Origin of the sequence: Salipiger sp. (assembly GCF_048261495.1) — a bacterium.
In the GTDB taxonomy this organism is placed as follows: Bacteria; Pseudomonadota; Alphaproteobacteria; order Rhodobacterales; family Rhodobacteraceae; genus Salipiger.
Genome location: NZ_JBLXFX010000002.1, coordinates 217,088 through 270,957 on the forward strand (window position 1 = coordinate 217,088; position 53,870 = coordinate 270,957).

Here is a 53,870-nt window from a genome sequence, read left to right on the forward strand (position 1 = left end):
ACCGTTTCCGTCTGCCCTGTCTCGTCCATTCCTGCCCGATCCTGTCCGCGTTCAGATTAACCGATTCTTAAGGGGTGGCTGCAATGCTCTTCGGGCTGAATCAACATGGATTCAATCCACGGTTTCTGTGGATAAACTTGAGGGCAGAATATCAGGGTCGCGAAATTCTCGTTGATTTCGGCTGACTTCGCTGATTTGCCCAAAAAATATGCTATAAAATAAGTCATTGATAAATAACGATATAATTTCGTTATGCCTGCAAACCATTGGAACTCAAACGAATTTTGTAACGGGTTCGTAACGGTCCCGTGACCGGTGCACAACTTGCCGCTGCGTCAGGTCACTCGGGCCCACGCACGTCGGGTGTATCCCATGCCAGATGCTGTCCGCCGTCGATGCACAGCAATTGCCCGGTGACCGCCGGGGCGGCGATGAAATAGCCCAGCGCGCCGGTGATGTCCGCCACGTCGGCGCCGCGCTGCAGGATCGTCGCGGCGCGCTGCGCGGCGAAATCCGCCTCGTCCTGACGCGCGCCCCGCAGCGTCGGCCCCGGCCCGATCGCATTCACCCGCACCTTCGGCGCCAGCGCCATGGCCGAGGTCCGGGTAAAGGTCCAGAGCGCGGATTTCGCCAGCGTGTAGGTCATGAATTGCGGCGTCAGCTTGCGCACCCGCTGGTCGATCATGTTGACCACCAGCCCCTGCGCCAGCGGTTCGCCCCGCGCGTCGGGCAGCGGCTCGGGGACCTGCGCGGCAAACTCCTGCGTCAGCACGAAGGGCGCACGCAGGTTCGACCCCATGTGCGCCTCCCACGTCGCCTGCGTGGCGTCGTCCAGACTGTCGTTCTCGAAGATCGAGGCGTTGTTGACCAGCAGCGTCAGCGGCCCGCCCAGCGCCGCCGCGGCCCGTGCCACCAGCCCGCCGGTCCCGCCCTCGTCGAGCAGGTCGGCCTGCACCGGCGCGGCGCGGCGCCCCATGGCGCGGATGCGCGCGGCGACCTCCTCGGCGGCCTCGCGCGATCCCGCGTAATGCACCGCCACGTCAAAGCCGTTGCGCCCGAGATGGAGCGCCATCTCGCGGCCCAGCCGCCTGCCCGCTCCGGTCACCAGTGCCCTGCCCGCCCCCGCCATGGCTCAGACCAGCACGACGACGATGTAGGTGACATAGAGCGCCGACAGGATCGCGCCCCAGACCCGCCCGAGATCCTGCTTGAGGAAGACGAACGGCACCAGCAGCAGCGACGCCCCCAGCATCACCCAGAGATCGAACCGCAGGAACTGCGGGTCCACCGGCATCGGCTTGATCAGCGCGGCAATGCCGATGATCGCCAGCAGGTTGAAGAAGTTGGACCCGATGACATTGCCCAGCGCCACGTCGGCCTGACGGCGCAGCGCCGCCATCACCGTCGTCGCCAGCTCGGGCAGCGAGGTGCCCAGCGCGACCAGCGTCAGGCCGATCACCGTGTCGGGCACGCCGAACATGGTGGCGATCTCGGTCGCGCTGTCGACCAGCAGGTCGGCGCCCAGCGGCAGGCCGACGAGGCCCAGCACCAGGAACAGCGCGATCTTCCACCACGGCATGTCGGGATCGGCGCCTTCGGGTGCGTCCTCCTCCGGCGCCGCCTTGCCCTGGCGGCGGTGGCGCAGCGCGTCGCGGGTCGAATCCCACAGGATCAGCGCCAGCGCCCCCAGCAGGATCGCCGCGCTCAGCGCATCGAAGACCCCGCGCATGGCGAGCCCGATGAACAGCACCGTGGCGGCCAGCATGATGACATAGCTCTTGCGGGTGTCATGGGTGCTCGTGTGCATCACGGTGATCAGCGCGGGCACCCCGAGCACCGCCAGCACGTTGGCGGTGTTCGAGCCGACCACGTTGCCCAGCGCGATGCCCGGCACCCCCGCCAGCGCCGCCTGGATCGAGATCAGCAGCTCCGGCGCCGAGGTGCCGAAGGCGACGATGGTCAGGCTCACGATCAGCGCCGGAATGCCCATGCGCAGCGACAGGTTCACCGCGCCCTTGACCAGCGCGTCCCCCGCCAGCAGCAGGATGACCAGACCCAGCGCGGCATAGGCGAAAACCATTCAGCTCTTTCCCTGTCCGCAGGGGCACGGGCCCTTGCCGATGCGATAACGTCCGCAGGACTTGCACTTGGCCGCGGCCAGCCGCTCCTGCCCCGGAACCCGCAGCTTTCCGAAGATCCCGAGCACGGCGATCACGACCAGGAAGAGGGCGACGATCTTGGCCAGCACGTCAGAGCCCGAACCGCGCGTAGGCCGCGCGTTCCTCGATCGTGGACAGGGCGTCTTCGGCCAGCGCGAGGCCCAGGCGCGGCAGCAGGCGGCGGCGCGCCTCGTAACGGCGGAACTTCACCTTGTCGCCGAAGCGCTCCTTCATCACCGGCACCAGATGGCCGATGCCGTCTGCCAGCCCGACATGCTGCGCGGCCTCGCCCACCCAGATCTCGCCGGTGAACAGGTCGGGGTCCTGCTTCAGCTTGTCCCCGCGCCGCACCCGCACCTGGGTGATGAAGGTCTCGTGCAACTGCCCGAGCAGGCGGTTCAGCCGCGCGACATCCTCTTCCTTCTCGGGGCGGAACGGGTCCAGCATCGACTTGGAATTGCCCGCCGTGTGCACCCGACGCTCGATCCCCTGCCTTTGCAGGAACACATGCGCCCCGAAGCCCGAGGAAATCACCCCGATCGAACCGAGGATCGAACTCCGGTCGGCCCAGATCTCGTCCGCTGCCGAGGCGATCCAGTACCCGCCCGAGGCCGCGACATCCTCGACGAAGGCAAAGACCGGCACCTCGTTCTCTTCCGACAGCCGCCGGATGCGGGCACCGATGAGCGAGCTCTGCACCGGCGAGCCGCCGGGCGAATTGATCTCGAGCGCCACGGCATCGGGCTTGCCGCGGGTAAAGGCGCGCTCCAGCAGCGACCGGAGCGAGGTATCCGACAGGCTCGACCGCCCGCCCATGCCGATGGCGCCCTGCAGCCGCACGACCGAGACCACGGGCCCGGATTTCATGAAGGGGATCCAGCGTTTCATGCGCGTTGATGTAGACGCGCCCCCGGAGACAAACAAGGCACCGGACCAAAGAACGCGCCCGGACCCCGCCGCGACAGCGGAACGCCCCGGCCCGCCCGCCGCCGCCGCCCGGCGCGCGTTAACCATTCCCTAACCATGATCGCGCCACCCTGCACCGGGCGGGAAACGACGGGGGGCGGCATGGTCGCGCTATCCTACACGGTCGCCTTCGAGGGCGTCGAGGCGCGCGAGGTCGAGGTGCAATGCGCCCTGACTCCCGGCGTGCCCGGCTTTGCCATCGTCGGCCTGCCGGACAAGGCGGTCTCGGAGGCCCGCGAACGGGTGCGCGCGGCGCTGACCGGCATGGCCATCGCGCTGCCCTCGCAGCGCATCACCGTCAACCTCTCGCCCGCCGACCTGCCCAAGGAGGGCTCGCATTTCGACCTGCCCATCGCGCTCGCCCTGCTCGCCGCGCTCGAGATCCTGCCGCGGGACGAGGTCGCCCGCACCACCTCGCTCGGGGAACTGTCGCTCGACGGCGGGTTGGTGGCGGTGGCCGGTGCGCTGCCCGCGGCCCTCGCCGCCGCCGAAGCCGCGCGCACCCTGATCTGTCCGCGCGCCTCCGGGCCCGAAGCGGCCTGGGTCGGGGACGCCTGCGTGCTCGCCCCGGCGTCGCTCGGCGAGGTGGTGCGGCATTTCACCGGCGCCGCCCCCCTGCCCGCCTGCGAACCCGGCGAGGTCGTCGCCCCGCCCGCCGCCCGCGACCTGCGCGACGTGAAGGGCCAGGAAAGGGCCAAGCGCGCGCTCGAAATCGCGGCGGCCGGGCGCCACCACCTGATGCTGGTCGGCACGCCGGGCTCGGGGAAATCCATGCTCGCCGCGCGCCTGCCCGGCCTTCTGCCGCCGCTTTCCGCCACCGAGGCGCTGGAAACCTCGATGATCCACTCCCTCGCCGGGCTGCTGGACCAGGGCGGCATCTCGCGCGCGCGGCCCTTCCGCGACCCGCATCACACCGCCTCCATGCCCGCCATCGTCGGCGGCGGTCGGGGGGCCAAACCCGGCGAGATCAGCCTCGCCCACAACGGCGTGCTGTTCATGGACGAATTCCCCGAATTCCCCCGCCAGGTGCTGGAAACCCTGCGCCAGCCCGTCGAGACCGGAGAGGTGATGGTCGCCCGCGCCAATGCCCATGTCACCTACCCCTGCCGGTTCATGCTGATCGCGGCGGCGAACCCCTGCAGATGCGGCTACCTTTCGGACCCCGCGCGCGCCTGTTCCCGTGCCCCGGCCTGCGGCGAGGACTACCTGTCGCGCATCTCCGGCCCGCTGATGGACCGCTTCGATCTGCGCGTCGAGGTGCCCCCCGTCGCCTTCACCGATCTCGACCTGCCCGCGACGGGCGAAGACTCGGCCACCGTCGCCGCCCGTGTCGCCGCCGCGCGCGCGCTGCAGGCCCGGCGCTACGCCGACCACCCGAACGCGCGCACCAATGCCGATGCCGAGGGCCCGGTGCTCGACCGGATCGCGGCGCTCGATCCGGACTCGCGCGACCTGCTGTCCCGTGCCGCCGACCGCTTCGGCCTGTCCGCGCGGGGCTACCACCGGGTGCTGCGCGTCGCGCGCACCATTGCCGACCTCGCCGGGTCCGACCGGGTGCTGCGCCCCCACCTGGCCGAGGCGCTGAGCTACCGGCTGGTGAGCGCGAAGGATTCCTGAAGGAACGCCGCCGCCCGCCGCAGGGTGGCCCGCGCCTCCGGGATCCAGCCGTCGAACAGCGGCCAGGCATGGGGGGCGGCGGGGTCGGTCTGCTCCGTCACCGCGCCGCCGAAGCTGCGCAGGCGCGCCGCCATGCGGCGGGCGTCATCGGCCAGGATCTCGGTCAGGGCATAGGTGAGCAGCACCGGCGGACAGCCAGGAAACGCGCCGTAGAGCGGCGAAATCCCGGGGTCGCGCGGATCGCGCCCGCCGCAGACGATCCGGGCGAGGTCGGCAAAGCGCTCCACCGGCAGAAACGGATCGGCCGCGGCGTTGGAGGCAAGGCTCCCCCCCGTGCCGGCAAGGTCGGTCCAGGGCGAAAAGGCGACCAGCGCGGCCGGCGGCCTGCCCGCCCCGCAGAGCGCCGAAAGCAGGCAGAGCGCCAGCCCGCCCCCGGCGGAATCCCCCGCCAGCGCGATCTGCTCCGGCGCATAGCCGAGGTCGAGCAGCCGCCCGTGGGCCGCCAGCGCCGCGCCGAGACGCGCCGGCGCCGGGGCACGCTGGGCCAGCGGATAGTCCGGCGCGCAGACCTCGACCCCCGAGAGCAGCGACAGCCGCGCCATCACCCCCTGGTGCGAGGCCGGGCTGCCCGTGACATAGCCGCCACCGTGGAAGTAGAGGATGACCCGGCGCGGCGCGCAGGGCCCGGCGCTGATCCAGTGCAGCCCGCCGGGGCGCACCAGATGGCGCAGGTTGGCGGGGCGACGCAGCACGAAGGGGGCGCAGCGGGCGAAATCCCGCTCCGCCGCCTCGGGGGTCATCGTGCGCCGCAGCCGGGGCTTGGCGCCGAGGCGCAGGATCAGGTTGAGCGTGGCAAGCTGCCAGCTCACGCGGTCATGCGCGTCGGGCCTCGATCGCGTCCCAGATCATGCCCGCCACGTTGATGCCGTCGAACCGCTCCAGTTCCTGGATGCCGGTGGGCGAGGTCACGTTGATCTCGGTCAGCCAGTCGCCGATGACGTCGATGCCCACAAAGACCTGACCCTTTTCCTTGAGTACCGGGCCGATCACGGCGCAGATCTCGCGATCGCGCTCGGTCAGCTCGACCTTCTCCGGGCGGCCGCCCACATGCATGTTGGACCGCACCTCGCCCGCGGCGGGAACCCGGTTGATCGCGCCGACCGGCTCGCCGTCGACCAGGATCACCCGCTTGTCGCCCTTGGTGACGGCGGGCAGGTATTTCTGGACGATCAGCGGCTCCCGGCTGAACCCGGTGAACAGCTCGTAGAGCGAGGACAGGTTGCGGTCGGTCTCGTCCAGCCGGAACACGCCCGCCCCGCCGTTGCCGTAGAGCGGCTTGAGGATGATGTCGCCGTGGCGCGCCTTGAAAGCCCGGATCGTCGCGAGATCCCGCGCGATGGTGGTGGGCGGGGTGAGCTCGGGAAAGTTGAGCACCAGCAGCTTTTCGGGAGAGTTGCGCACCCAGAACGGATCGTTGACCACCAGCGTGCCGGGCGCCAGACGCTCCAGCAGGTGGGTGGTGGTGATGTAATGCATGTCGAACGGCGGATCCTGCCGCAGCCAGACGACATCGACATCCGCCAGGTCGATCGTCTGCGCGGGCCCGAGGATCGCATGGTTGCCCGGCACGCGCTGCACCTTCAGCTCGTGCCCCCGCGCGGTGATCCGACCCTCTTCGAAGGCGAGATGGTCGGGAAGATAGTAGAACAGTTCGTGCCCGCGCGCCTGCGCCTCTTCGGCGAGGCGGAAGGTGCTGTCGGCGTCGATGTTGATCGGACCGATCGGGTCCATCTGGAAGGCGATCTTCATGGGGTCCCCACGCAGCGGCTTTTCGCATACATGGCGCAGGAGCCCGCGACGTGCAATGGCCCGTCAGGCGAAGGCATTTTCCATGACGCGGAAGATGCCGTGCGAATCGACCAGCGCAACATCGAACCGCACTTCGGTCAGCAGCCCTTTCGGCTGGGTCCCGGCGTATTCCTCCGCGGCCCGCATCAGCCGGTGGATCTGCCGCCGGGTCAGGTGCTGCAAGGCCCGGTCGTGGCTGCGGCTCTTCTTGACCTCGACAAAGACCAGCCCGTCGCCGTCGCGGAACACCAGGTCGATTTCCCCGGACTTTCCCCGCCACCGGGCGCGCGCCAGCGGATAGCCGCGGCGTTCGTAATCCTGAGCGATGCGCGCTTCGGCGGCCAGGCCGGCCTGGTGGGCCATGGCCCCGCGCATCGACCGCTCCCGACGCCCCGCCCCGTGCGGGAGGCGGACCGGCGCGACCGGCGCCGCGGTGAAATCGAATGCAAGTTGCGCCGTCATGGTTTCAACCCCTGTTCATCCCTGCCCGACCCTGTCCGGTCAGTCGCGATCCGCCGCCAGGCGCATCGCCTCCTGGTAGACCGGGCGGCGTTTCAGCCCGTGCATGCGGGCCACGAAATCCGCCGCGTCGCGCACCGACATCGTCGTCAGCGCATCACGCAGGGCAGAGGTTACGTCCGATTCGCTAATTTTCTCCGAATCCCCCTTGCCCACCAGCACCACGACCTCTCCCCTGGCCTGCACCTCGGCGTAACGGGCCGCGAGGGCGGAAAGCGGTTCGCGGCGGCATTCCTCGAATTTCTTGGTCAGTTCCCGGCAGACGGCGGCGGGGCGGTCGCCGAGCACCTCGGCGGCATCGGCGAGCATCGCGCCCAGCCGCTTGGGCGATTCGTAGAACACCAGCGTCGCGGGCACGTCCGAGACCTCGGCCAGCGCCTTGCGCCGGGCGGTCGCGGCATTGGGCAGGAAGCCCGCGAACAGGAAGCGGTCCGTCGGCAGGCCGGCCAGGGTCAGCGCCGTCACCACCGCGCTCGCCCCCGGTGCGGCGGTCACCGGATACCCCGCCTCCTGCGCCGCGCGGGCCAGGTCGAAACCGGGGTCCGAGATCATCGGCGTCCCCGCCTCCGAGGCATAGGCCACCGATTTCCCCGCCTCCAGCGCCGCCAGCAGGCGCGGGCGGATGCGGTCGCCGTTGTGGTCGTGGTAGGACAGGCAGGGCCGGTCGCCGAGCGGCACGCCGTGGATCTCCAGCAGCCGTTTGAGGCTCCGGGTGTCCTCCGCGGCCAGCACCTCCGCGTCGCGGAAGATGTCCAGCGCCCGCAGCGTGATGTCGCGCGCATTGCCGATCGGCGTCGACACCAGGAAAAGACCCGGCGTCAATCCGCCCCGTTCGGGATTCATCACTGGACCCGCCTCCGTGCTCGTTTATGATCCCCCCAAAGCCGCCCGATACATCCCGGGGTCAACCCCGGATGTGACCGAGGGCCCGCCAATCGAGGGAGATCTCCGTTCATGTTTGCCGTTCTGACCCGCGCCCGCAAGGCACTCCGCACCGCCGTCCTGATCGGCGCCGCCGGGCTGCTTGCCGCCTGTGATGCCTCGATGATCGGCGGCATGGCCTCGGGCGGCAATGCCAGCCGAGGCGGTCCCACCATCGACCCGACCCAGCCGGTGCGCGTCGCCCTTCTGCTGCCCTATTCCGATTCGTCCGCCGGCCCGATCGCCCGCGATCTCGAGAATGCCGCGCGGCTGGCGATCTCCGAACTCGGCGCGACCCGGATCGACCTGCGCATCTACGACACCGCCGGCTCTCCGGCGCAGGCCGCCCAGCAGGCCCAGCTCGCCGTCGACGAGGGCGCCAAGATCATCCTCGGCCCGCTGCGCGGCGAAACCGCGGTCGAGGCCTCCAAGGTGGTCGCGGACGAGGGCATCAACGTGATGTCCTTCTCCAACAACACCTCGCTGGCCGGCGGCAACCTCTTCATCCTCGGGCCGACCTTCCTCAACACCGCCGACCGCCTGATGTCCTACGGCAAGCGCAACGGCATCGACAGCGTCGCCATCCTGCACTCCCAGGACGTGCCGGGCGAATTCGGCAAATCCGCGATCCAGCTCGCCGCCTCGAAGAACGGCGTCCGCGTCGCCGCCGTGCAGGGCTACCCGCTCAGCATCGACGGCGTCTCCGGCGTCGCCCGCAACATGAGCCAGGTGGTCAACGGCTCCGGTGCCAAGTCGGTGTTCATCACCTCCGACGCCACCAATGCCGCCATGCCGCTCATCCTCCAGCTCATGCCCGAAGGCGGCGTCTCGCCCGCCAGCACCCAGTACATCGGCCTGACGCGCTGGGACGTGGCACCGCAGCTCTTCTCCTACCCCGGGGCGGACGGCGCCTGGTTCACCATGCCCAACCAGTCGATGCAGCAGGCCTTCGCCTCGCGCTACCGTGCCGCCTACGGTGCCGAACCGCACCCCCTCGCCGGCCTCGCCTTCGACGGCATCGCCGCCATCGGCGCGCTGGTCAAGCAGGGTCGCCGCGATGCGCTGACCGGCGGCGCGCTGACCCAGGGATCTGGTTTCCAGGGCACGGGTGGTGTATTCCGCCTGAAATCCGATGGCACCAACGAACGCGGTCTGGCCATCGCGACGGTGCGCAACAACCAGGTGGTGATCCTTGACCCAGCTCCCTCCAGCTTCTCCGGCGCTGGCTTCTGACGACGCGACGCGGGATGCCGATCCCGGCGACCTGATCCTCCCCGCCGAGAGGATCCTCGACATCCCGGCCCTGCGGACGTCGCTCTTCGAAGCGGCGTCCGAAGCCTCGAACGAGGGCGGCGTGCGCGCCGCCGCCGTCCGGCTCATCGGCGCCGCCCAGGCCGAGGCCCGCGAACGCATCGCCGCCGCCATCGCCGAGCGCCCGCGCGAGGCCTTCGCCGCCACCCGCTCCTATGCCTGGGTCACCGATGTCGTGGTCCGGCTGGTGCACGAACTGGCCACCCGCCGCCTGCACCCCCTGCCCAACCCGACCACCAGCGAACGCCTGACCGTCATGGCCGTCGGCGGCTACGGCCGGGGCGAAATGGCGCCCTTCTCCGATGTCGACCTGCTGTTCCTCACGCCCTACAAGATCACCCCCTGGGCCGAGAGCACGATCGAATCCATGCTCTACATCTTCTGGGACCTGAAGCTGAAGGTCGGCCATGCCTCGCGGACGGTGAAGGACTGCCTCCGCCTCGGGGCGCAGGATTTCACCATCCGCACCGCGATGCTGGAAAACCGCTACATCACCGGCGACCGCGCGCTCGGGACCAACCTCGACCGCCGCCTGTGGTCCGACCTGTTCAAGGGCACCGAACGCGCCTTCGTCGCCGCCAAGCTCGACGAACGCGGCGCCCGCCACCGCAAGCAGGGCCTGCGCTACGTGGTCGAACCCAACGTGAAGGAGGGCAAGGGCGGCCTGCGCGACCTGCAATCGCTCTACTGGATCACCAAGTACATCTACCACACCGACGACGCCGAGGACCTGGTCAAGCTCGGGGTCTTCCGGGCCGAGGAATACCGCACCTTCGAAAAGGCCGAGAACTACCTCTGGGCGGTGCGCTGCCACCTGCACCTCGCCGCCGGGCGCGCGGTGGAACAGCTCACCTTCGACATGCAGGTCGAGGTCGCGGACCGCATGGGCTATGCCGACAAGGGCGGGCGCCGCGCCGTGGAATGGTTCATGCAGGACTACTTCCGCCACGCCACCGCCGTCGGCGACCTCACCCGCATCTTCCTCACCTCGCTCGAGGCCGAGCAGCAGAAGGACGCGCCGCTCCTGATGCGGATGTTCAAGCGCGGCCCGCAGGTCAAGGGCGGCTACGAGATCGTCCACAACCGACTCGCCATCGAGGACGACAAGGCCTTCCTGTCGGACAAGATGAACCTGCTGCGGATCTTCGAGGAGGCGCTGCGCACCGGCCTGCTGATCCACCCCGACGCGATGCGGCTGGTCAAGGCGAACCTGTCCCTGATCGACGACGACATGCGCAACGAAAAGGAAGCGCGGCGCATCTTCCTCGACCTGCTGCTCAAGCACGGCAACCCGGAACGCGCCCTGCGCCGGATGAACGAGCTCGGCATGCTCGCCGCCTTCATCCCGGAATTCGAACCCATCGTCGCGATGATGCAGTTCAACATGTACCACCACTACACGGTGGACGAACACACCATCCAGTGCATCAAGCACCTCTCCGAGATCGAGCACGGCAACCTGATCGAGGAACTGCCCGTCGCCTCGACCATCCTCAAGGAGGGCGTGAACCGCAAGGTGCTCTACGTCGCGCTGCTGCTGCACGACATCGGCAAGGGCCGCGAAGAGGACCACGCCGCGCTCGGCGCCCGCATGGCGCGCAAGATCGCGCCCCGCCTCGGTCTCACCAAGGCCGAAAGCGCCACCGTGGAATGGCTGGTGCGCTACCATCTCGTGATGTCGGACATGGCGCAGAAACGCGACATCGCCGACCCCCGCACCGTGCGCGACTTCGCCAAGGCGGTGCAGACCCGCGAACGGCTCGACCTGCTGACCGTGCTCACCGTCTGCGACATCCGCGGCGTCGGCCCCGGCACCTGGAACAACTGGAAGGCCACGCTGCTGCGCGCCCTCTACCGCCAGACCCGCCGCGCCCTCGAGGGCGGGATGGAGGCGCTCAACCGCGAGAACCGCGGCGCCGAGGCCAAGAAGGCCCTGCGCGAGGCGCTCTCGGACTGGGAAACCAAGGACCTGCGCATCGAGACCGGCCGCCACTACGACCCCTACTGGCAGGGCATGCACGTCACCGCCCACAAGGTCTTTGCCGAGCTGCTGCGCGGCATCAAGGCCGACGAGATCAAGCTCGACATCCACCCCGACGACGACCGCGACGCCACCCGCGTCTGCTTTGCCCTCGACGACCACCCCGGGATCTTCTCGCGGCTCGCCGGGGCGCTGGCGCTGGTCGGGGCCAACGTGGTCGACGCGCGCACCTTCACCTCCAAGGACGGCTACGCCACCGCCGCCTTCTGGATCCAGGACGCCGACGGCTCCCCCTACGAGGACGTGCGCATCCCCCGCCTGCGCGAGATGATCCGCAAGACCCTCATGGGCGAGGTCAAGCCGCGCGAGATGATCCGCACCCGCGACAAGCTCAAGAAGCGCGAACGCGCCTTCAACGTGCCGACCTCGATCACCTTCGACAACGAAGGCTCCGAGATCTACACCATCATCGAAGTCGACACCCGCGACCGCCCCGGCCTGCTCTACGACCTCACCCGCACCCTGTCCGAAAGCAACGTCTACATCGCCTCCGCCGTCATCGCGACCTACGGAGAGCAGGTGGTCGACACCTTCTACGTCAAGGACATGTTCGGCCTGAAGTTCTTCACCCCCTCCAAGCAGCGCACGCTGGAGCGTCGGTTGCGGGACGCGATTGCGGCAGGCAAGGAGAGGGCGGATGGGTGAGGGTGCTAAGAGCACGTATTTTGCGGCAAATCGTCAATAGTGCATTCGAAATTGTCTCTCCTCGCATACCTTCGAAAGACTGCCCGCAAGATGCGCCTGTTCTTTATCAGTCGCCACATTAGAGTCTTGAAAATTTTTGCGGAAGGCATCATTTCTAGTTAGTCAATGCTGGTTCGGAGCAGTAGGTTGATCGCATTCTCGCTAAATACGTTCGTCAAGATTTGCCTTCTAGATACCGGTGGGCGAATTTCCGAACTTCAAAAGAGACTGACCAGTGCAGGCGGTTACGACTTCTACAAGCCCTTGCACAAAGCAATTAGGACATATTGCCCAGGGGAACCACAAAAAGTCACTCAGATTCTCGATGCTCCCGTGAAGGATATAGAGAGAAAATATAACGCGGACGCCTTCAAGTATTTTGCTTCGAAATTCGGCACCAGTAAAGGCCTTGAGGCGATCACTAGCCCGAAGACAATAAATTTTCAAAGCGCCGGAATCTCCATTCGTATCGACCCAGTCTTTGAACTTTCTCACTCTGGCTCAAGGCAGATATACTGTATCTGGCCGACACATAAACCGCAACTATCTCAAAGATACGGCGCATTAGCTTGCCACCTGATGAGACGCGCTTACTCTAACACCTCACTTGGGAACGGTTCATTTTTCTTTTCCGACTTCGTGACGGGGAAGACTTACTCCGAAAAGCAAATCACTAATAATACCAATCTCATTTTAATGGCCGACGTTACGAGCATTGGCACTCTAATTAAAGAGCTTTAACGCCGATCAATCTTGACAACCCAAGGACTGCGAAATGGAATTCTTGGCCCAACACAAACTCCGGGTGAGTTACAGAGGCGGATTGGCTGATGAAAACAGTCTTCCAGGTTACGATGGCGCTACTTCGATCGACGGTATCACTCGTGCCATTCTCATAGCGACACACGCCTACATGACCGGCGAAGTAGTTTCTCGCGCCACGGCCCTGAAAGGGGCTTCTGTGCTGCTAAAGCCCGCGAGACAAGGTAGTTTTATCTTTGACCTGCTGGTCATGATGGAAATGCATCCGGCCACTACTGGTTTGGCTGCGGCGCTGACTGCAGCCCCCTTTTACGATTTCATAAAAACAGCTTTCAAACGAGCAACCGGAGTTCTTAACGCAGAGCCCGAGACCAAGCACCTTCAACGGATTTATTCTAGAAAACAACCTCCGCCACTCAAACGATCTCCTGCGGATCTTGATGTATTAGCGGAAACTTTGGAAGGAAGCCTGCAAGCCGCACACCGCCCAATTGGTATCGAGGGAACTATTGATACCATTACAATTAGCGCCAGAAAAACGAAACTCGTTCAATTTGATGAGGAAACCAAGGGGTGGGTAAACACCCGCGACGAAACACCTGGGCTGGAGAGATTCAGGGGTAACGTGACAAGATACAATTCAATCTCTAGGAATGGACGTGCCTTTATCGATAAGCTTGAAAAAGTCGTGCCAATACGTCCCGACGGGGACTTCCCTACAGGCGACTTGGCGCACCTTACATGGTCATTGCACGGAAGTAACGTGGGCGCACACAGCAAGATTGACATGCACGCAAGAAGAGTGATTTCCGCAAGTGGAAAGGTGAAACGGCTGCTTCTTGCAGATTGTGCAAGGGCCCCCCAAAAATAGGCTGCCCTCCGTTGCACCCGGCCCCTTGCCAGCCCCCCCGCACCGCCGTAAGCGCCGCAGAACCCCAACCCCGGCGCCGCCATGTCCCTCTCTCCCTACGACCGCCCGCGTTTCTACGACGACGCCCTCGCCCGGGGCCGGCACCGCGACATCGTGGGCGGGCGGTGGGACGAGACGGGGCGGGCGCAGATGGCGCTGCTGCTCGACGCGGGCCTCAAGCCGCATCACCACCTGCTCGACATCGGGGCGGGGTCGCTGCGGCTGGGGTGCAAGGCGGTGCCCTATCTCGACCCCGGGCATTACTGGGCGACCGATGCCTCGCGGGCGCTGATGCTGGCGGGGCACCGGCACGAGCTCTCCGATCCGGCGCGGCTCGATCCCGCGCATCTGGTCGAGGACCGGGACTTTGCCTATCCCGGCGTGCCCGACGACATCACCCATGCCATCGCCTTCGGGGTGTTTCCGCATCTGCCCGGCCCGGCCCTGGCCTCGGCCATCGCGGGGCTGGGGCGGTTTGCGCGGCTGGAGGCGGTGTTCTTCACCCTGTTCCTCGCCCCGGAGGGCGCCGCGAGCCACCGCCAGAAGGACGGCGTGGTGACCCATGCCGGGCGCGCGCCCCGTCACGTGAGCGCCGGGCACGCCCGCGCCGCCGCCCCCGGCTGGAGCCTGTCGCGCGACGACCGGATGCTGCCGCGCGGGCAGGTGCTGTTCATCGCTCGTCCGCCCGGTCGCGCTGCGCCAGGATCGCATCCCTGAGCGCGCGCTGCCGGTCGAGCTTCTCGCGCATCCTGAGTTCCAGAAAGTGCATCGACTGGGTGTCCACCTCCCAGAGGGCGCGGGCCTCGTGGATCGGCACCAGCCCGGCCACCGCCCGGCCGCGCCGGACGATGCAGAAGCGGGCCTCGCGCATCTGCACCTTGTCGAGGTAGTGGCGCAGGTTGGACCGGAGCTTCTCCGAGGTGACGTTGTCGAGGAACGAGAGGTTCATGTCGTAGTGCATCGCGGTCTCCGGGTCCGATCGCCGAAAGCCTGCGCGCCGGCGCTTGCGGTTTCGCTAACGCACCGTGCGCAGGGCCCGCTCCCGGGGGGGCCCGTCGGGCGCACCGGGGCGGACCGTACGGCCGCGACGTACGTTTCGGACGGCGGCGCTCGGGGCGGCGGAAAATCCCCTGTCAGGGGCGGGTCCCGCACGCCTCACATGTCCGTGTCGTACGGGTCGCGCGTACGGACGCCCTTTCCGGGCGGGCCGAAACCCCGTACTCGGGGGCGGACATCACAGGGGGCTCCATGAAACCCATCCGCCTGATAACCGGCATCATGACCGTCGGATTCTGGACACTCGCGAGCCGGGTGCTCGGGGTCGTCCGCGAGATCTTCATCCTCGCCTACATCGGCCCCGGTCCCGTACTGGACGCCTTCGTCGCGGCCTTCCGCCTGCCGAACATGTTCCGCCGGTTTTTCGCCGAGGGGGCCTTCAACGCGGCCTTCGTGCCGATCTTCTCGAAGAAGTACGAAGGCGAGGAAGACCCGCTGATCTTTGCCCGAAACGCGATGAACGGACTGGCCTTCGTGCTGCTGATCCTGACCGCGCTCGCGATGATCCTGATGCCGGCGCTGGTCTGGGCCACGGCCTCGGGTTTTGCCGGGGACGCGCGGTTCGACATGACCACCGGCTTCGGGCGGATCATCTTTCCCTACATCCTGTTCATCTCGCTGGCGGCCCTGTTCTCGGGCGCGCTGAATGCCACCGGCCATTTCGCGGCGGCGGCGGCGGCACCGGTGCTGCTCAACATCTTCGTCATCGTGGCGATGGTCCTCGCGGCCTGGCTGGGAGAGGAGATCATCCTCTGGCTGGTCTGGACGATCCCGCTTGCAGGGGTGGCGCAGCTCGCGCTGGTCTGGGTCGCGGCGGACCGCGCCGGGATCCGACTGAGGCCGGCCCGGCCGGTCTGGAACAGCGACATGAAGCGCCTCCTGCGGGTGGCCGTTCCGGCGGCGCTGGCAGGCGGCGTCATGCAGGTCAACCTGCTGGTGGGACAGCAGGTGGCGTCCCAGTTCGACAAGGCCGTGGGCTGGCTCTATGCCGCCGACCGCCTGTATCAACTGCCGCTGGGCGTGGTCGGAATCGCGGTGGGCATCGTGCTGCTCCCCGACCTGTCGCGGCGGCTCAAGGCGCAGGACGACCACGGCGCGCGGCATGCCTTTTCGCGCGCGGGAGAGCTGTCGCTCGCGCTGACCGTTCCGGCGGCGGCGGCGCTGGTGCTGGTGCCCCTGCCCATCGTCTCGGTGCTGTTCCAGCGCGGTGCGACCGGGCCCGGGGACAGCGCCGCCATCGCGCTGGCGGTGGCAATCTACGGGCTCGGCCTGCCGGCCTTCGTGCTCCAGAAGGTGCTGCAACCGCTGTTCTTCGCCCGCGAGGACACCCGGACCCCGTTCCGCTATGCGGTCTGGTCCATGGCGATCAACGCGCTGCTGGCCATCGGGCTGGCGCCGGTCCTGGGCTGGATCGCCCCGGCGATCGCCACCACCGCGGCGGGGTGGATCATGGTCGTGATGCTGGCCGTCGGCGGGCGCCGCTTCGGAGAGGTCGCGCGCTTCGACAACCGCTTCCGCAAGCGGCTTTGGCGCATCCTCATCGCCACCGTCATCATGGGCGTGGTTCTTTCGGGAACCGCGATGCTGCTTCGTCCGTTTCTGGTCATGAGCCTCTGGCGCTACCTTGCCCTCGTGGTGCTGATCCTCATCGGCATCGCGGCCTACGGTATCGCGGGGCACCTCACGGGCGCATTCCGCCTTTCCGAATTCCGCACGGCGTTCCGCCGGAAAAGGTCCGACACAGAATGACACTGACGCCCCTCATCACCGCGGCCGAAGGATTTCCCGCGCTGGAGAAGCTTGTCGCATCCGCCGACACGGAACTGCTGATGTCGTTCCGCATTCTCGACCCGCAGACCCGCCTGCGGTCGGACGAGCTGACCTCGGAGGGGCTGGAAACCTGGGGCGACCTGCTCGCCCACGTCGCGCGCAAGGGGGTCAGGCTGCGGATGGTACTGGCGGATTTCGACCCGGTCTTCACCTCGACCCTGCACCGCCTCGCCTGGGCCTCGGCCAGCCGCTTTGCCGAGAAGGCCAGCGGCGATGTCGGCATCATCTGCGCCCCGCACGGGCAGGAGGCCGGCTGGTTCTGGCGCCTCGCCATGCGCGGCCAGATCGGCAGTCGTCTGGCCGAGCTGCGCGACGAGGACCCCGCCGACCTCACCCCGCTCCAGCGCGCCGCGCTCGAAGGTGCGGTGCGGCTGCGGCCCGTCACCATCCACCAGAAATTCGCCGTCGCCGACGGGGCGCGCTGCGTGATCGGCGGCCTCGACATCAACGAGCGCCGCTTCGACACCCCGGAGCACGACCGCCCCGCCGAGGAAACCTGGCAGGACGTGAGCATGCAGGTGGAGGATGCCGATTTCTCCGCCGCGCTCCGGCTGCATTTCGCCGAGACATGGAATGCCGCGCTCGATTGCGGGGCGCCCTGCCTGACCGGCACGGCAGAGCGTCTTGCCACCGACACCCGCCCCCAGACGGCCGCCGACCTCAAGCTGGTGCGGACCTTTTCCGCGCCCTGCCCCGGCGCCGTACGGCTGGGACCGCGCAGCGTCGCCATCGACCACGAAAAGGCCACCCTCTCGATGATCGGAGAGGCCGAGCGGCACATCTACGTGGAAACCCAGTTCCTGCGTCACAAGCCCATCGCCGACGCGCTGGTCCGCGCCGCCGACCGGCATCCCGACCTGCAACTGGTGATGATCCTGCCACCGGCCGCCGACCGGGTCCTGTTCGACGGCGACGACGGCTGGGACGCCCGCCACGCGCATTCGCTTCAGTGGCAGGCGCTCGAACGGCTGAGAAAGGCCTTCGACGACCGGCTCGCGCTGATCTCCCCGGCACGCAAGTCCTCCTCGCAGGACGAGGTCGCGACGCTGCACGGCGCGCAACCGATCTACGTGCATTCCAAGGTGATGCTGGTCGACGACCGCGTCGGCATGGTGGGCTCGGCCAATCTCAACGGCCGCTCGATGCGCTGGGACACCGAAGCCTCGGTCATGTTCCGTCGGCCCGACGATGTGGAAAACCTGCGCATCCGACTGGCAAGGGCATGGCTCGGGCCGCAGGCCGAGGGCAAGGACTGCACCCTTGCCAAGGTCTGGCGGCAGGCCGCGCTGACCAATGCCGCCCGCGCCCCGGAACAGCGCGAGAGCTTCGTGCTTCCCTACCCGCTGGCCACGGCGCGGAAATTCTCGCGCCGGTTCCCGCTGCTTCCCGACGAGATGTTCTGAACGCTCAGTCCCGGCGCAGCCGCGACCGCAGGCGGGCCCAGCCACCGGGAATCAGCAGCGTCGCCACCGCGAAGCCCGCGACGAACCCGGCAAGGTCGGCGATCCAGTCCGGCCCGCCGCCGAACAGCAGCCCGAAGACCAGTTGCAGACCGAGCAGGAACCCGATCAGCGAAAACGCCCGGATCTGCTGCGCCCCGAGCTCTCCCAGCTTCAGCCAGAGCAGGTAGGTGAAGGCCCCGATCAGCCCGTAGACCGGGGGAAAGGCGCCGAACAGCGGCTGCGAGGTATCGACCAGCGCCCCGTAGGCCAGCCCTCCGGCGACCGACGCGGCCACGAAGACCACCAGCACCGCGAGATTGCCCAGCGTCTCGCCCACCATCTTGCCCAGCGCCAGCAGCATGACGCCGGCGAACAGGGCATGGGTGAAGGACCCGTGCACGAAGGGATAGCTGAGAAAGCGGATCACGTGCTCGATCGGCCATTGGCCGGTGTCCAGCATCCAGCGGAAGACCTGCGACGAGAAGGCGAAGCGCTCCAGCGCGTCGAGCCGCCAGCCCACCGCGCCCGGCCCGCCGACAAGCCCCCGCGCCCCGAGCGACAGGACGACCTCCGTGCCGACGATGACGATGAACAGCGCGGCAACCACCGGCGGCAGCGGGTTCACGGGGCGTTCGTTGAACGGATGGACCATTGCGGGCTCTTTCTTGACGACCTGTCGGGGCATGGGTAAGCCAGCGCAACGCAAATATCCAGACGGAGTAAGCCCATGTCCGAGGCGGATCAGCCCACCACCGCCTTCACCCCGCGCGTCTTTTCCGGCATCCAGCCGTCCGGAGGCCTGACGCTCGGCAATTATCTGGGTGCCATGAAGCGCTTCGTGGACTGGCAGGCGCGCGATATCGAGACGATCTACTGCATGGTCGACATGCACGCGATCACCGTCTGGCAGGACCCGGCGGCGCTGACCCGCCAGACCCGCGAACTGGCCGCCGGCTACCTGGCCTCGGGTCTCGATCCGGCGCGCTCGATCCTGTTCAACCAGAGCCAGGTGCCCGAGCACGCGCAGCTCGCGTGGGTCTTCAACTGCGTCGCCCGGATGGGCTGGATGCAGCGCATGACCCAGTGGAAGGACAAGGCGGGCAAGAACCAGCAGAACGCCTCTCTCGGGCTCTTTGCCTATCCGTCGCTGATGGCCGCCGACATCCTCGTCTATCACGCGACCCACGTGCCGGTGGGCGAGGACCAGAAGCAGCATATCGAGCTGACGCGCGACATCGCGATCAAGTTCAACCACGATTACGGCGTCGACTTCTTCCCGGTGACCGAGCCGGTGATCGAAGGCGCCGCGACCCGCGTCATGTCGCTGCGCGACGGCTCGAAGAAGATGTCGAAATCCGATCCCTCGGACGCCTCGCGCATCAACCTCACCGACGATGCCGATACCATCGCGCAAAAGATCCGCAAGGCGAAGACCGACCCGGAACCCCTGCCCTCCGAGGCCGCGGGTCTCGCGGAGCGGCCCGAGGCGCGCAACCTCGTCAACATCTTCGCCGCGCTCTCCGAGCAGGGCGTGGAGCAGGTTCTGGCCGAGGTCGGCGGCAAGCCGTTTTCCGAGTTCAAGCCGATGCTGGCGGATCTCGCGGTGGCCAAACTGTCGCCGATCTCGTCGGAAATGGCGCGCTACATGCAGGACCCTGCGCAGATCGACGCGATCCTTCGGGACGGCGCAGAGCGCGCCCGCGCCATCGCCGAACCGATCCTGCACAGGACCTATGAAATCGTGGGCATGGTCGGCGCCCGCGTCTGACCCCTCGACCGGCCGGGGCAGCGCCTCAGCCGGTCACCCCCACCCGCGCGGCAAGCCGCAGCGCGTGGCTCGGATCCTGCGCCATGGCGGGCATCAGCCGGTCGTAGGCGGCCCGGATCACCGCGCCGATATCCGGTCGCAGCACCACCCGGCCATCCTCCAGCGCCCCCAGCGGAGAGCGCTCGGCAAAGGCGGTTTCCGACCATACCAGCATGAGTTGCGCCACCTGGGCGAGCGCCAGATCCTCGGCCGGGATCGCCGACAGCCGCGCATCCATCCGCAGGAAGAGAAAGGCCGCCTTGATCGCCCCGGTCTCGTCGAACCGGAACACCCGGTACTGGTTGGCCTGAGCCGCGTCGAGGCGGGCCACCAGAGGGTCGAGCCCGTCGATCAGCCGGCCCAGGTCGGGCACCGACAGCAATTCGGACCAGTCGCGCAAGAAGAAGACCATCACGTTGGCGCCGAGTTCCGGGTCGGTTTCCGCCATGTGGTGCCCGGCGAGCGCGCAGAGCGCCTCGAACGCGCCCTTGACCACCGAAAGCGTCCGGTCTTCCACCCCGAAAACGATGGGCGACAATGGCCGCCCCCAGCGCGCGCAGAAATACGACCCGTCGGGCCGCGTGAACAGCGCCGCGATATCCTGATGCGTGAGCGTTGCCATGGCTCCCCTGCTTCTTCTTGTTCAAAATACGCAAATCCGGCCCCGCGGCCGGTGCCTCCGCCTGCCATGCCGGGCGCGGGGCCGCAACCTCAGTCGAACAGACTCGACTGGCCGGGCGGCCGGGGCGCCGCCATGCCCAGGTGATCCCAGGCCTTCTGCGCCAGCATCCGCCCGCGCGGCGTGCGCTGGATCAGCCCCTGCTGGAGGAGGAAGGGTTCGATGACCTCTTCGATGGCATCGCGGCTCTCCGACAACGCGGCGGAGAGGGTCTCGATCCCCACCGGCCCGCCCGCGTAATTCTCGGCGATCAGGCGCAGGTAGCGGCGGTCCGCGCCGTCAAGGCCCAGCTTGTCGACCCCCAGCCGCGTCAGCGCGCTGTCCGCCAACCCGCGCGAGACCACGCCGCCGGCCTCGACGACCGCGAAATCGACCACGCGGCGCAGCAGGCGCCCGGCGATGCGCGGCGTGCCCCGGGCGCGCTTCGCGATCTCGAGCGCGCCGTCGGCATCGGCCCGCACGCCCAGCTTGACGGCATTGCGCGACACGATCTCGTGCAACTCGTCCACGGTGTAGAACTGCAGCCGCGTCGGAATGCCGAAGCGGTCCCGCAGCGGCGTCGTCAGCAGCCCCAGCCGCGTCGTCGCCCCGACCAGGGTGAACGGCTGCAACTCGATCCGGACGGTGCGCGCGGCGGGGCCCTCACCGATCACGAGGTCGAGCTCGAAATCCTCCAGCGCCGGATAGAGCACCTCCTCCACCACCGGGTTGAGCCGGTGGATCTCGTCGATGAACAGCACGTCGCGGGCTTCGAGATTGGTCAGGATCGCCGCCAGATCGCCGGCCCGCGCCAGCACCGGCCCCGAGGTCATGCGGAAGCCGACCCCCAGTTCCCGCGCCATGATCTGCGCCAGTGTCGTCTTGCCCAGCCCCGGCGGGCCGTGAAACAGCGTGTGATCCATCGCTTCGCCGCGCTGCCGGGCCGCCTGGACAAAGACCCTGAGATTGGCGCGCGCTTCGGCCTGCCCGATGAAATCGTCGAGCATCTGCGGCCGCAGCGCGCGGCCTTCGTCCTCGGGCAGCGGATCCGGGCGCAGCGTGGGGTCGGGTCCGGTCATCGCTTATCCCTTGGGTGCCAGCAGCTTCAGCGCCGCGCGGATCAGGGCCGAGGTCTCGGCCTCGGGGGCCTCGCCCGCCGCCTCTGCGACGGCACTCGCAGCCTCCGACGGCCCGTAGCCGAGATTGCCGAGCGCGGACAGCGCCTCGGACTGGGCGGAGGCGTTGGTCGGCGCGGCGGGGGCGGCAGGGCGCGGCGCGGGGGCGACCGGGTCTTCCAGCACGTCGTCGCCCGCGGCGGTCGCGGTGCCCGCGCCCATCGCCATGACCATCGGCGCCTTGTCCTTCAATTCGATCACCACCCTCTGCGCGGTCTTGGGGCCGATGCCCTTTGCCGCCTTGATGGCGTTGATGTCGCCGAGCGCGATCGCCCGGCTCACCCCGTCCGGCCCGAGCGCCCCGAGGATCGCCAGCGAGGCCTTGGCCCCGATCCCCTGCACCGACATCAGCAGCCGGTGCCATTCCTTTTCGACCAGGGTCGGAAAGCCGAAGAGCTGCAACAGGTCCTCGCGCACGAGCAGGTCGGTGTAGAGCGCCGCCGCCTCGCCTGGTCGCGGCAGCGAGGCCAGCACCCGGTCCGAGCAGTAGATGACATAGCCGACACCGCGCACGTCGATCAGGACGTGATCCTCGCCCTTGTATTCCACCCGGCCCGCGATACGCCCGATCATGCCAGCATCCTCAGATCCCGCCCGCCGACATGGCGCGCATGGCAGATCGCGATGGCCAGCGCATCCGCCGCATCCGGCCCGGCGATCTTCACGCCGGGAAGCTGCATCTTCACCATGTGATCCACCTGCCGCTTGTCCGCATGCCCCACGCCCACGACCGTCTTCTTGACGGTATTGGGCGCATATTCCCCGACGTCCAGCCCGAACTGCGCCGGGACCAGCATCGCGATCCCCCGCGCCTGGCCGAGCTTCAGCGTACCGGCCGCGTCCTTGTTGACGAAGGTCTGTTCGACCGCCGCCAACTCGGGCTGCCAGGTCCGGAAGATCCCGGAGAGCTGCACGTGAAGCGACAGGAGCCGCGCCGCCAGCGTTCCCTGCCCCGATTCGCAGATTCCGTTGGCAACATGCCGCAAACGACTGCCATCCACGTCGATCACGCCCCATCCGAGGAAGCGCAACCCCGGATCTATCCCGAGTACCCTCATGCCTGCCCTGCCCTTGTTGCTTTTGAGACACGGGTAGCACGAAACGCGAACATGGGCAAAGCGCAAAGAAACATGCCCGAAACCGTCACGGCTGGTCCATGCGCGACAGCCACAGCCGGAAAGCGACACCCGCGGCACCGGAAGCGACGCCGGAACGTTCATATTTTAGTCACAGTTTCAGACATTTGCCCATTAAGGGAGCCATATGAAAAGTGCAACAGTGCTATGCGTTTCCATCGCTTGTCGTTTTCGGGCAGCAGGGCTATCTGCCGCGTACAAATTAGGCACTCAGAAAACTTCGAGACAAGGACCCTGACCCATGTCCACCTACGACACGAACCGTACGATGACCGGCGCCGCCGGCGTCGCAGGCCGCATCGGTGACGTTTTCGTCGCCGGCTTCGGCGCGAAATCCACCTCCATCGACGCACCGGCCGCCGCCCTGGCAGGCCGCATCGGCGCCTTTGTCGCCGCCGTGTTCAACGGCGTGAACGACTGGCACGAAGCCCGCATGACCCGCAAGACGCTCGACGCGCTCTCGGACCGCGAACTGGACGATATCGGCCTCTGCCGCGGGGACATCGACTCCGTCGCACGCCGCTACTGATCCGGACATTCCGGGTCAGGCCAGCTGTATCCAGCGAAAAGCCGCGTCTCCCCGGAGACGCGGCTTTTTTCGTGGCACGGAGTGGTCGACGCACCGGGACGGCGCGGAGCACCGGTCCGACCGGTCGAGGGTCGGATCGTCAGCTCAGAACGGGCTGGAGATATTGCACGAGGAAGGCCGTCGCGGGATCGAGCCCCATCATCCAGGCGCCGACCTTTTCGGCGATGGTGCCGTTTGCAAGGTGGCTGATGCGGACGGCATACTCTTCGGGTCCGAGATTCGCCAAAACGATCGCCTTGAAGACGACGAAGCCCACAAGGGTCAACAGAAGCCCGCGCGGCGTGAGGAACGGAATGCGCCGGATCGGCGTGTGCTCGAGCGTCCCGTTCCGGTTCATCCTGGTGGTGTAGCCCTGGGCGAGCTTGCGATGTTTCGCCTTCAACGCGCGCTGACGCTTGTCAAAATTCCGGATCGCACTGTCCATAGCGGCCTCTGGTTACCGGCCCCCACCGGATAATCAGAGACCTAGGCGCGAAATCAGGCAAAATTGCGGCAATTACGCTGAATCTTCCTTAGTTAAGGCGCGCATCAAGCAAGTTTACGAAGTGTTAACGTCACCCAGTCGCCAATCACCTCCTTATGGACAAGATTGATGCCGTTTCGTGCATAAGCGTCCAGAACCTCGTCCGCCTGACGCGTCAGCAGACCGGAGAGGATCGCGGTGCCGTCCGGCTGGAGATTCGCGGCCATGGCGGGGGCGAGGTCGATCAGCGGCTGCTTGAGGATGTTGGCAAAGACCAGATCGAAGGGCGCGCGGGCCGCGATCTCCGGGTGATCGAAACCGGTCGCCTCGACGCAGGCCACCCGGCCCTCGAGCGCGTTGGCGCGGACGTTCACCTCGGCCACCTCGACCGCGACCTCGTCGATGTCCGAGGCGATGACCGGATCGGGCCAGATCCGCGCCGCCGCCATCGCCAGAACGGCGGTGCCGCAGCCGATATCCGCGACGCGGCGCCCCACCATGCCGCCGGTGGCCAGCCGGTCGAGCGCGCGCAGGCAGCCGAGCGTGGTGCCGTGGTGGCCCGTACCGAAGGCCATGGCGGCCTCGATCAGCAACGGCTCGGCGCCTTCGGGAACCTTGTCCGCATCATGGCTGCCGTAGACGAAGAAGCGCCCGGCCTCGACCGGGGTCAGTTCCCGGCGCACCTTGTCGACCCAGTCGGTATCGGGCACCTCGGAGACCACGAAGGGCACCGCCCCGTAGGCCGCGGCCAGAAGCGCCAGTTCGACCTCGTTCGGGGCTTCGGTGAAATAGCCGCCGACCTCCCAGAGACCGGAGTCGTCCTCGAATTCGAAGACGCCGATGCCGGAGGGGGCCGGTTCGAGATCCTCCATGGCCTCGCCCAATGCCTCGGCCGGGTCCTTGGCGGTCAGTTTGGTGAAGGCGGTCCAGGTCTTGGGCATCGGGTCAACTCCGTTGAAGATGCGGCGGGATACCCTGTTTGCCGCGCAGGGGAAAGCCACCCGCCGCGTCGATCACTCGGCCGGGGCGGGCAGCATCCGGGCAAAGACCGTTTCGTTCCCCGGTGCCGGGTGGCGCGGGATCATCAGTGCCAGCGAGAAGGAGGTGATCGCCATCGCTGCCGCCAGTCCGAACACCGCACCGGGCGAATTCAGCCAGAGGTAGCCGAGCAGGAACGGCAGGAACACCGCCGCGATGTGGTTGATGGTGAAGGCGACCGCAGCCGTGGGGGCAATGTCGCCCGGATCGGCGATCTTCTGGAAGTAGGTCTTGAGCGCCAGCGCCAGGGCAAAGAACATGTGGTCCAGCACGTAGAGCACCGAGGCCAGCAACACGCCCCAGCCGAACCAGTAGAGCCCGCCGTAGCAGAGGAAGATCAGCGTGAGGCCGGCATATTCGAACAGCAGCGCGCGCCGCTCTCCGAAGCGGTGCACCACCTTGCCGAGCAACGGCGCGACGGCCATGTTCGCGACGAGATTGATGAGGTAGAGCCCCGTCACCTCGTGCACTTCGAAGCCGAAGCGTTCGACCATCATGAAGCCCGCGAAGACCACGAAGATCTGCCGGCGGGCGCCGGACATGAACTGCAGCGCGTAATAGAGCCAGTAGCGGCGCCGCAGGATGAAGGACTTGATCTGCGGATGCGGGCTTTCGAACTGCGGAAAGGCAAAGGCGCACCACGCGACGATGGCCAGCGTCAGCCCGCCCGAGACCAGGTAGACGAAATTGTAGGACAGATCGAAGGCCTTCCAGGTCAGCACGATCGCCACATAGGCCACCAGCGTGGCACCGGAGGCCGCGGCGAGCAGCCAGCCCAGCATCTGCGGCGCGCGGTCCTTGCGCAGCCACTGGAGTTGCAGGGACTGGTTCACCGTCTCGTAGTAGTGGAAGCCGATGGAACTGAGCAGCGTGATCGTCAGCAGCCCGCCCATGCTGGGGAACCAGGCCGTCACCGCCGTCGCCACACCCAGCAGGGACAGTGCGACGAGCGCCAGCACCTGTTCGCGCAGGAACAGCAGGAGGTAGATCACCAGAATGGCGAGAAAGCCGGGGATCTCGCGGACCGTGTGCAGCCAGCCGATGTCCGAGCCGTCGAACTGCGCCGCCTCGATGACGAAATTGTTCAGCAGCGCCGACCAGGTCGCAAAGCTGAGGGGCATGGCGATGGCCATGAGGAACAACAGCGTCACGGGTCTGCGCCAGAACGGCAGATCTCGCGCCGCTCCGATGGGGACGATGCGTGTCATGATTCGGCTTTACGCCGATTCATCCGCGGTGGCGAGCGCTCGATATCTGCGCGGATGCACAGGGATCACGCACCGGAAAACCGATAGTGCACATCCGAAAACCGGTCCTGCGGAAAGACATAGAGAAAGCGCAGCCCTTCCGGCCCCGCGACGGTGCCGTGTTCGGCATCGGCAGGAATGAAGATCGCGACATTCGGTGCGATCTCGTGCGCGATGCCGTCGATGGTGGTTGTCCCGCTGCCCGACAGCCCGAAGTAGATCTCCGCCGGGCCGTGGCGATGCGGCAGGAGGGTGCCTTCGGGTCCGAATTCGGCGATCCCCATGACCATGCCCGAGGTCGCGGTGCGGTCCGCGCAGAACAGGGTCTTCCAGCGGACCGAGCCGAAGGCGGGATCTTCGCCGCCTTCGAGCGGCGCGCAATCGGCATTCGCCACCACCGCCATCGGCAGCAGGGCCGCCATCGGAAAGGAGTCGGGAAAGGTGCTTTCGGACAGGGACATGGGCGCAGGCTCCGCAGGACGTCGGCGCCACCTTGCGCTGCCCCGCTGACGCCGTCGCGCCGGATGGCGACGCGGGCGGGTCGCGGACGGGGCGCCGGATTGCGACATCTCCGTCGCATTCCGGCCCTTGCCCGGCCGTTCGTCCGCCCGTCGGCCCGCGATCAGGAGCGGATGCGCCAGCCCGTGCGGAAGATCCACCAGATCACCCCGAGGCACAGCAGGGTGAAGGCGGCGATGGCCAGCAGGCTCCAGCCGATCGGCACGTCCGCCATGCCGAAGAATGCCCAGCGGAAGCCCGAGATCAGGTAGACCACCGGGTTGAACAGCGTGATCGTCTGCCAGACCGGCGGCAGCATCGAGATCGAATAGAACGACCCGCCGAGGAAGATCAGCGGCGTGACGATCAGCATCGGCACCAGTTGCAGCTGTTCGAAGTTCTTGGCCCAGATGCCCAGGATGAACCCCAGCAGCGAGAAGCTGACGCAGGTCAGCACGAGGAAGACCACCATCGCGACCGGGTGCGCGATGGAAATGTCCACGAAGAGCGCCGAGGTGGCGAGGATCACGACCCCGATGAACAGCGCCTTGGTCGCCGCCGCCCCGACATAGCCGATGACGATCTCGAGAAAATTCACCGGCGCCGAGAGCAGTTCGAAGATGGTGCCGATGAATTTCGGGAAATAGATCCCGAAAGAGGCGTTGGAAATGGCCTGCATGATGACCGACAGCATCACCAGCCCCGGCACGATGAAGGCGCCGTAGCTCACGCCCTCGACCTCCTGGATGCGGGAGCCGATGGCGGCACCGAAGACGACGAAATAGAGCGAGGTCGAAATCACCGGAGAGATGAAGCTCTGCATCAGCGTGCGGAAGAAGCGCGCCATTTCGTAGCGGTAGATCGACCAAATTCCGATCAGGTTCATGCCGTGCCCTCCTGTTCGTGCACGAGGTCCACGAAGATGTCCTCGAGCGAGCTCTTGCTGGTCTCGACGTCGCGCACGATGAGACCAGCGGTCGCCACGTCGCGCATCAGATGGGCGATGCCGCTGCGCTCGGCCTTGGTGTCGTATTCGTGGACCAGCACGCGCCCGTCCTCCTCGATCCGCAGGCCGCGCCCCTTGAGCGTGTCCGGCAGATCGACGATCGGGGCGTCGAGTTCGACGCGAAGTTCCTTGCGGCCCATGCGGGTCATCAGGCTCTTCTTGTCCTCGACCAGCAGGATGCGGCCCCGGTTGATGACGCCCACACGGTCGGCTATCTCTTCCGCCTCCTCGATGTAGTGGGTGGTCAGGATGATGGTCGTGCCCCGCGCCTTGAGATCGGCGACGATGTCCCACATGTCGCGGCGCAGCTCCACGTCGACCCCGGCCGTCGGTTCGTCGAGGAACAGAACCTTGGGATCGTGGCTCAGTGCCTTGGCGATGAGGACGCGGCGCTTCATCCCGCCGGAAAGCGCGCGCACCGGCTCGTTCCGCTTGTCCCAGAGCGACAGGCGCCTCAGCAGGTCCTCCATCGCGGCGTCGTCGCGCCGCTTTCCGAACAGCCCGCGCGAGAAGCGCACGGTGTTCATGACCTTTTCGAAGGGCTCCAGCGCGACCTCCTGCGGGACCAGCCCGATGAGCGACCGCGCCTGGCGGAAATCCGTCTCCACGTCGTGCCCGCCGACCCGGATCTTGCCGCTGCTGGGCGTGACCAGGCCGCAGATCGTCGAGATCAGAGTGGTCTTGCCCGCCCCGTTCGGACCGAGCAGGGCGAGGATCTCGCCCTCTTCGATCCGCAGATCGACGCCGCGCAGGGCCTGGAACCCGCCGTCATAGACCTTGTGGACGCCGTCCACGTCAACCATCGCTGTCATCCGGCCCTCCTGAGTGCAGTCTTGCGGGGGTATCTAGACGGATCGGTTCAAAACGCAATGTGCAGGGGCGCAGGTTCCGCTGTGCGGGATGCTTTGGGGATGGCGCGGATGGCCGGGCGCGGCTAGGGCGGAGGGATGATCGCATCCCATGACCGGCCCGGGCTGGGCATTCTGTTCATCTGCATCGGTGTCACCGCCATCTCGGTCAACGACATGGCGATCAAGCTGCTGTCCGGAGGTTATCCGCTGCACCAGATCGTCGCCTCGCGGTCGGTCATCGGGCTGGTGTTCACGCTGAGCCTCGTCCGGTTCGAGGGCGGCTGGCCCGCCTTGCGCACCCGCACGCCGGGCCTGCACCTTCTGCGCGGGTTGCTCGTGGTGCTGGCCAACATGACCTTCTACGCCGCCGTGGCGATGATGCCCCTTGCCCAGGCGACGGCGCTGTTCTTCGTCGCGCCGCTGTTCATCACGCTGCTGTCGATCCCGCTGCTCGGCGAGAGGGTCGGCGCGATGCGCCTCGGGGCGGTCTGCGTCGGGTTTCTCGGGGTGGTGGTCATGCAGCAGCCGTGGAACGGCGATCTCGCGATCTCGCGCGGGGTGCTGCTGCTGCCGGTCTTTGCCGCGCTGATGTACGCGCTGATGCAGGTGATGACCCGGAAGCTGGGGCTGAGCACGCCGGCCTCGGTGCTTGCGGTCTACCTTCAGGCGGTGTTCCTGCTGGTGTCCTTCGGGTTCTGGCTGGTGGCCGGTGACGGGCGCTTTGCCGAACGGTTCGACAACGAGGCGATGCAGTTCCTGCTGCGCCCGTGGATATGGCCCGCGTCCCGAGACCTGGGGGTCTTCCTTCTGCTGGGCGTCATGTCGGGGATGGTGGGATACGCGCTGAGCGCGGCCTACCGGCTTGCCGCGGCGGCGACCATCGCGCCCTTCGAATACATCGGTCTGCCGCTGGCGATCTTCTGGGGCTGGTTGATCTTCGACGAATGGCCGGGGGCCAGCGTCTGGGCCGGGTGCGCGCTGATCGTCGGGGCCGGGATCTTCGTCTTCCTGCGGGAACGGCGCAAGGAGCGACCGCAACCGGGGCGCCGCCTGCGGTGGGGACGCCGCTGATCGTCACCCGGCGGACCGGGCGACAGTGCCCCGGCGATGGCACACCCGCCGCCGGGAGCTGTCTTTCACGCCGGCCTCAGGCCGCGCGCAGGCCCAGCATCTCGCGCGCCTGCTGCGCGGTGGCGACGGGGCGCTCGTACTTTTCGCACAGGGCAACCGCCCGCGCGACAAGCGCCGCGTTGGACGGGGCCAGGGTGTCGCGGTCGATGCGGATGTTGTCCTCGAGCCCGGTGCGGGTGTGGCCGCCCGCCGCGATGCACCATTCGTTCACCTCGATCTGGTGACGCCCGATCCCCGCCGCGCACCATTCCGCATCCGGCGCCAGCCGCTCCACGGTCTTGATGTAGTAGTCGAAGACCTCCTTGTCGCAGGGCATCGCATTCTTCACGCCCATCACGAACTGAACGTAGAGCTTGCCGGGAATGCGCCCGTCCCTGTTCATCTCGGCGGCCTTGAAGATGTGGCTGAGGTCGAAGGCCTCGATCTCGGGCTTCACCTCGTAGGTGCGCATTTCGGAGGCCAGCCACTCCACCAGGTCCGGCGGGTTCTCGTAGACTCGGGTGGGGAAGTTGTTCGAGCCGACGGAGAGCGAGGCCATGTCGGGCCGCAGCGGCAGCATCCCGCCGCGCGCCTGCCCGGCCCCGGACCGGCCGCCGGTGGAAAGCTGGATGATCATGCCGGGGCAATGTTTCTTGATGCCCTCGACGAGCCGCGCGAATTTCTCCGGGTCCGAGCTTGTCGTCTCGTCGGCATTGCGCACGTGGGCGTGCATGATGGTCGCCCCGGCTTCGAAGGCTTCCTGGGTGCTTTCGATCTGTTCCTCGATCGAAATCGGAACCCCGGGGTTGTCGGCCTTCTTGGGAAGGGAGCCGGTGATCGCCACGCAGATGATGCAGGGTTTGGTCATTTTTGTCCCCTCAGATGTCGAAGAACACGGTTTCGCCATCGCCCTGAAGGCGGATGTCGAAGCGGTAGACCGCGCCGTCGGCGGTCTGGTCCCGCTGCGCGATCAGCGTGGCGCGGCGGTTTTCCCACTCGATCCCGGACAGGACCGGATCGGCGGCGTTGGCCTCGGCCTCGTCCGAGAAATACATGCGCGTGTTCAGCCCGATATTGATCCCGCGCGCCACCAGCCAGAGGTTGATGTGCGGCGCGTTCACCTTCCCGCCCGAGGCCACGGCCCCCGGTTTCACGGTCTCGAAGGTCCATTCGCCGGTTTCGAAATCGGTGATGATCCGGCCCCAGCCGCGAAAGCCTTCCTCGACCTCGCCGGGATGTTCGGGATGGGCGTAGATGCCCGCCGAATTGGCCTGCCAGGCTTCCAGCAGCACGTCCTTGACCGGCGCGCCCATGCCGTCGATCACCCGTCCGATGACGCGGATGCGCTCTCCGGCGGCATTCGGACCGGCGATGTCCCAGCCGAGCTCGCGTTCGTAGATGTCGAACCCGGCCGCGCCGGGGGCAAGGCCGATGTGCACGTAGGGTCCCGCCGTCTGCGAGGCGGTTTCCTTCAGATATGTCACGGGTTGTACCATGATGCCCTCCTCCCTCAATTGCCTTCCAGGCGGTTCTCGAACAGGGTCGAGCGGCGTCCGCGCAGGATGATGTCGAATTTCCACGCCATCGTGTCCATCGGAATGGTCGCGTTCAGATCCATTGCGGCGACGAGACCGTCGATGGCCTCCCGGTCGGGGATCGTCTTCACGATGGGGCAGATGTCGATCAGGGGATCGCCCTCGAAGTACATCTGGGTGATGAGACGCTGCGAGAAGCTGTGCCCGAAGACCGAGACGTGGATATGCGCAGGGCGCCAGGAATTGACGTAGTTGCGCCAGGGATAGGCGCCCGGCTTGATCGTCCGGAAGAAGTAATAGCCGTTCTCGTCCGTGATCGTCCGCCCGCATCCGCCGAAGTTCGGGTCGATCGGGGCGAGGTAGGTGTCCTTCTTGTGACGATAGCGCCCTCCGGCATTGGCCTGCCAGATCTCGACCAGCGTGTTGGGCACCGGGCGGGCATTCTCGTCCAGCACCCGGCCATGCACGATGATGCGCGGACCGATGGGCAGTTCCCCGGACTTGGCATAGTTGGTGATCAGATCGTTGTCGCCGGCCTGGATGTCGTTGTGGCCGAAGGTCGGTCCGGTGATTTCGCCCGGCCCCTGGTCCAGCGAGATCATCGAGCAGCGCGGGCTGCGCATGACCGAGGTCTTGTAGATCGGCGTGTTGGCCGCCGGATGGCGGTCACGGTCGCGCTGGAAATACTCCGCGGGTTTCAGTTCGGTCATTTCTCCCCTCCCTCCTTGTCGAGTTCCGCCCAGACCTGCTTGGCCAGTTTGAGCGCATGGTTGGCCTTGGGCACCCCGGCGTAGATCGCCACGTGCTGAAAGGCTTCCGCGATGTCGCGGCGGCTGGCGCCGGTACGGGTCGCGGCACGGACGTGCATCGGAATTTCCTCGAAATTCCCGGTTGCGGCAAGCAGCGCGAGCGTCAGCATCGACCTTTCGCGCCGCGGAATGGCATCCGAGGCCCAGACCGTGCCCCAGGCGCTCTCGGTGATGAGCTCCTGAAACGGCAGATCTGCGTCGGTCTTGGCCGCTTCGGCGCGATCCACATGCGCATCGCCCAGTACGGACCGGCGCACCTGCATGCCCTTGTCATATCGTTGTGTCATGGGACCTCCCTTTGATCTGGTTATTTCACACGGCATACGGTTATGTAAAATGACATCTCATGCCATATGCATATCCGAATGGTTAATCGAATGCTCGACCGCCGCATCAAGCTCCGCCATATCGAGGCCTTCGCCGCCATCGCCCGCGGCGGCAGTCTCAAGGCCGCCTGTGCCGAGCTGAACCTGACCCAGCCCGCCCTGTCCAAGACCCTGCGGGAACTCGAGGAGGTGCTGGAGGTGCGGCTGATGGAGCGCGACCGGGGCGGCGCACGCCTGACGCCCGAGGGGCGGGTGTTCCTCGAATACGCGGCGATGAGCCTTGCCGCGCTGCGCCGCGGGGTCGATGGCGTCGGCGCCCTGCGCACCGGCGGATCCCAGCGTCTGCGGGTCGGCACGCTGCCCAGCGTCGCGGCGCGGCTGATGCCTGCCACCATCGCGCGGTTTCAGCCGATGGCGCCGGATGTTCTGCTGACCCTGCGCGACGGGCCGCACGGCCAGCTGCTGCAGGAACTGCGCGACGGCGGGCTGGACCTTGTGATCGGGCGTCAGGGACCGCCCGCCACGATGCAGGGTGTCAGCTTCACCCAGCTGTACGTTGAGCACGTCGTCTGCGTGGTCCGCCCCGGCCACCCGCTGCTCGGCCGTCCCCTGACCGCCGGGATGCTGGAAGGCTGGCCGGTGATCTATCCGCCTACCCGCGCCGCCATCCGCCCCCTTGTGGATCGCTGGCTCATCGAACAGGGGGCCGGTCCCTTTGCCAGCCGGGTCGAGAGCGTGTCGGGCGCCTTCGGACGCAACCTCGCCTCGGAGTCGGACTGGGTCTGGATCATCTCGGAGGGCGTGGTCGCGCGCGATCTCTCCGAAGGGCGGCTGATGCGTCTCGGGCTCGACATGAGCCTGACCGCCGGCCCGGTCGGCCTCATGGCGCGACCCGACGAGGCCAGTTCGCGCGCCCGCCAGCTCTTTGAGCGGGCCGTTCTGCTTGCAGCCCGCGAGGTGGCCGCATAGAGACGCGGTGCCCGGCATGGGACACCGCGACTTGTTGGGCATCGGGTCTTTCCATCCACAACTTATTGATGGTTTCACGAATATTTCGCTTTACACCGACTGCCCGGCACAGGCACGATATATGGTAAGGGGAGAAGGAAGCCTCCCATCCCCTAGAGCAGCAAGCTAGCGTTAGGGGCGCTGCCATTTCCCCGGCGCTACAATCATAAGAGGTGGCGCATGGCACTGTCCGAAGACTTCCTGAGCGACGAGATTCACCCCATCGACATCGTCGAAACGCTGGCCGAGCACCATGAATGGGATTTCGACCGCATCGCCGAGGATCAGATCGCCATGGCGGTCGAAGGTCAGTGGCGCACCTACTCGATCACGCTCGCCTGGTCGCCCTACGACGAAACCCTGCGCCTGATCTGCACCTTCGAGATGGAACCGCCCGAGCATTCGCTGCCCGAGCTCTATGCCGGGCTCAACGCCGTGAACGATCAGTGCTGGGCCGGGTCCTTCAGCTATTGGGCGGAGCCGAAGCTCATGGTCTATCGCTACGGACTGGTGCTCTCCGGCGGGCAGATCGCCAGCCCCGAGCAGGTGGATACGATGATTTCGGCGGCCGTGCTGTCGGCCGAACGCTACTATCCCTGCTTCCAGCTCATCGCATGGGCGGGACGTTCGGCCAAGGACGCGCTGCAGATCGCCATCGCCGAGGCCTACGGGCGCGCATGACCTGACCCGCGCCGGGCCGCGATCTTCAGTCGAAAGTCGCCTCCGTCGCGCGGGATGGCACCATCAGGACACGAAATCCTGCCCGAAGCAGACCGCCAGCACACCCGGCGCGGCTTCGGGCGGCACCACGGTAAAGTGCTGCTCCATCAGCACGGCGCCCTCGCTTTCCAGCGAAAAGCTCCACGGGCCCTGCACCAGTTCGTAGGGATATTCGAAGGAGAAGAGGTTCAGGCTGGGCCCGCTGTCCCGCGCCGTGGCGAACCAGCTTTCCCGCTCCAGCCCCTGCTCGCCCATCGGGGGATGCCGCACGACCACCCGCATTTCCTGCGCTCCGGCCCCCGGTTCCAGCAGGAACTTGACGCCGAAGCTGATGCCCGCCTTTGCCGGGATGACCCGCGTCGTGACATCCATGTCCTGGTTCTGGCGGATCAGGTTGATCTCTCCCAGCAGCGTCTCCGGCGCTTCGCGGCGCCCCTCCGGCGTGGTCTGGCAGATCACCCCGTAATCGACGAGCACCACCGGCGCCTGCGTGAAGGAGTCCGCCGGTGCGGCGCCCGCGGAGGAGGCGAGCAGCGCAAGGCACAGGGACAGGGAGGGTCGGAGATGGGCCAAGGCAGGTTCCGGACATGACGGGCGAGCAGACAATCCATAGCTAGGTCGGAACACGCCGCAATGAAAGGGATCCGCCCGATTTGCGCGACAATCCGCACCGACCGTCACCGGCAGGTGCCGCCGGTCGATTGCCGACAGAACGGTGCAAATGTCCGGCAGATCCAGCCCCGCATCACGCTGCCGACGAGCATCCGCGATGTCCACGAGCGCGAGCAGAACGCAAACGGGCGCCACCTTTCGGTGACGCCCGCTCGATGGATCGGAAGCCGCCTCAGCCGATGGCGGCCGCTTTCACGTCTTCGTCGATATAGGGCACGTATTGCTCGAAATTGTCGGCGAACATGCCGACCAGCTTCTGCGCCTGTGCGTCGAACGCCGCCTTGTCCGACCAGGTCCGGCGCGGATCGAGCAGCAGCTCGGGCACACCCTCGACCGAGACCGGCACTTCGAAGCCGAAGTTCGGATCCTTGCGGAAATCCACCTTCGCCAGCGACCCGTTCAGCGCGGCGTGCAGCAGCGCGCGGGTGGCCTTGATCGGCATGCGGTGACCGGTGCCGTAGGCGCCGCCGGTCCAGCCGGTGTTCACCAGCCAGCAGGTCGCGCCGTGCTTGGCGATCTTGTCGCGCAGCAGGTTGCCGTAGATCTCGGGGCGCAGCGGCATGAACGGCGCGCCGAAGCAGGTCGAGAAGGTCGGTTGCGGCTCGGTCACGCCGCGTTCGGTCCCCGCCACCTTGGAGGTGAATCCCGACAGGAAGTGATACATCGCCTGCGCCGGGGTGAGCCGTGCGATCGGAGGCAGCACGCCGAAGGCGTCGCAGGTCAGCATGATGATGTTCTTCGGATGCCCGCCGAGCGCCGAGGACGAGGCGTTCGAGATGTACTCCAGCGGGTAGGCGCAGCGCATGTTGGCCGTCAGGCTGTCATCGTCGAAATCGAGCTCGAAGGTCTCCGGGTCGAAGACCATGTTCTCGATCACGGTGCCGAACTTGGAGGTCGTCGCGTAGATCTCCGGCTCGGCATCGGCGCTGAGGTTGATGGTCTTGGCATAGCAGCCGCCTTCGAAGTTGAAGGTGCCGCGGTCGGACCAGCCGTGCTCGTCGTCGCCGATCAGCACGCGCTCCGGGTCGGCCGAGAGCGTCGTCTTGCCGGTGCCCGACAGGCCGAAGAAGACGGCGGTGTCGACCGGGTTGTTCGGCGCATGGTTGGCCGAGCAGTGCATCGCCATGATGCCCTTGAGCGGCAGCATGTAGTTCAGCAGGGTGAAGACCGACTTCTTGTTCTCGCCCGCGTATTCGGTGCCGCCGATCAGGATCGTCTTCTTGTCGAAGTTCAGCGCGATGACGGTGTCGCTCCGGCAGCCGTGACGCTCCGGGTCGGCCTTGAAGCTCGGGCAGTTGATGATGGTGAAATCCGCCACGAAATCATCGAGTTGCTCGCGGTCGGGGCGCCGCAGCATGTGGCGGATGAACAGGCCGTGCCAGGCCAGTTCCGTCACCATGCGGACCTTGATCGAATGCGCGGGATCCGCGCCGCCGGTGAGATCCTGAACGTAGTATTCCTTGCCCTTCATGTGCTCGAGCATGTCGGCGTGAAGCGCATCGAACCCCTCGGGGGACATCGGACGGTTGTTTTCCCACCAGATGTCATGCTCGACCGACGGCGTGCGGACCACGTGCTTGTCCTGCGGCGAACGGCCGGTGAACTTGCCGGTGGTGACGTAGAACGCCCCGCCCTTGCCCAGCGTGCCCTCGCCCCGCTTCAGGGCAGCCTCGATCAGCGCGGGCTCCATAAGATTGTAATAGACATTTCCCAGACCTTCGATCCCCTGATCTTCCAGCCGGAACTGCGGGTTCACCCGTCCAAATGTCATCTGCCAAGCTCCTGTCTCCGCGCAAGACGCGGCGGTCTTTGTCAGAACGGAAACCTCCTCCGTCCGTCGGAGGCGCGCACCCCCGGCAAACGACGCTTTAGCACGTAGTTTCCGCAAAGGAACAGGACGCATCCACGCAGTTAGCGCAACCAAATCACCGATAGCGTTAGCACTTTGTTTCGTCCGGGCGTCACTGAGGCATTTTAGCCATTCCTTACCACATTTCGTCTGCAATGGCGGAGGGACGCTTGCCTGATTCGCAGAATGGGATTGTTGTAAAGGGCAAAATCTCGCATAGTGCGGGGAAAAACAGGCAAGTAGAGCAGAACAAGGAAACCTCCCATGTCGAAAATCGCCCTTGTGGACGATGACAGGAATATTCTGACATCCGTGTCCATGACCCTCGAGGCAGAGGGGTTCGAAGTGGAAACCTTCAACGACGGGCAGGCCGCCCTCGACGCCTTCAGCAAGAAGATGCCGGACATGGCCGTGTTCGACATCAAGATGCCGCGCATGGACGGCATGGATCTGCTGCAGCGCGTGCGGCAGAAATCCAAGATGCCGGTGATCTTCCTCACCTCCAAGGACGACGAGATCGACGAGGTTCTCGGCCTGCGCATGGGGGCCGACGACTACGTGAAGAAGCCCTTCTCGCAGCGTCTTCTGGTCGAGCGCATCCGCGCCCTGCTGCGCCGCCAGGAAGCCGTCGCAGGCGACGTGGTGGGCGACACCGAGGAAACCAAGCTGATGACGCGCGGCTCGCTCATCATGGACCCGCTGCGTCACGCGGTCAGCTGGCGCGGCCAGGACGTGTCCCTGACCGTCACCGAATTCCTGCTGCTTCAGGCCCTTGCGCAACGCCCCGGCTTCGTCAAATCCCGCGACCAGCTGATGGACGTGGCCTATGACGATCAGGTCTACGTGGACGACCGCACCATCGACAGCCACATCAAGCGCCTGCGCAAGAAGATGCGCACCGTGGATGCCGACTTTTCCGCCATCGAAACGCTTTACGGTATCGGATATCGTTACAACGAAGAGTAACCATGTCCCTGGCCGAAAGGATTTCGATGCGCGGCGATCCGGGTGAGCGGCGCGATGCAGATGTCGTTCTTGGCGACGACTGGGTCGCGCCCGACAACATCGTGGAGAAGGAGCTGCGCGACAGCCGCGCGCGGCGCAGCCTCTTCTCGCTCAACCGCTCGCCGCTGACGCGCAAGATCATCACGTTCAACCTCATCGCGTTGAACGTGCTGGTCGCCGGCATCCTTTGGCTGAATTCCTCGCGCGACATGCTGGTCCTGCAACGGGCCAACGCCATGAGTTCCGAGGTGGAGCTGATCGCCGACGTGTTCGAGAGCCAGATGCCCACCGGCATGCCGGTCAGCCTCGGCTCGTCCGACGGCGTCGACGTGGCCGCCACGCTCGAGGGGCTGAATCTGCGTCAGGGCATCGAGCTGATGGTGTTCGACGCCGGCAATTTCCTCGTCGGCGAGGCGGTCGGCACGCGCCCCCTGCCCCGTGCGGTCGAGATCGCGCGCGACGATCAGCCCACGCTGATCTCGAACATGCTCGACCGGGCCTGGCGGGCCGTGGCCGGGTTCTTTTCCTATTTCGACGACACCCCCGAGCTCGGGCAGGAGGATCGCCTGCGCCGCCTGATCGAGGCGGGCGATCCCACCGTGACCCGCGTCGATTCGGGCGCCGGGCCGGACGGCAAGACGCTCTTCACCGCCTTCGCGCCGATCCGGCAGGGCGATACGGTGGTCGGCACCGTCGCCATGGTCTCCGCCGCTGCAGAGATCGACGCCTCCGTCAGCCGCGAACGCGAGCGGGTACTGCAGATGTTCGTCATCGCCACCCTGGTCTCCATCGGCCTCAGTCTCGTACTTGCCTCGACCATCGCCAACCCGATCTCCGACCTCGCGGATGCCGCCGAGATCGGTCGCGACCGCAACCGCAGCAAATCCGGTTCGCGGCGCATCCGCATCCCCGACCTGACCGCCCGCCCAGATGAGATCGGCCGCCTGTCCGGCGCGCTGCGCGGCATGGTCGCGGCGCTCTACGACCGCATCGACGGCAACGAACAGTTCGCCGCCGACGTGGCACACGAGATCAAGAATCCCCTCGCCAGCCTGCGCTCGGCCATCGGGTCGCTGCGCATCGTCAAGAAGGAAGAGCATCGCGACAAGCTGCTCAACGTCATCGAACACGACGTGCGCCGCCTCGACCGCCTGGTCAGCGACATTTCCAACGCCTCGCGGCTCGATTCAGAGCTGGTGAAGGAGGAGGAACAGGAGTTCAACCTTCTGGACATGCTCGGTAACCTGGCGCAGTTCCTGGGCGAGGACGCGCGCAAGAAGGGGATCGAGTTCATCACCGACCTGCCCGGAAAGCCGATCCGCATCAGCGGGCTGGAACCGCGGCTGGCGCAGGTCTTCGTGAACCTCATCACCAACGCGGTGAGCTTCTGCGAAGACGGCGATGCCATCCGCGTCTGGGCCCGGCGCCGCGACAACCGCGTCCTGGTGGTGGTCGAGGATACCGGCCCCGGCATCCCCGAAGAAGCGCTGACCAAGATCTTCAAGCGATTCTATTCGCATCGTCCCGAGAACGATTTCGGCAACAATTCCGGCCTCGGTCTCGCCATTTCGAAGCAGATCGTCGAAGCCCACGGCGGCGTGATCTGGGCCGAGAACATCCGCCCGACCGAAGCCGACGTGACCTCCGAACCCCTCGGCGCCCGCTTTGTCGTGGGCCTGCCGATCTGAGATGAGCTCCACCGCGCCCCTGACCCTCCACGCCACCGCCGTGGCCGTGGAGGGGCGGGGCCTGCTGATTCTGGGCGCATCCGGCAGCGGCAAATCCGGGCTCGCGCTCGAGATGATGGCGCGAGGGGCCGTGCTGGTCGCCGATGACCGGGTCATCGTCGAAGATCGTCCCCCCGACCTCTGGTTAACCGCTCCGAAAGTCCTGCGTGGGATGATCGAGGCGCGCGGGCTCGGTCTGCTCGGGGCGGAAACGGTTTCGCGGGCGATCCTTGCCGCCGCCCTCGATCTGGATCACCGGGAGACGACGCGATTGCCGCAGCGCCGCGAGATCACGCTGCACGGGCAAAAAATACCCTTGCTTCACAATTCCGCGCATCCCTATTTTGCGGCAGCCCTTGTTCAATATCTCAAGGGTGGTCGGAAGGAATGAAGCATGAAGGATCAGCCGGCAGGCAGCCAGCGCGTGGTTCTGGTCACCGGGCCGTCGGGCGCCGGACGCTCGACCGCGATCAACGCGCTGGAGGATATGGGATACGAGGCGATCGACAACATCCCTCTGCGCCTGATTCCGCCGCTGCTGGACGGGGGTCGGATCGGCCGCCCGCTCGCCTTCGGGGTGGATGTCCGCAACCGTGACTTCAGCGTGCAGGGCCTGCTGGACCTGCACCGCTCGTTGACGCTGCAACCCGGAGTTGCGCCGCAACTGCTCTATCTCGACTGCTCTCCCGAGGTTCTCGGCAGGCGCTACTCGGAAACCCGGCGCCGTCACCCCATGGCCCCGGACGAAAGCTACACGCAGGGCATCGACCGCGAGCTCGAACTTCTGGTCGAGGCGAGGCTGGCCGCCGATATCCTCATCGACACCAGCGAATTGTCGCCCCACGATCTGCGCGAACAGCTGGAAACCTGGTTCGCCGAAACGCCGGATCAGCGGCTGGCGGTGTCGATCCACAGTTTCTCCTACAAGCGCGGCCTGCCGCAGGGCATGGACATGGTCTTCGATTGCCGCTTCCTCGACAACCCGCACTGGGAACCGGGCTTGCGCGACTTCACCGGCCTCGATCCAGAGGTGGGGGCCTTCATCGCGCAGGATGCGCGCTTTGCGCCCTTCGTCGAGAAGGTCACGGATCTGGCACTTTTCGTGCTGCCCGCCAGCGTCGCCGAGGGCAAGGCACATCTCGGTTTCGGCTTCGGGTGTACCGGCGGGCAACACCGTTCGGTCTACATCGCGGAATGCGTCGCGCGTGCCCTTGCAGAGCACGCGTGGCAGGTGTCAATTAGGCACAGGGAGCTCGGACGGCGGGGGATCACCGCGCCCGGGCAAGGCTTCGGCGGAGGGATGCGGCCGTGATCGGCATCGTGATCGTGGCGCATGGCGGACTGGCGCGGGAATATCTGTCCGCGGTGGAACATGTCGTGGGCGCACAGCCCGGCGTGGTCGCCATCGCGATCGAGGCCGATCACGATCGCGCCAAGAAGGAGGCGGAGATCTGCGTCGCCGCGAACGATGTCGACACCGGCGACGGCGTGGTCGTGGTGACCGATCTCTACGGCGGCTCGCCCTCGAACCTCAGCCTGCTCGCCTGTCGTCCGGAAAACCGCCGGATTCTCTACGGCATGAACCTGCCCATGCTGATAAAGCTTGCAAAAAGCCGCCAGAAACCCGTACCCGATGCGGTAAAAGGGGCGCTGGAGGCGGGCCGGAAATACATTGACAGCCAGAACGTCAAATCCGATCCCCACTGAGGTTCCGCAAGGCCCGCAAGTCAGGAAAGCCCATGTCCCAGGTAGTTTGCCGCGTTCTGAAGATCGTCAACGAGAAGGGCCTGCACGCCCGCGCCTCCGCCAAGCTGGTCGAGGTCGTTGAAGGGTTCGATGCCCGCGCCGAGGTTTCCAGGGACGGGATGAGCGCCGGGGGCGACAGCATCATGGGGCTTTTGATGTTGGCAGCGTCCAAAGGAAGCTCTATTGAGGTTGAAACCTCCGGGCCCGATGCCGAGGCTCTGGCCGACGCGTTGGAGGCGCTGGTCGCCAACCGCTTCGGGGAGGATAGTTGAGCATCGCCGGATGCCGAGTCGACAAAGGGTGAGCGGGCGCATGGCAGAGAGCTATCAGGCCACGGGTTCGCGGGGCGCCGTGACCCGACCCGCAGCGGCGCCGTATGACAAGCGGAAGCTCAGCTACGCCAACACCTTCACCAATCCCTGGAAGGCCAACACCATCCGCGCGCTGGAGTGGGCGACGGGCAAGATCCCCCTGATCCGCCTCGTGCGCCGGTTCGAACGGCAGGGCCCCGCCGAGGGGCAGGCCTTCTGGGCGCAGGCGCTCGGTCTCATGAAGATCGAACTGCGCACCCCCGAGGAACAGATCGCCCGCATTCCCAGGACTGGCCCGCTGATCGTCGTGGCCAACCATCCGCACGGGCTGGTGGACGGCATGATCCTGGCCGAGCTGATCGGGCGCGTCCGGACGGATTACCGCATCCTCACGCGGTCCCTTCTGACCGGCGTGAAGGAGATCGAGCAGTTCATGATCCCGGTCCCCTTCCCGCACGAGGAAAACGCCCGGGAACAAAGCCTCGCGATGCGGGCACAGGCGATGGATCACCTCAAGAAGGGCGGCGTGATCGCGCTGTTTCCCTCGGGGGTCGTCGCCGCGTCCCGGACCCTGTTCGGACCCGCGGTCGAAGAAGGTTGGAACCCGTTCACCGCGAAGATGATCCAGCGCTCCGGTGCGACGGTGCTGCCGATCTTCTTCCCGGGCCAGAACAGCCGCGCCTACCAGATCGCCAACAAGATCTCGCCGACGATCCGCCAGGGCCTGCTGCTGCACGAGGTGATGCACGCCTGCGGCCGTCCGCAGCGCCCCGTGGTCGGAGAGCCGATCACGCCCGAGGCCGTGACCGCCTGGGCCGGCAAGCAGCGCGATTTCGTGGCCAGCCTGCGCGAGATCACCCTCGGCCTGAAGCCCTGACCCGCGGGCCCGGTTTTCGTCGAACGATCGCGGCCCCGCTCAGCGGGTCGGCACGGGCTCTTCACCCCGGTAGTCGTAAAAGCCGCGCCGGGTCTTGCGGCCGAGCCATCCCGCTTCGACATACTTGGTGAGCAGCGGACAGGGGCGATACTTGGTATCCGCCAGCCCGTCGTGCAGTACGTTCATGATCGCGAGGCAGGTGTCCAGACCGATGAAATCCGCCAGTTCCAGCGGCCCCATCGGATGGTTCGCGCCGAGTTTCATCGCCATGTCGATGGAGCGCACGTTCCCGACGCCTTCGTAGAGCGTGTAGACCGCCTCGTTGATCATCGGCACGAGGATGCGATTGACGATGAAGGCGGGAAAATCCTCGGCACTCGCGGCGGTCTTGCCGAGATTGTCGACCACGGCGAGGCAGGCCTTGTAGGTCGGCTCGTCGGTCGCGATGCCCCGGATCAGTTCGACCAGCTGCATCACCGGCACCGGGTTCATGAAGTGGAACCCGAGGAATTTTTCCGGCCGGTCGGTGCGCGAGGCCAGCCGCGTGATCGAGATCGAGGAGGTGTTCGAGGTGAGGATGGTATGCGGCAGAAGGTGCGGCAGAAGGCTGTCGAAGATCTTCTGCTTCACCGTCTCCTGTTCGGTCGCCGCCTCGATCACCAGGTCCGTCGCCGCCGTCTCCTCGACCGACATGGTCGGGACGATGCGGGCCAGCGCCGCCTTGCGCTCCTCCTCGGAGATCTTGCCGCGGCTGACCTGGCGATCCATGTTCTTGTCGATCGCGTCCAGCGCCTTGTCGAGCATGTCGCGGCTGATGTCGTTCAGCCGGACATCGTATCCGGCGAGCGCCATCACGTGCGCGATCCCGTTGCCCATCTGGCCGGCGCCAATGACACCGATTGTCTTGATGTCCATCGCCCGGTCCCCTTGTCGTTCGCGCCGTTTCGACCTTTGCCAACCATAGGCGCGGCGCCAACCCGCCCGCAAGGTGAACCGGGCGGATTTTCGACGGTTTTTCGCATTAGCGAAATGGAAAGACGTTTGCCGGATTCTCCGCCCCGGGTGAGTAAAATTTCAAGGTGGGTGGAATGACCTATGCAGTGACGGCCCAAGGGGCCCTCGAATATTATCCGTGTCGATATGGCCGGTCGCGCGTGCTGTTTCGCGGGCCGCGCCGTCCTCTGGACGATCCCTATATCGCCTTTCTCGGCGGGACCGAGACCTACGGCAAATTCATCGAGGCGCCCTTTCCCGCGCTGGTCGAAAGGGCGGTAGGGAGGCCCTGCGTCAACCTCGGCGTGGTCAATGCCGGTCTGGACCTCTGCCTCAACGATCCCTCGGTGCTCGATACCATGGGGCGGGCGGCCTATTGCGTGATCCAGGTGATGGGCGCGCAGAACATGTCGAACCGCTATTACAGCGTGCATCCGCGCCGGAACGACCGGTTCCTGCGCGCCTCGGAACGGCTGCAGGAACTGTTCCCCGAGGTCGATTTCACCGAGTTCCATTTCAACCGTCACATGCTCGGCCAGTTGCAGTCGCTCTGCCCGGACCGGTTCCACAAGGTGACGGAGGAGCTGCGCCTCGCCTGGGTGGCGCGGATGAAGCACCTTCTGACCGTGCTGGGCGGGCGGGCGATCCTTCTGTGGTTCGCCGATCATCCGCCCCCGTCCAAGCCGGTCGACCAACTGGACGGCGACCCTCTCTTCATCGACGCCAGCATGGTGGAGGCCCTGCGGCGGCGGGCCATCCGCGTGCTGGAAGTCCCGAAGTCCGATACGGCCCGCGCCCGCGGGACGGCGGGGATGCATTTTTCCGATTTCGAGGCCAACGCGGCGGCGGAACTGATGGGCCCCCTCGCCCACGAAGAAGCCGCCGAGGCGCTGACGGAGGCGCTGACGGGCCTGCTCGAAAGGGACGCGCGCTGACCGCCCTCCCCCGGTCCGGACGACGGTTCCGGCCGGGGGTGCTCGCGGCGCCGGGCCAAATTCCTTGAAAAGGAATTTGCAAATCTTTTTCCAAAAGATTTGGGTCCCTCAATCCAGCGTGCGGCGAAAGCGGAACAGGGCGGCTAGCGACAGGATCAGCACGAAGAGCCCGAGCGCCAGCATGGAGCGCGCGACCGTATCGGCATCCGCGCCCTTGAGCATGACCGACCGGATCAGCCGGAGGAAATGGGTGAGCGGAAAGATTTCGCCGAGCCATTGCGCCCAGGGCGGCATGCCGCGAAACGGGAACATGAAGCCCGAAAGCATCAGCGACGGCAGGAAGAAGAAGAAGGTCAGCTGCATCGCCTGCATCTGCGTGCGCGCCACGGTCGACAGCAAGTATCCCAGGATCACGAGGGCAAGCACGAAGACGAAGATCCCGACCAGGATGAGCGTCAGTTCGCCGACCAGGGGAATGCCGAAGATGAGCCGCGCCGCCATCAGGACGACCACCACCTGAACCGCGCCGACCCCGAGGTAGGGCACGACCTTGCCGAGCATGATCTCGAGCGGCGAGGCTGGCATCGACAGGAGGTTTTCCATCGTGCCCCGCTCGGTTTCCCGCGTGAGCGCCATGGAGGTCATCATCACCATGGTGAGCTGCAGGATGACCCCGAGGAGGCCCGGCACGATGTTGTACTGGGTGATGCCCTCGGGATTGTAGCGCCGGTGCACGGCCACCGACAGAGCGCCGCCTTCGTCGCCGGTCGCGCCGGTCTCGCGCTGCAGCGCCTGCCGGGCGACGGTCGACAGGGTGGAAATCGCGCCGGAGGCGGCCGAGGGGTCGGTGGCATCCGCCTCGATCAGGATCGACGGATCGTCGCCCTTTTCGACCCGCTTGCCGAAATCGGACGGCACCGTGACCACGAAGACCACGTCGCCCCGAGAAATCATCCGCTCGGCTTCGGCTGCGGTCGCATCGGGCGCGACGAAGCGATAGTAGCCGGTCAATTCCAGCGCGGAGACCATGGCGCGGGTGAAGCGGTCCTGCGTCGGGGCCACCAGGGCGGCGGGCAGCTCCTTGGGATCGGTGTTGATCGCGAAACCGAACAACATGAGCTGCACCAGCGGGATGCCGATCATCATGCCGAAGGTCAGACGATCCCGGCGCATCTGGATCGTCTCCTTGACGAGCAGCGCCCACAGACGCCGGAGGGACAGGACGCGGTTCATGCCATGTTGTCCTCTGCCCCCTGCATCAACTGGATGAAGACATCCTCCAGGCTGGTATCCGCAGCGGCGACCTCGGTTCCGGTCTGCTGCGCGATGCGCTCGACGCTCCGGCGCAGGGCCGCCGCATCCCGGCCGACGACGTGCAGAGTGTTGCCGAAGGGCGCGATCTGGTCGACCCCCTCCGCCCCCTCCAGCAGGCGCGCGGCCCGGTCGGTTGCGGCGCCGGACATCACCAACGTGGTCAATCCGGCATTGCGCACCACCTCCGCGACCGTCCCCTGCGCGACGAGGCGGCCGTAGGAGATGTAGTTGATCCGGTGACAGCGCTCGGCCTCGTCCATGTAGTGGGTCGACACCAGCACCGTCAGCCCGTCAGAGGCGAGGCGGTGGATCTCGTCCCAGAAGTCCCGGCGGGCCTTGGGATCGACGCCCGCCGTGGGTTCGTCGAGCATCAGCAGCTCGGGCTTGTGCATCACGCAGGCCGCCAGGGCCAGCCTCTGCTTCCACCCGCCCGACAGCGACCCGGCAAGCTGGCCCCGCCGCGATTGCAGACCGAGATCCCTCAGCGTCTCCGCGACCACCTGCCGCCGGGCGGGCATCTGGTAGAGGCCGGCGACAAAGGCGAGGTTCTCCTCGATCGTGAGGTCCTCGTAGAACGAGAACTTCTGCGTCATGTAGCCGACCTTGCGCTTGATGGCGCCGCGCTCGCGGAGGATGTCGTGACCGAGGACCCGGCCGCGCCCCGCATCCGGTTGCAGCAGCCCGCACATCAGTCGGATCGTCGTGGTCTTGCCCGATCCGTTCGGCCCGAGAAAGCCGGCGATTTCGCCCCGAGCGACGGTCAGCGTCACGTCGTCCACCACTGTCTTTCCGCCGAACCGCTTGGTGAGGTTCCGGACGGAGATCGCGGGCTCCGTCATTCGTCGCCCCCGGGTTCGCCCCCAAGGGAGACATCCACGATCTGGCCCGGTTTCAGCGCCGATCCGGCCTCCGGGCGGGCTGAGCTACCCCCCGAAATTCGGACACTGACATAAGCTACGATTTGCAGTCTGCTGATCTTCGACGAGAAGGAGATCAGAGATGTCGAAACGGAAGCAGCACGCGCCTGAGTTCAAGGCGAAGGTCGCGCTGGAAGCCCTGAAAGGCGAGGAGACGGCTGCCGAACTGGCAAGCCGGTTCGGGGTGCATCCGACGATGATCCATCAATGGAAGCGAGCCCTGCTCGAAGGCGCCTCCGGTGTGTTCGAACGCGGGGGCCGCAAGAAGCCGGAGATTGACGAGGAGCAGGTGAAGGAGCTCCACGCCAAGATCGGGGAGCTGGCGGTGGCCAACTCTTTTTTGGAACGAAAGCTGAAGCCCTGGGGCGGGAAGTGAGGCGCGGCATGATCGAGCCTGACCACCTGGATCTGTCGATCGGCCAGCAGTGCAAGTTGCTGTCGATCGCGCGTTCGTCTTTCTACTACACGCCCAAGGGCGAGACCGAACAGAACCTCGGCCTGATGCGGCGGATCGACGAGCAGTTCTTGGAGACGCCGTTCTTCGGTGTCCGGCAAATGACCTGGCACCTGCGCAACGACGGCCACCTAGTGAACGAGAAGCGCATCCGGCGGCTGATGCGCCTGATGGGGCTAGTGCCGATTTACCAGAAGCCCAACACGAGCAGGCCGACGAAGGGCCACAAGACCTATCCCTACCTGCTCAGAGGTCTACGGGTGGAACGCCCGAACCAGGTCTGGTGCTCGGATATCACCTACCTGCCCATGCGGCGCGGGTTCCTATACCTCGTGGCGATCATGGACTGGCATACCCGCAAGGTCCTGTCCTGGCGGATCTCGAACACGCTGGAGGCCGACTTCTGTGTCGAGGCGCTGAACGAGGCCATCCACAAGTTCGGCCCGCCAGAGATAATGAATACGGATCAGGGATCCCAGTTCACGTCCTTTGCCTGGACGGATCGGCTCCGCCGGTCCAGCGTGCGCATATCGATGGATGGGAAGGGCCGTTTCCTCGACAATATCTTCATCGAGAGGCTGTGGCGCACCCTGAAATACGAGTGCGTTTACCTGCATGCCTGGGAGACCGGATCGGAGACGAAAGCGGCGATCCGGAAATGGATGACCTTCTACAACCACCAGCGCCCGCATTCAGCCTTGGGCGGCCAGCCCCCGGCGCTGGTCTACTGGCAGAGAAATGATATCAACCAACCCGATCAGCAGGTGCAACGAGTAGCTTAATTTACGCCAGATCCTGTCCAAGAAATGGGGAGTAGCTCAGGCTTCGATCAGGTAGACGAGCTTCTGGCGGTTCTCGAGCGAGTAGATCACCGGCGGCGTGAATTCGGCGGTTTCCGAAACATAGGTCACCCGCGCCCCGATCCCCGGCGCGCAGCCGTCGCAGCGCACCCGAAGCCCCGTGCCGACGGAAACCCGGGAAAACTCGGTCTCCGGCACGTAGAGCCGCAGCTTGACCGCCCCGTCGGCGAGCATGGAAACCACCGGCGAGGAGGGGCCGGCAATCTCTCCGCCGGTGCGGATCACGTCGAAGATCCGGCCCGCCGAGGGGGCGGACAGGCTGCGCTGGTCGAGCAGCCAGCGCGCCTGTTCCAGCGCGGCCTCCGCCCCTTGCCTTGCGGCCTCGGCGGCGGCGATGGCCTGAGCGCGGGCCGGCAGGCGGGCTACGGCCAGTTCGGCTTCCATCTGGGCGACATTCGCTTCGGCCACCTTGGCCCCGGTCACCGCATCGTCGCGCTGGCTTTGTGTCGCCGCCCCGCGCGCCTCCAGGCTGACCATGCGGTCGCGGGTGCGGAGCGCGTCCTCGGCCTGCGCCTGCGCCGAGGCGAGCGAGGCTTCGATGGCCCGGATCTCGGCCGGGCGCTTGCCCTCCTGCAGGTCCAGCAGCCGGCTCTCCGCCTGTGCCAGCGCGGCCTCGGCGCTGGACACCGCGATCTCGGCGTCGCGCCGTTCCAGTTCGACCAGCGCCTGCCCGGACTCGACCCGGTCGCCGCTGCGCACCAGGATCTGCCGGATCTGCGCCGTGGCGACGGGGGCCACAAGGGTGAAATCGCCCTCGACATAGCCGGTCGCGAAGGGTCCGGGCGCCGCGCACCCGGCAAAGAGGGCCGCCGCGAACGGCAGGGAACAGAGAAGGCTCATGAGCGGCTCCTGTCTATGGCGGCACGAAGATGGTCCGAGAGGATGTCGGCGATCCGCTCCGCGCGTACGGGGTCGATCGTCTCCCACCCCAGCCGGCGCAGCACGATGGGCTGACCGACCCGGAAGTAGATCACCTGCCCGACCATCGCGAAAACCGCGAGCGCGACCTCTTCGCTATCGGCATCGCGCCCGGTCGCAGTGGCCCAGAGCGCGCAGAGTTCCCGGTGCTTCGGGCCGATGAAATCGTCATGGACAAGGTGCAGCATGGCGCCCGAGGCATTCACCTCGCGCAGCATGAAGGCGACCATGTCACGGGCATCGTCGCTGGCGATCAGGAACCGCGCGAGGGCGCGGAGCATGGTGTCGAGCCGGGCGGCGGCCTCTTCCGGGTCGAGCCCGCCGTGATCCTCCGGCCGACCGACCACCGCGCCCACCCGTTCCGTCACGCTGCGGGCGCAGGCTTCGAGCAGACCGGCCTTGCTGCCGAAGTGGTAGGCGATGGAGGCGACATTGGTGCCCGCCGCCTCGGCCAGCTTGCGGGTGGAGGCCCCGGCATAGCCGAGGTCCCCGAACAGCCGGAACCCGGCGCGGATCAGTTTCTGCCGGGTCGGGGAATCGGAGGAGATACCGGGTTGCGGGGCCATGGCAAATTTAATCAATCGTTTGATTGAATTTCAATGCCCTGTTTTGTATCGGCCCGGGCGCGTGGATCGGGTTAGCTGCACCCTAATCATTGATACCGAATAATGTGCTTTTCCCGAAGCCATCGCCGCGCCACCCTGTTCCCGCACAGGCAAGGGAGACTCAGATGATCCGCACAGGCGAGCAGTACCGCGAGTCGATCCGCGACGGGCGGGCGGTCTACGTGAACGGCGAAAAGGTGCGGGATGTCCCCACCCATCCGATGTTCCGGCCGCTGGTGGATATCCGCGCCCGGATCTACGACATGGCACACGATCCCGCCCATGCGGAGGTGATGACCGTGACGCAGGACGGTCAGGTCAATGCCGTCGGGAACGCCCTGCCCTACACGCAGGATGACTGGTGGGCCAAGCGCCGCGCCACGGACGAGGTGCTGAACACAGTGGGCGGCATCGTCACGCGCGTCGGGGACGAGACGGTGGGCGAAATGTGGTCGCTGCACGACGGCGCCGATGTCCTGGCCGAGATCGACCCGCAATTCGCCCGCAACATCGAACGTCACATCCATGAGGTGCTCAGGGGCGACCCCTTCCACGTCTCGGCCAACACCGATCCCAAGGGGGACCGCTCCAAGGCACCGCAGGATCAGGACCCAGACATGCTGCTGCACGTGGTCAAGGAAACCGACGCGGGCATCGTCGTGCGCGGCGCGAAATACGAAACCGCCGCGGCCTATGCCAACCAGGCCTTTACCAAGCCGACCATTGCCAACTGGGGCTCCGAATCGATGTCCGACTACGCGGTGGGGTTCATCTGCGACCTTGGCTCGCCGGGGCTGAAGTTCATCTGCCGCACCGGCTTTGCCGGCCGCGCACCGGCCGAGGATTACCCCCTCGCCAACAAGTTCGACGAGGTCGACACCATCGTCATCTTCGACAACGTGCTGATCCCCTGGGAAAACGTGCTGTTCTACCGGCACACCCGTGCGGCGACCTTCATCCGCGCCACGCTGCACCGATATTCGGCCTTTGCCTTCGTGCAGCGGAACCTCAAGCTTGCCGACATGATGATCGGCGCAGCGCTGTTCAACGCGCGCCAGACCGGGCTGGAAAAGCAGCAGGCGGTGCAGGAGAAACTGTCGCAGCTCGCGGTCTACCGCGAGGGGATCAACGCCCACCTGACCGCGTCGATCGCCCTCGGCGAACGCTCGCCCTCGGGGTTGATGATGCCGAACCAGTCGCTGCTCTATACAGGCCGTGTTCTGGCCTGTTCGCAACTGCACGAGATGATGCATATCGCCCGCGAGCTTTGCGGCGGACAGATCTGCGTGACCCCGGACGCGGCCAGCTTCCGCCACCCCGAAACCGCCCCGTGGATGGAGAAATACTATTCCATCAACGACGATTGGGTTGCCGAGGACCGCCGCAAGCTGCTGGCCTTCGCGCGCGACATGCTGAATTCGGACTATGCGGGCCACCGCCTGACCTTCCAGCTTTTCGCGCAGGCGCCGCCCTTTGCGCATCTTGCCGCAGTCTACCGGAACTTCGACTGGGACGGCCCGCTTGCCTTCGTCAAGGACGCGGCGGGGCTTTCCGACCGGGTGCTGGGCGGCAGGACCTTGACGCCGGACGATTCCGGCGTGACCAAATGGAGCGACCCCAAGACCCGGAACGCCGCGGAATAACCCTCAGGACATCCCATGACCCTCCACGATCCCGCCGCCGACCTTCGTGCCAATGTCGCCATCCCCTTCGAGGCGGCACGGGCGATGCCGGTTTCGGTCTATACCACCGAGACATTCGCCGAACTGGAGCAGGCGCATGTCTTTGCGCAGAGCTGGCTCTGTGCCGGGCGGGCCGATGCGCTGAAGGCGCCGGGCGACTACCTGACGATGGAGATCGCGGGCGAGCCGGTGATCGTGCTGCGCGACCGCGACGGCGCGCTGCGGGCGATGTCGAACGTCTGCCGCCACCGCATGTCGATCCTGCTGGAAGGGCGCGGCCACGTGCGGGCGATCACCTGCCCCTATCACGCCTGGACCTACAACCTCGACGGCTCCCTGCGCGGGGCGCCCGCGATGGATCTCAACACCTCCTTCTGCAAGGAGACCACCGGCCTGCCGCAGATCCGCTGCGTCGACTGGAAGGGCTGGATCATGGTCACGCTAGACCCCGACCTGCCCGACCCGCACGACACGCTGACCGAGATGGACGACCTCGTCGGCTACCTGCCGATGCAGGACTACGTCGAAACCTTCCGCGAAGAGCACCGCTGGAACACCAACTGGAAGATCCTCGCCGAGAATTTCATGGAAAGCTACCACCTGCCGATGTGCCACGGCGGCACCATCGGCGGCGCGGTGGACCTGCGCAGGATGACCTGTCCCGAAGGCTTTCCGGGCTTCAACTTCCACCATATCCTCAAGGATGACAGCATCGCGCTCAGTATCGCGCACAAGGACAACACGGCCCTGCAGGGCGAGGACCGCTACCGGACATGGCTCCTTGCGGTCTATCCGTCGCTTCTCATCACGCTGACGCCGGGGTATTTCTGGTATCTCTGCCTCACCCCGGACGGGCCGGGACATGTCCGGATCCTCTACGGCGGCGGCCTGCATCCGGATTTCGCCAGCGATCCCGAGGCGCCGGAACATTTTCGAACATTGAAAGCCCTGCTCGACGACGTAAATGACGAGGATCGCGGCTGCACGGAACGTGTCTGGCGCGGTATGCAGGCCCGCAATGCCCGACCGGGTGCCCTGTCGCACCTGGAACGGCCCAACTACGAATTCGCCCGCTGGATCGCGTCGAGATTGCCCGCGACCCCGGAGCAGGAGACCCGATGACCGAAATGCCCCTCCGAGACCAGTTCATCGCCGGCATGGCCCGCGCCGCCGCAACGGTGAACGTGGTGACGACCGACGGACCCGGCGGACGGGGCGGAGTGACCGTGTCGGCCATGGCCTCGGTCTCGGCCGATACCGACAAGCCGACGCTGCTGGTCTGCGTGAACGAAAGCGCCTCGGCCAGCCGCCCGATCCGCGACAACGGCGTGTTCTGCCTCAATGTCCTGCGGGATTCGCAGGCCTACGTGGCCGACGCCTTTGCCGGGCGCTTCCGGGACGAGATCGCCGACAAGTTCGACGCCGCGACCTGGGAGGCGACGGGCACCGGCAGCCTCGCCCTCGACAATGCGCTGGTCAGTTTCGACTGCCGTATCGTCGCGCAGGACCGGGTCGGGACCCATGACGTGTTCTTCGGAGAGGTGCAGGACATCGCGCTCGGCCAGACCGGGATGCCGCTGGTCTATGCCCACCGCGCCTACGGCAGCCCCGCACGGATCGAGGCGGCCCGCACCCTGGCCGCCGCGCGCGCCGCGCAGGGGCCGCTGGTGCTGGCCTGCTTTCACACGCTCGGGCCCTGGCTGCTGCCCGACCTTCTGGCCGAGTGTGACGGCGGAGAGGTCCGCCTGATCGAGGGCGACCACCGCAGGGTGACCGAGGCGCTGGTCTCGGGCGAGGCGGAGGCGGCCCTGCTCTACGACTTCGAACTGTCCCCTGCCTTCGACGCCGAACCCCTGCTCGAACTGCCGCCCCATGTCCTGCTCCCCGAGAGCCATCCGCTCGCCGCACGCACCGCCGTCACGCCTGCGGACCTCGCCGGGGAACCGATGGTCCTGCTCGATGCGCCGCCCTCCGGCGATTACTTTCCCTCGATCCTGCGCGCGGCGGGGGTGGAACCGAAGATCGCCTTCCGGAGCTCCTCGTTCGAGACCGTGCGCGGACTGGTCGCGCGCGGCCTCGGCTACAGCCTGCTCGGAACGCGGCCGGTCTCGGGGCACAGCTACGACGGACGGGCACTGGTGACGCGCCCGCTCGACGCCCCGGCCCGGCCCAGCCGGGTGGTCTTTGCCACGCGCCGGGGGATGCCGCTCTCGGCCCGCGCCGAAAGACTGCGCTGGATCGCCCGCGACCTGTATTCCACCGCCGACTAGAGAGAGCCTGATGGCCCATACCCGCATCCGCAAGTTCAACACGCGCGACACCTATCCCGAGCAGAACCTCGACAATGACCTCTGCCAGGCGGTCGTCGCCCGGGGCGCGACGATCTTCCTGCGCGGGCAATGCCCGCAGGATCTCGACACGGCGGCGAACATCGCCAGCCACGATCCGGTGGAACAAACCCACAAGGTCATGCAGAACATCCGCCAGCTCATCGGCGAGGCGGGGGGAACGATGGAGCATCTGTGCAAGGTCGTGGTCTACCTCACCGATGTCCGCCACCGCGAAGCGGTCTATCGGACCATGGGCGAATACATCCGCGACGTGCACCCGGTTTCGACGGGCGTGGTGGTCACCGCGCTCGCCCGGCCCGACTGGCTGGTGGAGATCGACGCGACCGCCGTCATTCCGGAGTGACAGGGCCCGCGCCCTGCAACCGGTCGGGCGGCCAGGACCCGTTCGGACCCGGACGGCACATCCCTGACAGGACATCGCATCCGGCAAACCTCTGGAGGACCCGTTCATGACCTTTTCGATCGTGGCGCGCTGCGCCGAAACCGGACAGTTCGGCGTGGCGATCTCGTCCTCCTCCCCCGCCGTCGCGGCACGCTGCGCCTTTGCCCGCGCCGGGGTCGGGGCCGTGGCGACGCAGAACGTCACCAACCCGGCCCTCGGACCATTCGTGC

At 66.4% G+C, this 53,870-nt stretch carries 59 protein-coding genes (2 of these 59 running past the window's edge); 27 read left to right on the forward strand and 32 right to left on the reverse strand.

The features are described from left to right. The 5 genes from uvrC to ACN0RJ_RS04495 form a co-directional block, all read right to left on the reverse strand. Positions 1 to 29, reverse strand: partial view of an excinuclease ABC subunit UvrC gene (gene uvrC, locus ACN0RJ_RS04475; protein ID WP_417719441.1) — the 5' portion only. It extends 1,840 nt beyond the left edge of the window; only the first 29 of its 1,869 coding nucleotides appear in the window; it begins with the start codon at positions 27 to 29; its stop codon lies beyond the left edge, outside the window. A gap of 311 nt (positions 30 to 340) precedes the next feature. Further along, on the reverse strand, positions 341 to 1,129 hold the full coding sequence (locus tag ACN0RJ_RS04480; RefSeq protein ID WP_417723528.1) for an SDR family oxidoreductase: 789 nt from the start codon (positions 1,127 to 1,129) through the stop codon (positions 341 to 343). A gap of 3 nt (positions 1,130 to 1,132) precedes the next feature. Next, positions 1,133 to 2,080, reverse strand: a complete 948-nt coding sequence (locus tag ACN0RJ_RS04485; protein WP_417719443.1) for a calcium/sodium antiporter — start codon at positions 2,078 to 2,080, stop codon at positions 1,133 to 1,135. Next, the gene (locus ACN0RJ_RS04490) at positions 2,081 to 2,248 is read right to left on the reverse strand and encodes a hypothetical protein (RefSeq protein WP_417719444.1); all 168 of its coding nucleotides are present in this window, start codon (positions 2,246 to 2,248) and stop codon (positions 2,081 to 2,083) included. A 1-nt stretch (position 2,249) separates the two neighbouring features. Next, positions 2,250 to 3,047 (reverse strand): S49 family peptidase, encoded by a 798-nt coding sequence (locus ACN0RJ_RS04495; RefSeq protein WP_417723529.1) that lies wholly within the window; start codon positions 3,045 to 3,047, stop codon positions 2,250 to 2,252. A 180-nt stretch (positions 3,048 to 3,227) separates the two neighbouring features. Between ACN0RJ_RS04495 and ACN0RJ_RS04500 the strand changes: the two genes are divergently transcribed. Beyond that, the gene (locus tag ACN0RJ_RS04500; protein ID WP_417723762.1) at positions 3,228 to 4,742 is read left to right on the forward strand and encodes a YifB family Mg chelatase-like AAA ATPase; all 1,515 of its coding nucleotides are present in this window, start codon (positions 3,228 to 3,230) and stop codon (positions 4,740 to 4,742) included. Here the strand turns inward: ACN0RJ_RS04500 and ACN0RJ_RS04505 are convergent. From ACN0RJ_RS04505 to rsmI, 4 genes are all read right to left on the reverse strand, one after another. Then, positions 4,712 to 5,611, reverse strand: coding sequence for an alpha/beta hydrolase fold domain-containing protein (locus ACN0RJ_RS04505; RefSeq protein ID WP_417719447.1), 900 nt, complete (start codon positions 5,609 to 5,611; stop codon positions 4,712 to 4,714). The two genes, ACN0RJ_RS04500 and ACN0RJ_RS04505, sit on opposite strands and share 31 nt — an antisense overlap. A 4-nt stretch (positions 5,612 to 5,615) precedes the next feature. Further along, positions 5,616 to 6,551, reverse strand: coding sequence for a glutathione synthase (gene gshB, locus ACN0RJ_RS04510; protein WP_417723530.1), 936 nt, complete (start codon positions 6,549 to 6,551; stop codon positions 5,616 to 5,618). Positions 6,552 to 6,614: 63 nt separating this feature from the next. Then, positions 6,615 to 7,052 (reverse strand): YraN family protein, encoded by a 438-nt coding sequence (locus ACN0RJ_RS04515; protein WP_417723531.1) that lies wholly within the window; start codon positions 7,050 to 7,052, stop codon positions 6,615 to 6,617. Positions 7,053 to 7,091: 39 nt separating this feature from the next. After that, positions 7,092 to 7,952 (reverse strand): 16S rRNA (cytidine(1402)-2'-O)-methyltransferase, encoded by an 861-nt coding sequence (gene rsmI, locus ACN0RJ_RS04520; RefSeq protein ID WP_417723763.1) that lies wholly within the window; start codon positions 7,950 to 7,952, stop codon positions 7,092 to 7,094. Between the two features lie 111 nt (positions 7,953 to 8,063). Here rsmI and ACN0RJ_RS04525 point away from each other — a divergent pair, with 111 nt between their 5' ends. The 5 genes from ACN0RJ_RS04525 to ACN0RJ_RS04545 all read left to right on the forward strand — a co-directional run bounded on the left by ACN0RJ_RS04525 (position 8,064) and on the right by ACN0RJ_RS04545 (position 14,455). Further along, positions 8,064 to 9,263 (forward strand): penicillin-binding protein activator, encoded by a 1,200-nt coding sequence (locus ACN0RJ_RS04525; protein WP_417719450.1) that lies wholly within the window; start codon positions 8,064 to 8,066, stop codon positions 9,261 to 9,263. After that, positions 9,223 to 12,027 (forward strand): [protein-PII] uridylyltransferase, encoded by a 2,805-nt coding sequence (locus ACN0RJ_RS04530; RefSeq protein WP_417723532.1) that lies wholly within the window; start codon positions 9,223 to 9,225, stop codon positions 12,025 to 12,027. Before ACN0RJ_RS04525 ends, ACN0RJ_RS04530 begins: the two co-directional genes overlap by 41 nt. A 186-nt stretch (positions 12,028 to 12,213) precedes the next feature. Continuing rightward, positions 12,214 to 12,807 carry a hypothetical protein gene (locus ACN0RJ_RS04535; RefSeq protein WP_417723533.1) on the forward strand — a complete coding sequence of 198 codons (594 nt, stop codon included), beginning with the start codon at positions 12,214 to 12,216 and terminating at the stop codon, positions 12,805 to 12,807. 82 nt (positions 12,808 to 12,889) lie between these two features. Next, positions 12,890 to 13,699: a hypothetical protein gene (locus ACN0RJ_RS04540; protein ID WP_417723534.1), complete on the forward strand. Its 810-nt coding sequence runs from the start codon at positions 12,890 to 12,892 to the stop codon at positions 13,697 to 13,699. Between the two features lie 81 nt (positions 13,700 to 13,780). After that, entirely contained in the window at positions 13,781 to 14,455 is a 675-nt protein-coding gene (locus ACN0RJ_RS04545) for a class I SAM-dependent methyltransferase (RefSeq protein ID WP_417723535.1), read from the forward strand. Here ACN0RJ_RS04545 and ACN0RJ_RS04550 read toward each other — a convergent pair. Then, positions 14,409 to 14,699, reverse strand: coding sequence for a type II toxin-antitoxin system prevent-host-death family antitoxin (locus ACN0RJ_RS04550; protein ID WP_417719454.1), 291 nt, complete (start codon positions 14,697 to 14,699; stop codon positions 14,409 to 14,411). The genes ACN0RJ_RS04545 and ACN0RJ_RS04550 overlap by 47 nt on opposite strands. A gap of 287 nt (positions 14,700 to 14,986) precedes the next feature. On the opposite strand from ACN0RJ_RS04550, the gene murJ reads away from it, so the two are divergent. Both murJ and ACN0RJ_RS04560 read left to right on the forward strand, forming a co-directional pair. After that, on the forward strand, positions 14,987 to 16,543 hold the full coding sequence (gene murJ / locus ACN0RJ_RS04555) for a murein biosynthesis integral membrane protein MurJ (RefSeq protein WP_417723536.1): 1,557 nt from the start codon (positions 14,987 to 14,989) through the stop codon (positions 16,541 to 16,543). Continuing rightward, complete coding sequence (locus ACN0RJ_RS04560) at positions 16,540 to 18,027, forward strand: phospholipase D family protein (protein WP_417719456.1); 1,488 nt, start codon at positions 16,540 to 16,542, stop codon at positions 18,025 to 18,027. Before murJ ends, ACN0RJ_RS04560 begins: the two co-directional genes overlap by 4 nt. Before the next feature lie 4 nt (positions 18,028 to 18,031). On the opposite strand, the gene ACN0RJ_RS04565 is transcribed toward ACN0RJ_RS04560, so the two are convergent. Further along, positions 18,032 to 18,718 (reverse strand): rhomboid family intramembrane serine protease, encoded by a 687-nt coding sequence (locus tag ACN0RJ_RS04565; protein WP_417719565.1) that lies wholly within the window; start codon positions 18,716 to 18,718, stop codon positions 18,032 to 18,034. A gap of 75 nt (positions 18,719 to 18,793) precedes the next feature. On the opposite strand from ACN0RJ_RS04565, the gene trpS reads away from it, so the two are divergent. Then, positions 18,794 to 19,834 (forward strand): tryptophan--tRNA ligase, encoded by a 1,041-nt coding sequence (gene trpS, locus ACN0RJ_RS04570; RefSeq protein ID WP_417723537.1) that lies wholly within the window; start codon positions 18,794 to 18,796, stop codon positions 19,832 to 19,834. Between the two features lie 25 nt (positions 19,835 to 19,859). On the opposite strand, the gene ACN0RJ_RS04575 is transcribed toward trpS, so the two are convergent. From ACN0RJ_RS04575 to ruvC, 4 genes are all read right to left on the reverse strand, one after another. Continuing rightward, positions 19,860 to 20,495, reverse strand: coding sequence for a hypothetical protein (locus tag ACN0RJ_RS04575; protein WP_417723538.1), 636 nt, complete (start codon positions 20,493 to 20,495; stop codon positions 19,860 to 19,862). A gap of 89 nt (positions 20,496 to 20,584) precedes the next feature. After that, positions 20,585 to 21,610: a Holliday junction branch migration DNA helicase RuvB gene (gene ruvB / locus ACN0RJ_RS04580; protein WP_417719459.1), complete on the reverse strand. Its 1,026-nt coding sequence runs from the start codon at positions 21,608 to 21,610 to the stop codon at positions 20,585 to 20,587. A 3-nt stretch (positions 21,611 to 21,613) separates the two neighbouring features. After that, positions 21,614 to 22,279 (reverse strand): Holliday junction branch migration protein RuvA, encoded by a 666-nt coding sequence (gene ruvA / locus ACN0RJ_RS04585; protein WP_417723539.1) that lies wholly within the window; start codon positions 22,277 to 22,279, stop codon positions 21,614 to 21,616. Next, on the reverse strand, positions 22,276 to 22,764 hold the full coding sequence (gene ruvC, locus ACN0RJ_RS04590) for a crossover junction endodeoxyribonuclease RuvC (protein WP_417723540.1): 489 nt from the start codon (positions 22,762 to 22,764) through the stop codon (positions 22,276 to 22,278). The genes ruvA and ruvC overlap by 4 nt, the downstream gene beginning before the upstream one ends. A gap of 319 nt (positions 22,765 to 23,083) precedes the next feature. Here ruvC and ACN0RJ_RS04595 point away from each other — a divergent pair, with 319 nt between their 5' ends. Continuing rightward, entirely contained in the window at positions 23,084 to 23,371 is a 288-nt protein-coding gene (locus ACN0RJ_RS04595) for a DUF1127 domain-containing protein (RefSeq protein ID WP_417719462.1), read from the forward strand. Between the two features lie 139 nt (positions 23,372 to 23,510). On the opposite strand, the gene ACN0RJ_RS04600 is transcribed toward ACN0RJ_RS04595, so the two are convergent. The 6 genes from ACN0RJ_RS04600 to ACN0RJ_RS04625 form a co-directional block, all read right to left on the reverse strand. Next, positions 23,511 to 23,813, reverse strand: coding sequence for a hypothetical protein (locus ACN0RJ_RS04600; RefSeq protein ID WP_417719463.1), 303 nt, complete (start codon positions 23,811 to 23,813; stop codon positions 23,511 to 23,513). Between the two features lie 146 nt (positions 23,814 to 23,959). Next, positions 23,960 to 24,835 carry a 50S ribosomal protein L11 methyltransferase gene (locus tag ACN0RJ_RS04605; RefSeq protein WP_417719464.1) on the reverse strand — a complete coding sequence of 292 codons (876 nt, stop codon included), beginning with the start codon at positions 24,833 to 24,835 and terminating at the stop codon, positions 23,960 to 23,962. A 72-nt stretch (positions 24,836 to 24,907) separates the two neighbouring features. Then, positions 24,908 to 26,140, reverse strand: coding sequence for an MFS transporter (locus ACN0RJ_RS04610; protein ID WP_417723541.1), 1,233 nt, complete (start codon positions 26,138 to 26,140; stop codon positions 24,908 to 24,910). A 65-nt stretch (positions 26,141 to 26,205) separates the two neighbouring features. Next, positions 26,206 to 26,640, reverse strand: a complete 435-nt coding sequence (locus ACN0RJ_RS04615; protein ID WP_417723542.1) for a cupin domain-containing protein — start codon at positions 26,638 to 26,640, stop codon at positions 26,206 to 26,208. A 161-nt stretch (positions 26,641 to 26,801) separates the two neighbouring features. After that, complete coding sequence (locus ACN0RJ_RS04620) at positions 26,802 to 27,563, reverse strand: ABC transporter permease (RefSeq protein ID WP_417719467.1); 762 nt, start codon at positions 27,561 to 27,563, stop codon at positions 26,802 to 26,804. Then, complete coding sequence (locus tag ACN0RJ_RS04625; protein ID WP_417723543.1) at positions 27,560 to 28,495, reverse strand: ABC transporter ATP-binding protein; 936 nt, start codon at positions 28,493 to 28,495, stop codon at positions 27,560 to 27,562. Before ACN0RJ_RS04625 ends, ACN0RJ_RS04620 begins: the two co-directional genes overlap by 4 nt. 135 nt (positions 28,496 to 28,630) lie before the next feature. On the opposite strand from ACN0RJ_RS04625, the gene ACN0RJ_RS04630 reads away from it, so the two are divergent. Next, entirely contained in the window at positions 28,631 to 29,605 is a 975-nt protein-coding gene (locus ACN0RJ_RS04630; protein WP_417719469.1) for a DMT family transporter, read from the forward strand. A gap of 76 nt (positions 29,606 to 29,681) precedes the next feature. Here the strand turns inward: ACN0RJ_RS04630 and ACN0RJ_RS04635 are convergent, their stop codons facing one another. The 4 genes from ACN0RJ_RS04635 to pcaC are packed head-to-tail and all read right to left on the reverse strand — an operon-like array spanning position 29,682 to position 32,275. Beyond that, positions 29,682 to 30,512: a 3-keto-5-aminohexanoate cleavage protein gene (locus ACN0RJ_RS04635; RefSeq protein WP_417723544.1), complete on the reverse strand. Its 831-nt coding sequence runs from the start codon at positions 30,510 to 30,512 to the stop codon at positions 29,682 to 29,684. A 10-nt stretch (positions 30,513 to 30,522) separates the two neighbouring features. Next, positions 30,523 to 31,140, reverse strand: a complete 618-nt coding sequence (gene pcaG / locus ACN0RJ_RS04640; RefSeq protein ID WP_417723545.1) for a protocatechuate 3,4-dioxygenase subunit alpha — start codon at positions 31,138 to 31,140, stop codon at positions 30,523 to 30,525. Between the two features lie 14 nt (positions 31,141 to 31,154). After that, positions 31,155 to 31,889 carry a protocatechuate 3,4-dioxygenase subunit beta gene (pcaH, locus tag ACN0RJ_RS04645; RefSeq protein ID WP_417723546.1) on the reverse strand — a complete coding sequence of 245 codons (735 nt, stop codon included), beginning with the start codon at positions 31,887 to 31,889 and terminating at the stop codon, positions 31,155 to 31,157. Beyond that, positions 31,886 to 32,275: a 4-carboxymuconolactone decarboxylase gene (gene pcaC, locus ACN0RJ_RS04650; RefSeq protein WP_417719473.1), complete on the reverse strand. Its 390-nt coding sequence runs from the start codon at positions 32,273 to 32,275 to the stop codon at positions 31,886 to 31,888. The genes pcaH and pcaC overlap by 4 nt, the downstream gene beginning before the upstream one ends. Before the next feature lie 78 nt (positions 32,276 to 32,353). Between pcaC and pcaQ the strand changes: the two genes are divergently transcribed. Then, on the forward strand, positions 32,354 to 33,283 hold the full coding sequence (gene pcaQ, locus ACN0RJ_RS04655) for a pca operon transcription factor PcaQ (RefSeq protein ID WP_417719474.1): 930 nt from the start codon (positions 32,354 to 32,356) through the stop codon (positions 33,281 to 33,283). Positions 33,284 to 33,502: 219 nt separating this feature from the next. Beyond that, positions 33,503 to 34,003 (forward strand): YbjN domain-containing protein, encoded by a 501-nt coding sequence (locus ACN0RJ_RS04660; RefSeq protein ID WP_417719475.1) that lies wholly within the window; start codon positions 33,503 to 33,505, stop codon positions 34,001 to 34,003. 63 nt (positions 34,004 to 34,066) lie between these two features. Here the strand turns inward: ACN0RJ_RS04660 and ACN0RJ_RS04665 are convergent, their stop codons facing one another. Together ACN0RJ_RS04665 and ACN0RJ_RS04670 are read right to left on the reverse strand one after the other, a co-directional pair. After that, complete coding sequence (locus ACN0RJ_RS04665) at positions 34,067 to 34,615, reverse strand: DUF3859 domain-containing protein (RefSeq protein ID WP_417723547.1); 549 nt, start codon at positions 34,613 to 34,615, stop codon at positions 34,067 to 34,069. Positions 34,616 to 34,886: 271 nt separating this feature from the next. Continuing rightward, positions 34,887 to 36,485 carry a phosphoenolpyruvate carboxykinase gene (locus ACN0RJ_RS04670; protein WP_417719477.1) on the reverse strand — a complete coding sequence of 533 codons (1,599 nt, stop codon included), beginning with the start codon at positions 36,483 to 36,485 and terminating at the stop codon, positions 34,887 to 34,889. A 342-nt stretch (positions 36,486 to 36,827) separates the two neighbouring features. Between ACN0RJ_RS04670 and ACN0RJ_RS04675 the strand changes: the two genes are divergently transcribed. From ACN0RJ_RS04675 to ACN0RJ_RS04705, 7 genes are read left to right on the forward strand one after another with little or no spacing between them, the layout of a single operon-like run. After that, a complete protein-coding gene (locus ACN0RJ_RS04675; RefSeq protein ID WP_417719478.1) occupies positions 36,828 to 37,529 on the forward strand; it encodes a response regulator transcription factor in 702 nt (233 codons plus the stop codon). A 2-nt stretch (positions 37,530 to 37,531) separates the two neighbouring features. Next, positions 37,532 to 39,256, forward strand: coding sequence for a sensor N-terminal transmembrane domain-containing protein (locus ACN0RJ_RS04680; protein ID WP_417723548.1), 1,725 nt, complete (start codon positions 37,532 to 37,534; stop codon positions 39,254 to 39,256). A 1-nt stretch (position 39,257) separates the two neighbouring features. Continuing rightward, a complete protein-coding gene (locus ACN0RJ_RS04685; protein ID WP_417723549.1) occupies positions 39,258 to 39,686 on the forward strand; it encodes an HPr kinase/phosphorylase in 429 nt (142 codons plus the stop codon). A 3-nt stretch (positions 39,687 to 39,689) separates the two neighbouring features. Next, positions 39,690 to 40,607, forward strand: a complete 918-nt coding sequence (rapZ, locus tag ACN0RJ_RS04690; protein WP_417723550.1) for an RNase adapter RapZ — start codon at positions 39,690 to 39,692, stop codon at positions 40,605 to 40,607. Continuing rightward, entirely contained in the window at positions 40,604 to 41,002 is a 399-nt protein-coding gene (locus ACN0RJ_RS04695) for a PTS sugar transporter subunit IIA (protein ID WP_417723551.1), read from the forward strand. Before rapZ ends, ACN0RJ_RS04695 begins: the two co-directional genes overlap by 4 nt. Positions 41,003 to 41,034: 32 nt before the next feature. After that, positions 41,035 to 41,313: an HPr family phosphocarrier protein gene (locus tag ACN0RJ_RS04700; protein ID WP_417719483.1), complete on the forward strand. Its 279-nt coding sequence runs from the start codon at positions 41,035 to 41,037 to the stop codon at positions 41,311 to 41,313. Positions 41,314 to 41,353: 40 nt separating this feature from the next. Further along, on the forward strand, positions 41,354 to 42,229 hold the full coding sequence (locus tag ACN0RJ_RS04705; RefSeq protein WP_417719484.1) for a lysophospholipid acyltransferase family protein: 876 nt from the start codon (positions 41,354 to 41,356) through the stop codon (positions 42,227 to 42,229). 39 nt (positions 42,230 to 42,268) lie between these two features. Here ACN0RJ_RS04705 and ACN0RJ_RS04710 read toward each other — a convergent pair whose 3' ends face one another. Continuing rightward, the gene (locus ACN0RJ_RS04710) at positions 42,269 to 43,144 is read right to left on the reverse strand and encodes a 3-hydroxybutyryl-CoA dehydrogenase (RefSeq protein ID WP_417723552.1); all 876 of its coding nucleotides are present in this window, start codon (positions 43,142 to 43,144) and stop codon (positions 42,269 to 42,271) included. A gap of 173 nt (positions 43,145 to 43,317) precedes the next feature. On the opposite strand from ACN0RJ_RS04710, the gene ACN0RJ_RS04715 reads away from it, so the two are divergent. Beyond that, a complete protein-coding gene (locus ACN0RJ_RS04715) occupies positions 43,318 to 44,157 on the forward strand; it encodes a DUF6473 family protein (RefSeq protein WP_417723553.1) in 840 nt (279 codons plus the stop codon). A 108-nt stretch (positions 44,158 to 44,265) separates the two neighbouring features. Here ACN0RJ_RS04715 and ACN0RJ_RS04720 read toward each other — a convergent pair whose 3' ends face one another. Together ACN0RJ_RS04720 and ACN0RJ_RS04725 are read right to left on the reverse strand one after the other, a co-directional pair. Continuing rightward, on the reverse strand, positions 44,266 to 45,390 hold the full coding sequence (locus tag ACN0RJ_RS04720) for an ABC transporter permease (RefSeq protein WP_417723554.1): 1,125 nt from the start codon (positions 45,388 to 45,390) through the stop codon (positions 44,266 to 44,268). Further along, the gene (locus ACN0RJ_RS04725; RefSeq protein WP_417719488.1) at positions 45,387 to 46,310 is read right to left on the reverse strand and encodes an ABC transporter ATP-binding protein; all 924 of its coding nucleotides are present in this window, start codon (positions 46,308 to 46,310) and stop codon (positions 45,387 to 45,389) included. The genes ACN0RJ_RS04720 and ACN0RJ_RS04725 overlap by 4 nt, the downstream gene beginning before the upstream one ends. A gap of 160 nt (positions 46,311 to 46,470) precedes the next feature. Here ACN0RJ_RS04725 and ACN0RJ_RS04730 point away from each other — a divergent pair. Then, a protein-coding gene (locus ACN0RJ_RS04730; protein ID WP_417723142.1) for an IS3 family transposase occupies positions 46,471 to 47,624 on the forward strand; the annotation gives its coding sequence in 2 pieces (ribosomal slippage) (positions 46,471 to 46,723 and positions 46,723 to 47,624; 1,155 coding nt in all). Between the two features lie 36 nt (positions 47,625 to 47,660). On the opposite strand, the gene ACN0RJ_RS04735 is transcribed toward ACN0RJ_RS04730, so the two are convergent. Together ACN0RJ_RS04735 and ACN0RJ_RS04740 are read right to left on the reverse strand one after the other, a co-directional pair. Beyond that, complete coding sequence (locus ACN0RJ_RS04735) at positions 47,661 to 48,542, reverse strand: HlyD family secretion protein (RefSeq protein WP_417723555.1); 882 nt, start codon at positions 48,540 to 48,542, stop codon at positions 47,661 to 47,663. Then, complete coding sequence (locus ACN0RJ_RS04740) at positions 48,539 to 49,186, reverse strand: CerR family C-terminal domain-containing protein (protein WP_417723556.1); 648 nt, start codon at positions 49,184 to 49,186, stop codon at positions 48,539 to 48,541. Before ACN0RJ_RS04740 ends, ACN0RJ_RS04735 begins: the two co-directional genes overlap by 4 nt. A 164-nt stretch (positions 49,187 to 49,350) precedes the next feature. Here ACN0RJ_RS04740 and ACN0RJ_RS04745 point away from each other — a divergent pair, with 164 nt between their 5' ends. The 5 genes from ACN0RJ_RS04745 to ACN0RJ_RS04765 form a co-directional block, all read left to right on the forward strand. Next, positions 49,351 to 50,868 carry a 4-hydroxyphenylacetate 3-hydroxylase family protein gene (locus ACN0RJ_RS04745; protein ID WP_417723557.1) on the forward strand — a complete coding sequence of 506 codons (1,518 nt, stop codon included), beginning with the start codon at positions 49,351 to 49,353 and terminating at the stop codon, positions 50,866 to 50,868. A gap of 15 nt (positions 50,869 to 50,883) precedes the next feature. After that, on the forward strand, positions 50,884 to 52,029 hold the full coding sequence (locus ACN0RJ_RS04750; protein WP_417723558.1) for an aromatic ring-hydroxylating oxygenase subunit alpha: 1,146 nt from the start codon (positions 50,884 to 50,886) through the stop codon (positions 52,027 to 52,029). Further along, positions 52,026 to 53,177: a LysR substrate-binding domain-containing protein gene (locus tag ACN0RJ_RS04755; protein ID WP_417723559.1), complete on the forward strand. Its 1,152-nt coding sequence runs from the start codon at positions 52,026 to 52,028 to the stop codon at positions 53,175 to 53,177. Before ACN0RJ_RS04750 ends, ACN0RJ_RS04755 begins: the two co-directional genes overlap by 4 nt. Positions 53,178 to 53,187: 10 nt before the next feature. Continuing rightward, positions 53,188 to 53,601: a RidA family protein gene (locus ACN0RJ_RS04760; protein ID WP_417719494.1), complete on the forward strand. Its 414-nt coding sequence runs from the start codon at positions 53,188 to 53,190 to the stop codon at positions 53,599 to 53,601. A gap of 106 nt (positions 53,602 to 53,707) precedes the next feature. Next, positions 53,708 to 53,870, forward strand: the beginning of a protein-coding gene (locus ACN0RJ_RS04765; protein WP_417723560.1) for a DUF1028 domain-containing protein. It continues 515 nt past the right edge of the window; 163 of the gene's 678 nt are visible here — the first part of the coding sequence; its start codon is at positions 53,708 to 53,710; its stop codon lies off the right edge, out of view.

Bases quoted from the DNA above. Each gene is read 5' to 3' on its own strand.
- ACN0RJ_RS04480 (WP_417723528.1), bottom strand. From the start codon at position 1,129: ATGGCGGGGGCGGGCAGGGCACTGGTGACCGGAGCGGGCAGGCGGCTG.
- ACN0RJ_RS04485 (WP_417719443.1), bottom strand. From the start codon at position 2,080: ATGGTTTTCGCCTATGCCGCGCTGGGTCTGGTCATCCTGCTGCTGGCG.
- ACN0RJ_RS04495 (WP_417723529.1), bottom strand. From the start codon at position 3,047: ATGAAACGCTGGATCCCCTTCATGAAATCCGGGCCCGTGGTCTCGGTC.
- ACN0RJ_RS04500 (WP_417723762.1), top strand. From the start codon at position 3,228: ATGGTCGCGCTATCCTACACGGTCGCCTTCGAGGGCGTCGAGGCGCGC.
- gshB (WP_417723530.1), bottom strand. From the start codon at position 6,551: ATGAAGATCGCCTTCCAGATGGACCCGATCGGTCCGATCAACATCGAC.
- ACN0RJ_RS04515 (WP_417723531.1), bottom strand. From the start codon at position 7,052: ATGACGGCGCAACTTGCATTCGATTTCACCGCGGCGCCGGTCGCGCCG.
- rsmI (WP_417723763.1), bottom strand. From the start codon at position 7,952: ATGAATCCCGAACGGGGCGGATTGACGCCGGGTCTTTTCCTGGTGTCG.
- ACN0RJ_RS04525 (WP_417719450.1), top strand. From the start codon at position 8,064: ATGTTTGCCGTTCTGACCCGCGCCCGCAAGGCACTCCGCACCGCCGTC.
- ACN0RJ_RS04545 (WP_417723535.1), top strand. From the start codon at position 13,781: ATGTCCCTCTCTCCCTACGACCGCCCGCGTTTCTACGACGACGCCCTC.
- ACN0RJ_RS04550 (WP_417719454.1), bottom strand. From the start codon at position 14,699: ATGCACTACGACATGAACCTCTCGTTCCTCGACAACGTCACCTCGGAG.
- murJ (WP_417723536.1), top strand. From the start codon at position 14,987: ATGAAACCCATCCGCCTGATAACCGGCATCATGACCGTCGGATTCTGG.
- ACN0RJ_RS04560 (WP_417719456.1), top strand. From the start codon at position 16,540: ATGACACTGACGCCCCTCATCACCGCGGCCGAAGGATTTCCCGCGCTG.
- ACN0RJ_RS04565 (WP_417719565.1), bottom strand. From the start codon at position 18,718: ATGGTCCATCCGTTCAACGAACGCCCCGTGAACCCGCTGCCGCCGGTG.
- trpS (WP_417723537.1), top strand. From the start codon at position 18,794: ATGTCCGAGGCGGATCAGCCCACCACCGCCTTCACCCCGCGCGTCTTT.
- ACN0RJ_RS04575 (WP_417723538.1), bottom strand. From the start codon at position 20,495: ATGGCAACGCTCACGCATCAGGATATCGCGGCGCTGTTCACGCGGCCC.
- ruvB (WP_417719459.1), bottom strand. From the start codon at position 21,610: ATGACCGGACCCGACCCCACGCTGCGCCCGGATCCGCTGCCCGAGGAC.
- ruvA (WP_417723539.1), bottom strand. From the start codon at position 22,279: ATGATCGGGCGTATCGCGGGCCGGGTGGAATACAAGGGCGAGGATCAC.
- ruvC (WP_417723540.1), bottom strand. From the start codon at position 22,764: ATGAGGGTACTCGGGATAGATCCGGGGTTGCGCTTCCTCGGATGGGGC.
- ACN0RJ_RS04595 (WP_417719462.1), top strand. From the start codon at position 23,084: ATGTCCACCTACGACACGAACCGTACGATGACCGGCGCCGCCGGCGTC.
- ACN0RJ_RS04605 (WP_417719464.1), bottom strand. From the start codon at position 24,835: ATGCCCAAGACCTGGACCGCCTTCACCAAACTGACCGCCAAGGACCCG.
- ACN0RJ_RS04610 (WP_417723541.1), bottom strand. From the start codon at position 26,140: ATGACACGCATCGTCCCCATCGGAGCGGCGCGAGATCTGCCGTTCTGG.
- ACN0RJ_RS04615 (WP_417723542.1), bottom strand. From the start codon at position 26,640: ATGTCCCTGTCCGAAAGCACCTTTCCCGACTCCTTTCCGATGGCGGCC.
- ACN0RJ_RS04620 (WP_417719467.1), bottom strand. From the start codon at position 27,563: ATGAACCTGATCGGAATTTGGTCGATCTACCGCTACGAAATGGCGCGC.
- ACN0RJ_RS04625 (WP_417723543.1), bottom strand. From the start codon at position 28,495: ATGACAGCGATGGTTGACGTGGACGGCGTCCACAAGGTCTATGACGGC.
- ACN0RJ_RS04630 (WP_417719469.1), top strand. From the start codon at position 28,631: ATGATCGCATCCCATGACCGGCCCGGGCTGGGCATTCTGTTCATCTGC.
- ACN0RJ_RS04635 (WP_417723544.1), bottom strand. From the start codon at position 30,512: ATGACCAAACCCTGCATCATCTGCGTGGCGATCACCGGCTCCCTTCCC.
- pcaG (WP_417723545.1), bottom strand. From the start codon at position 31,140: ATGGTACAACCCGTGACATATCTGAAGGAAACCGCCTCGCAGACGGCG.
- pcaH (WP_417723546.1), bottom strand. From the start codon at position 31,889: ATGACCGAACTGAAACCCGCGGAGTATTTCCAGCGCGACCGTGACCGC.
- pcaC (WP_417719473.1), bottom strand. From the start codon at position 32,275: ATGACACAACGATATGACAAGGGCATGCAGGTGCGCCGGTCCGTACTG.
- pcaQ (WP_417719474.1), top strand. From the start codon at position 32,354: ATGGTTAATCGAATGCTCGACCGCCGCATCAAGCTCCGCCATATCGAG.
- ACN0RJ_RS04660 (WP_417719475.1), top strand. From the start codon at position 33,503: ATGGCACTGTCCGAAGACTTCCTGAGCGACGAGATTCACCCCATCGAC.
- ACN0RJ_RS04670 (WP_417719477.1), bottom strand. From the start codon at position 36,485: ATGACATTTGGACGGGTGAACCCGCAGTTCCGGCTGGAAGATCAGGGG.
- ACN0RJ_RS04675 (WP_417719478.1), top strand. From the start codon at position 36,828: ATGTCGAAAATCGCCCTTGTGGACGATGACAGGAATATTCTGACATCC.
- ACN0RJ_RS04680 (WP_417723548.1), top strand. From the start codon at position 37,532: ATGTCCCTGGCCGAAAGGATTTCGATGCGCGGCGATCCGGGTGAGCGG.
- ACN0RJ_RS04685 (WP_417723549.1), top strand. From the start codon at position 39,258: ATGAGCTCCACCGCGCCCCTGACCCTCCACGCCACCGCCGTGGCCGTG.
- rapZ (WP_417723550.1), top strand. From the start codon at position 39,690: ATGAAGGATCAGCCGGCAGGCAGCCAGCGCGTGGTTCTGGTCACCGGG.
- ACN0RJ_RS04700 (WP_417719483.1), top strand. From the start codon at position 41,035: ATGTCCCAGGTAGTTTGCCGCGTTCTGAAGATCGTCAACGAGAAGGGC.
- ACN0RJ_RS04705 (WP_417719484.1), top strand. From the start codon at position 41,354: ATGGCAGAGAGCTATCAGGCCACGGGTTCGCGGGGCGCCGTGACCCGA.
- ACN0RJ_RS04710 (WP_417723552.1), bottom strand. From the start codon at position 43,144: ATGGACATCAAGACAATCGGTGTCATTGGCGCCGGCCAGATGGGCAAC.
- ACN0RJ_RS04715 (WP_417723553.1), top strand. From the start codon at position 43,318: ATGACCTATGCAGTGACGGCCCAAGGGGCCCTCGAATATTATCCGTGT.
- ACN0RJ_RS04720 (WP_417723554.1), bottom strand. From the start codon at position 45,390: ATGAACCGCGTCCTGTCCCTCCGGCGTCTGTGGGCGCTGCTCGTCAAG.
- ACN0RJ_RS04725 (WP_417719488.1), bottom strand. From the start codon at position 46,310: ATGACGGAGCCCGCGATCTCCGTCCGGAACCTCACCAAGCGGTTCGGC.
- ACN0RJ_RS04735 (WP_417723555.1), bottom strand. From the start codon at position 48,542: ATGAGCCTTCTCTGTTCCCTGCCGTTCGCGGCGGCCCTCTTTGCCGGG.
- ACN0RJ_RS04740 (WP_417723556.1), bottom strand. From the start codon at position 49,186: ATGGCCCCGCAACCCGGTATCTCCTCCGATTCCCCGACCCGGCAGAAA.
- ACN0RJ_RS04745 (WP_417723557.1), top strand. From the start codon at position 49,351: ATGATCCGCACAGGCGAGCAGTACCGCGAGTCGATCCGCGACGGGCGG.
- ACN0RJ_RS04750 (WP_417723558.1), top strand. From the start codon at position 50,884: ATGACCCTCCACGATCCCGCCGCCGACCTTCGTGCCAATGTCGCCATC.
- ACN0RJ_RS04755 (WP_417723559.1), top strand. From the start codon at position 52,026: ATGACCGAAATGCCCCTCCGAGACCAGTTCATCGCCGGCATGGCCCGC.
- ACN0RJ_RS04760 (WP_417719494.1), top strand. From the start codon at position 53,188: ATGGCCCATACCCGCATCCGCAAGTTCAACACGCGCGACACCTATCCC.